We start from the raw sequence: 57,129 nt of genomic DNA on the forward strand, positions 1-57,129 counted from the left end.
GCGGTGCGCGAGCAGCTGCCGACACTTCCCGGGAATCAGCTGGTGGCCGAGCCGTCGCCCAAGGACTCTGCGGCCGCGATCGGCCTGGCGGCGATGCTCATCGCCGACAAGGACCCCGAGGCGATCATCGGATCGTTCTCGGCCGACCACTCCATCACCAATGTCGAGGAGTTCCGGGCCGTCATCGAGCAGGCGTGCGCGGCGGCGGCGACCGGCGACATCGTGACCGTGGGCATCACGCCGACCTACCCCGCGACGGCCTACGGGTACATCCGGACGGGACCGCTGCTCGGCCTCGCCGGTGCGCCGACAGCACGCCGCGCCGAGAAGTTCGTGGAGAAGCCCGAGGCGAACCTCGCCCGCAGCTACGCGTACTCGGGGTCCTATCGCTGGAACGCGGGCATGTTCATCTGCCGCGCCGATGCGCTGCTGGAGATCCTGGCCGCTCAGGCCCCGGAGCTGCACGCCGGGCTGAGGAGGATCGCTGACGCCTGGTGCGGGCCCGAGCGCGAAGCCGTCCTCGACGAGGTCTGGCCGGGACTGGAGAGGAACGCGATCGACTATGTCGTCGCCGAACCCGCGGCCTCGGCCGGCCGCGTCATCGTCATTCCCGGCGACTTCGGATGGGATGACGTCGGCGACTTCGACTCGGTGGCCAAGCTCCGGCAGCCGGTGCGCGGCGAATCGCGCGGCGTATACTCGATCGGCGCCGAGGTCATCGACGTCGAGGCCTCCGGCATCGTGATGTCCGACCAGGAGCGCCTCGTCGCGATCGTCGGGCTCGAGGACGTGATCGTCGTCGACACCGACGACGCCCTCCTCGTCGCGGCGCGCTCGCACGCGCAGGACGTCAAGAAGGCCGTCCGGAGAGCCCAGGAGCTCGGCCGGGAGGACGTGCTGTGAGCGGACAGTGCCCGCGCAGCCGCGCCATCCGCGCCCTGCGCCGCCGGACCTCGGGATCGACGGCAGACCTGCTCGTGCGCCACCTCAAGACCTCCCGGATCTGGACCCGGACTAGGATTGAGCAGCACTGCACCCACACCGTCCGCCTGAGAGTCCGATCGTGATCCAGTCCGTCCTGGCCCGTCATCTCGACGAGCTCATCGAGTTCCGACGCGACATCCACGCGCACCCGGAACTCTCCTTCCGGGAGTTCCGGACCACCGACCGGATCGTCGACCGGCTCACGGAGGCCGGTCTCGAGCCCCAGCGGCTCGAGCACACCGGCGCTGTCTGCGACGTGGGCGACGGACCGCTGGTGCTCGCCCTGCGGGCCGACATCGACGCGCTGCCGCTGCAGGATCTCACCGGCGGCCCGTTCGCCTCGACCAACCCGGGCGTGGCCCATGCGTGCGGGCACGACATGCATCTGAGCATGCTGGTCGGGGCGGGCATCGTCCTCGACCACCTGCACCGCAGCCTGCCGCAGGGACTGGGCGGCCGGGTGCGGCTGATCTTCCAGCCTGCGGAGGAGGTCACCCCCGGCGGGGCCCTCAGTGTGATCCGGCAGGGCGCCCTCGACGGAGTGCCGCGGATCGTCACGCTGCACTGCGACCCCAACATCGACGTCGGGAAGATCGGCTCCCGGATCGGTGCCATCACCGCCGCGGGTGACACCGTCATCGTGCGGCTCAAGGGGCAGGGCGGACACACCTCGCGCCCGCATCTGACACAGGACCTCGTGTACGCGCTCGGCAAGATCGCCACGGACCTGCCGGCCACCCTGCACCGGCTCATCGACCCGCGGCATGCGATCTCGCTGGTCTGGGGAGCAGTCGAGGCCGGGCATGCGGCCAATGTGGTGCCCAGCGAAGGCAGCATCATGGGCACCCTGCGGTGTCTGGACGTGGACGGCTGGAACCAGGTCGCCGAGGTGCTGCCCAAGCTGGTCGAGCGGATCACCGAGCCCTTCGGCGTCGACGTCGAGCTCGAGCACCGCCGTGGAGTGCCGCCGGTGGTCAACACCGAGCCGGAGGTCGCCCTGGTCGACGCCGCCGTGCGCGAGGAGCTGGGCGAGTCGAGCGTGCAGCTGACCCCCCAGTCGATGGGCGGCGAGGACTTCGCGTGGTATCTCACGCACTGCCCGGGCGCACTCGTGCGGCTGGGCACCCGCACTCCCGGCGGCCACACCTATGACATCCACCAGGGCGACTTCGTCGCCGACGAGAGCGCGCTGGCCGTTGGCGTGCGGGTGCTCGCCGCCACCGCACTCAGGGCGATTCGGGACCGATGAATCGCCGCCGGGGCTTCGCGGGCAGCCTGCTGGCGGCCGGTCTCGTGCTGGTCGGCGGCTGCGGCGACGGAGCGCCGGCTGAGGCTCCCGTCACCACCACCGGCTGCATCGTCTCGGCTCCGGCGGGCTTCTCCGACGCGTCGATCGGGCAGCTGAGCTTCGGCGAGCTCTCCAACGCGCACGAAGCGGGATTCCTGGGGGCCACCTCGGCCCAGCGCGTGAGCACCGCCGAGGGCACCCGCCAGGCCCTCGCCCGGTACGCCGAGCAGGACTGCACGCTCAGCGCCCTGGTGGGTCCCGGCGGGGCCGAGGCGCTCGCCGCCGTCGCCGGAGACGATCCCGACACCGCTTGGCTGGCCGTGGCGACCGGCGGCGAGGACTATCCCGACAACGTGCTCACCATCGACTTCGAGCTGCTGGAGCCGGCCTTCATCGCCGGTTACGCCGCCGCGGCGAGCTCGGACACCGGACGCGTCGCGGTGTTCGCCTCGCGGGGGTTCGCCTCCGGCGATCAGCTCCTGCGGGCCTTCGACGCCGGGGTCGAGCAGCGCAACGCCGACACCGACTCCGAGGTCGTCAGCCTCCATGCCGGCACCACCGCGATGCGGACCGTCGACGACACCCCGGCCGCCGGCCGGGATTACGCCGGCGCGGCCATCGAGGCGGAGGCGGATGTCATCGTGCCGTTCGCCTCGGGCGCGGCCAGCGGGGTGCTGGAGACGTTCGCCGCCCACTACTCGACCCTGGACACCGAGCCTGACGATGACGAGTCCGCGGAGGATGCCGAGGACGAGGAATCGGAGCCGGTGCTCCCGTCCCTGGTGTGGTACGGCACCGACGGCTCGAGGACCCTGGACGACGGTCTCGACCGGCGGGTCGTGGCGTCGATCGTCCCGAATGTCGCCGCCGGCTTCCAGTCCACAGTGGCAGGCTGGCCGGAGACCGGGTTCGCCGGGCCGCTGGAGACCGCCTCGGCCGCGCCGCGTATGATCGGCGGACTGGCGGTCCGTGCCCCCGAGTACACCGGGACGGTCGCCAACGGGGGAGTCGAGGTCGTCGCCTCCGACGGACTGCTGAGCTCGGTCGCGGGCGTCGGCCGCGACATCGCGGAGGTGCAGCAGCGGATCCGGTCCGGTGAGATCGAGCTGCCCGACTCCGCCGTCGAGTAGGCTGGCCCGGTGGACCCTGAACTCTTTCCGACTCCTCGTGGAGTCGACGCCGATGACCCCATCCTCCAGCTGCCGAAGGTCTCGCTGCACGACCACCTCGATGGCGGGCTGCGCCCCGGCACGATCATCGAGCTGGCCGCGGCTGTCGATCACCAGCTGCCGACCATCGAGGAGGAGCCGCTGCGCGCCTGGTTCTCCGAATCGGCAGGCTCCGGCGACCTCGTCCGCTACCTCGAGACCTTCGAGCATACGATCGCCGTGATGCAGACGACCGAGGCGCTGACCAGGGTGGCCCGGGAATGGGTGCTCGACCAGGTGGCCGACGGCGTATTCTACGCCGAGGCGCGCTGGGCCCCCGAGCAGCACCTGCGCCGGGGTCTGGACATGGACGCAGCGGTCGAAGCCGTGCAGGCCGGACTCGACGAGGGCGAAGCGCTCGCGGCCGACGCCGGACGCTTCATCCGGACCGGGCAGATCGTGACCGCGATGCGGCACGCGCAGAATTCGCTGGCAGTCGCCGAGCTGGCACTGCGCCATCGCGACTCCGGCACCGTCGGATTCGACATCGCCGGGGGAGAGGCGGGCAATCCGCCCGCGGACCATCTCGCGGCATTCGACTACCTCCACCGCGAGTCCTTCCCGGTGACCATCCATGCCGGCGAGGCCGCCGGGGTGGACTACATCCTCGAAGCGGTGCAGGTCTGCCACGCCCAGCGGATCGGCCACGGAGTGCGGATCGTCGAGGACATGGACGTCGTGGACGGCACCGGGACCCTCGGGCGCCTGGCCGCCTGGATGCTCGATCACCAGGTGCCGCTGGAGATGTGCCCGACCTCGAACGTGCAGACCGGGGCGGCCGCATCGATCGCGGACCATCCGATCACCGGGTTGAAGGACCTCGGCTTCGCCGTCACGGTCAATCCCGACAACCGGCTGATGTCGGGCACCTCGGTCACGCGTGAGATGCGGCTGCTGGTCGACCAGGCAGGCTGGGACCAGGGCGATCTCGAATGGGCGACGGTCAACGCGCTCGGCTGCGGGTTCCTGCCCCTGGATGCCCGTGAGCGCTTCATCGACGAGATCCTGATCCCCGGATTCGAGCGAGTCGGTCTGTGACCAGCTCCGGCCGGATGAAGCCTCACCGGCCGTGGCCGCTGTGGCTGGCGATCGGAGCCGTCGGCTTCGAGGTGGGGGAGCTGTTGGTCGCGGCCGGGTTCTTCGTCGTCCTCGCGGTGACCGGGGGCAGCCAGGTGGGCACCTCGCTCATCTCGTTGGCGGTGATGTTCGTGGTGCTCGCTCTCGGCCTGGTCGCCGTCATGCAGAGCCTCTACCGGATGCGCCGGTGGGCCCGACCGGCGACGGTGGCGTGGCAGGTGCTGCTGATCCTCTTCGGACTGTCGGTGCTGGGCGAGCCCTGGGCACTGGCCGTGGCGTCGATCGTCCCCGCCGCGGTCTGCCTGTTCGGGCTGTTCGCCCCTGCCACGCTCAGGGCGTATGAGGCGGAGCTGCAGGCGGAGGCGCTGCGTCAGCAGGACCCGGGCGACGGGCAGGGCCCGGAGTGAGCCGCGCGGCTGCTCCGCGTGAGGCGCGTCGGCTGCTCCGCGTGAACCGTGCCGATTACTCCAGGTAGGCGCCGCAGGCTTCAGTGAGGAAATCTCCTGCGACCTCGCCGTCGGTGTCCCGCAGGCTGACGGCGGTGCGCTGGATTCCCCACCACACCTCGGGAGCGCTGCTCCACAGGAGCCGCAGCTCCTCGCGCTGCTCCGGCTCCTCCGCGAGCGTCTGCGAGGCCTGCAGAATCCGCTCGTTGGCGTCCGACGCGGTGCACCGCTCTTCGGAGCTCGGCCCCTGCGGATGCAGTTCCGAGAGCTCCTCGCCGGTCAACGACTCCAATGTGTAGGCGGCCGAGCCGACCTCCTCGACGGAGAACGTGCCGGTGACCCGGTAGAACGGAGCCGCCTCGGCGCTGACGGAGTCGGCCGGCACAGTGACGCTGACACTGTCCGGCGTCGAGGGAGTCAGAGTCAGCGTGTCACCGCCGACCGGTTCCTCGTACATGTGCACCGCCACGTGCAGGTACGCCTCGGAGCCGTCCGCGGCGGCCTGTCGCAGCCCCTGCCACAGCGGATCGTCGTCTGCGGAGCCGCCGGGAGACGTGTCGACCACCGTCACCGCGGGCGCGGCATCAGGGGTGGCCACGGGAGTGGCGACCTCCGGACTCACGGACGGCTCTGCCGGCGGGCGTTCGGAGCCTGAGGACTGGCAGCCCGTGAGGGCCAGGGTGGCACAGACGGCGGCGAGGGGAAGCAGCTGGATGCGCATATTCACGACATTACCCCTGGAGCCGCCGCAGCCCTCGGCACTCCGCGGTCGAGTCGTGGTTGTGCCCGGTCAGCGGCTCTGCTCCGTCAACGGCGCCGGCCGGTCAAACGGGTCTGGCCCGTCAGCGGTTCTGCCCGGGGCACGGGTGCGCTATGCCTCGTCGTCGTGTTCGAAGCCGGTCGACAGGACCCGGAGCAGCTCGGTGAGCCTGCGCTTCTGCGGGGCCGTGAGGTCGGCGAGCAGCTCGCGCTCGAGCACGAGGAGTTCGGCGAGGGCGTCGTCGACCTTCTGCTTGCCCGCCTCCGTCAGGCGCACCAGCACGCCCCTGCGATCGGCGGGGTCGGGATGACGGGACACCCAGCCGGCGCTGACCAGGCGATCGATCCGGTTCGTCATCGTGCCGGAGGTGACCATCATCTCGCCGATCAGGCGAGTGGGGGACAGCTGATAGGGCTCACCGGAGCGGCGCAGGGCCGACAGCACGTCGAAGGCCCAGACCTCCAGCCCGTGATTGTGGAAGGTCGCCTTCCGCGCCTTGTCGAGCTGCTTGGCCAGGCGCGACACCCGGGACAGGATCTCCATCGGGGACACGTCGAGATCCGGCCGCTCATGGCGCCAGGCCGATACGATCCGATCGACTTCGTCCATGGCGCCATGGTACTTCGGTATCGAGATTCTTGGGAATCAAGATTCTTGAGCAGGAGCGGCGCAGGAGCGGACCGGAAGCGGACCAAGAACGGACCCCGAGCGGCGCAGGGAGTGCCCGTCGACACAGCTGACCGTCCGTTGTGTCCATCGCGGGGACAGCGACTAGTGTGGACTCTGGTTGATTCGCTTCACCCCCACCCGCAAACGGCACGGTCGGCGCGTTCCGAGTTGGTTCCGGATGACCCGGCAGGGATATCCCGGATGTTCCGCGAGGACGCTTCGGCAGGAACGGCCGGGCAGTGCCATGACGTAAAGGAACACACGTGGATCTTTTCGAGTATCAGGCGCGTGACCTCTTCGAGAAGCACGGGGTGCCCGTGCTCAAGGCGAAGGTCGCCGAAACCCCGGAGGAAGCGCAGGCCGGGGCCGAGGCGCTGGGCGGCGGCACCGTCGTCGTCAAGTCGCAGGTCAAGGTCGGCGGCCGCGGCAAGGCCGGCGGCGTGAAGCTGGCGAAGAATCCCGAGGAGGCCAGGCAGCGGGCCGAGGAGATCCTCGGGCTCGACATCAAGGGCCACATCACCAAGCGGGTGATGATCGCCGAGGGCGCCGACATCGCGGAGGAGTACTACTTCTCGGTGCTGCTCGACCGCGCCAACCGCACCTACCTCGCCATGTGCTCGAAAGAGGGCGGCATGGACATCGAGACGCTCGCCGAGGAGCGACCCGAGGCGCTCGCCCGGGTTCCCGTCTCCCCGCTGACGGGCATCGATGACGCCAAGGCCAAGGAGATCGTCGAGGCGGCAGGCTTCGACGGCGAGCTCGCGGGCAAGATCGCCGACGTCCTGCAGACCCTGTGGACCGTGTTCGACGAGGAGGACGCCACCCTGGTCGAGGTGAACCCGCTGGTGTCCACCGGAGCCGGCGACATCATCGCCCTCGACGGCAAGGTGTCCCTGGACGACAACGCCTCCTTCCGCCACCCGGACCACGAGGACCTGCGCGACATCGACGCCGAGGATCCCCTCGAGCTCAAGGCCAAGAAGCTCGACCTCAACTACGTCAAGCTCGACGGCGAGGTCGGGATCATCGGCAACGGCGCAGGCCTGGTGATGTCGACCCTCGACGTGACCGCCTACGCCGGCGAGCGCCACAACGGCGTCAAGCCCGCCAACTTCCTCGACATCGGCGGCGGCGCCTCGGCGGAGGTCATGGCCAACGGCCTCGACGTCATCCTCGGCGACGACCAGGTCAAGAGCGTGTTCGTCAACGTCTTCGGCGGCATCACCGCCTGCGACGAGGTGGCCAACGGCATCGTCAAGGCCCTCGAACTGCTCGGCGACACCGCAACCAAGCCGCTGGTCGTGCGGCTGGACGGCAACAACGTGGAGGAGGGCCGCCGCATTCTGGAGTCGGCCGACCACCCGCTCGTCACCCTCACCGACACCATGGACGGCGGCGCCGACAAGGCCGCCGAACTCGCCGCCGCTGCGAACTGATAGCCCGAAAGGTCAGCACATACTATGTCGATTTTCCTCAACCAGGATTCGAAGATCATCGTCCAGGGCATCACCGGCGGTGAGGGCACCAAGCACACCGCACGCATGCTCGCCTCCGGAGCCGATGTCGTCGGCGGCGTGAACGCCCGGAAGGCGGGCACCACCGTCAGCCACCAGGACGCCGACGGCAACGACGTGGAGCTGCCGGTCTTCGGCGGCGTCAGCGAGGCGATGGAGAAGACCGGCGCGGATGTCTCCGTGATGTTCGTGCCGCCGGCCTTCGCCAAGGACGCGGGCCTCGAAGCCGTCGACGCGGGCATCGGCCTGCTCGTCATCATCACCGAGGGCATCCCGGTCCAGGACTCGGCCGCGATCTGGGCGCACGCCTGCGAGAAGGGCAATGCGACCCGGATCATCGGCCCCAACTGCCCGGGCATCATCTCTCCCGGTGAGTCGCTGGCCGGCATCATCCCCGCCAATATCACCAAGAAGGGCAAGCTCGGGCTCGTCTCGAAGTCCGGCACCCTGACCTACCAGATGATGTACGAGCTGCGCGATCTCGGCTTCTCCACCGCCATCGGAATCGGCGGGGACCCGGTGATCGGCACCACGCACATCGACGCGCTCGCGGCGTTCCAGGAGGACCCGGACACCGAGGCGATCGTGATGATCGGCGAGATCGGCGGCGACGCCGAGGAGCGCGCCGCCGACTTCATCAAGGAGAACGTCACCAAGCCGGTCGTGGGCTACGTGGCGGGCTTCACCGCTCCCGAGGGCAAGACGATGGGCCACGCCGGCGCGATCGTGTCGGGCTCCTCCGGCACCGCGCAGGCGAAGAAGGAAGCTCTCGAGGCGGCCGGCGTCAAGGTGGGCAAGACCCCGTCGGAGACTGCAGAGCTCATGCGCGAACTGCTCTCCTGACCCTGCGGCGAGCTCGCCCGCACCGCGCCATCACGGCGGCGGCAGGAGAGCTCCGGCACCAGAGAAGATCCCGAGGCCGGTGACCGGCCTCGGGATCTTTCGCGCGGCAGATCAGGGGATCAGCGGCCGGTCCCGTTCTCGGCCTTGACCGAGACGACGGGCACCTCGGCATCGAGGATGATCCGCTGGGCGGTCGAGCCCATGATGAGCTTGCCGACGGGGGAGCGCTTGCGCGAGCCGATGACGATCATCCACACCTCCGGCGTGGCCTCCGCGAGCGCGAGGATCTCGTCGACGGCGTCATTGCCCCGCAGGAACTGCTTGAGCTCGTGCTTGACGCCGGCGGCCTCGAGCGCGCCGGCCACCTCCTTGAGATCGTCCTTCGACGCCACGCCCAGTTCGTCGATCGCCTCCCCGATCCCCGCGTTGAGGACCAGCAGTGTGTCATCGAAGGCCTTCGCCTGGCGGATGCCGAACTTGACGGCAGCCATTCCCTCGGGGCTCGGGGTGTAACCGACCAGAATCGTCATGGGGCAGTTCTCCTGTGGTGTGCCGGACATTCGTCTCTCACCTTAGTCGGGATCTCGCCGTCGGAACCAGGACGAGAGAGCGTCCGTAGACTTGTCGACATGGCCGCCTCCCTCCTGCCCGATCCCGAGCTCGGTGCCGCATCGTCGGCACAGCTCGCAGCGCACCTCCCCGGCTGGCCGACGGGCCATCCCAGCGCGCGTCTGCTGCACGAATACGTCCTCGGCCGCAGCGCCGGAGTCCTCGACATCTCGGGACGGCCGAACACCGAGGCACCGGTCATTCAGGCTGCCGAGCCAGCGGTGAGCGGGGACGACAGGCCCGTTTCCGAGGCGCTCCGCGGCTTTCAGCAGCTCAGGACGCTGGTCCTCGACGACCCCGACGGCGCGCTGTCGACGGTGCTTGCGGTGACCGCCGGCGCCGAGGTCGAGGTCTACTGCGATTCCCTCGCCGATGAGCGCCGGGTGCAGGAAGCCGCCGAGACCGTGCCCGGGATCTCGGTGCTGGCGCCGGCCGGAGCCCATCTGGCCGGTGTCCCCGCTCCTCGGACGGCGGGGCCCGAGGCGGGCGGCGAGCACCGCGTGATCATCAGCGCCCCGAAGACGGTCGCGGGCCTGCGCGAATACCTCGGAGCGGTGTCCGCCGGCGCCGCGGAGGTGATCGTCGTCGGCCGGATCAAGCACCTGACTCCTGCCGTCAACGCCGAGCTCGCCCGATGGTTCGCCCGGGTCGACGTGTCGCCTGCGCTCGCGAAATCCCGGCTCATCATCGGCTCGCAGCCGCACCGGCCGGCACCGGCGCCGACCCGATTCCCCGCGCTGGCCCGCGTCCCCTCACCGCTGCCCGAGCTGCCCGAACTCACCGTCGCGGCCCACGGCGCCTGCTTCTCCGGCACCAGGGCCGACCCAGGGACCTCGCTGCTGCTCAGTGCCCTGAGCACCCACCGCGAGGAACTGGCGGCCAGCGGCGACGGCTCTCCGCGGGTGCTCGACCTGGGCTGCGGGAACGGCTGGCTGCTGGCGAGCCTCGGACAGCTGCTCCCGGGCGCCCGGCTGGCCGGCACGGACGTGTCCAAGGCGGCGCTCGCCTCGGCGGCGGAGACCTGCCGTCGGGCCGGCGTCGAGGCGCAGCTGTGGCTGTCGGATGCCGGCGACCCGGTTGACCACCCGCAGGCCGGGGCGGCATCGGGGTCCTACGACCTCATCGTCCTCAACCCGCCGTTCCACTCCGGCCACTCCGTGGAGACGGACACCGCGGCTCGCATGATCGAGCGGGCAGCGACCCTGGTGGCACCGGAGGGACGCCTGGTCTGCGTGTTCAACTCCCACCTGCGGTACCGCCCGCTGGTGCAGCGCGCGTTCGGCAGGTCCGAGCAGTGGGCTCGGGACCGACGGTTCACGGTCGTGAGCGCTCAGGCGTGATTCCGGCAGGTCATCCTGTCGTCATCGGCTGCGGCGACGGTGGACAGTCGGACGCCCGTTGTCGATAGGATGAATTCGAATTGGCCAGACTACCGAAGGATGTGAGCGGCCGTGTGCGGAATCTGCGGTGAGATCGGAAGGACCCACGAGCCGGACGCCGGCGCAGTGGAGACCATGAGCAGTGCGATGCGCAGCCGCGGGCCCGACGGAGACGGCGTCTATGCCAAGGACAACGTGATCTTCGGACATCGGCGGCTGGCGATCATCGACCTCACGGATGCCGGCGCCCAGCCCATGCACGACCCGGAGCTGCGGCTGAGCATCGTGTTCAACGGCTGCATCTACAACTATCCGGAGCTGCTGGCGGAGCTGCGCGGCCTCGGCCACCGATTCCGCGGCCACTCGGACACCGAGGTCGTGCTCAAGGCCTACGCGCAGTGGGGCGAGGACTTCATCCACCGGCTCAAGGGCATGTTCGCCTTCGCGCTGTTCGACGAGCGCTCCGGCCGCGTGCTGGTCGCCCGCGACCGCCTCGGCGTCAAGCCCTTCTACTACGCCGAGGTGGGCGGCGTCTTCCGCTTCGCGTCCACCCTGCCGGCGATCCTCGCCGCAGGCGGCGTCGACACCCGGATCGACCCGGTGGCGCTGCATCACTACATGTCGTTCCACGCAGTCGTCCCTGCGCCGCACACGATCCTCCAGGGCGTCCGCAAGCTGCCGCCGGCCACCCTGATGTGGATCGAGCCCGACGGCACCCGTTCCGAGCGGACCTACTGGGAGCCGATCTTCGAGGACGACCCGGCCAAGTCGGACTGGTCCGACGACGACTGGACCGAGGCCGTCCTCGACAGCGTCCGTGCCGCCGTGCGCCGTCGGCTGGTCTCCGATGTGCCGGTGGGCGTACTGCTGTCCGGTGGCCTGGACTCCAGCCTCATCGTGGGCCTGCTGTCCGAGGAGGGGCAGCAGGACCTCAGCACCTTCTCGATCGGCTTCGAAGCCGCCGGCGGCGAGGAGGGCGACGAGTTCAAGTACTCCGACGTCATCGCCGAGCACTACGGCACTCGCCACCATCAGATCCGGATCGACACCGCTCGGATGCTGCCGGCCCTCGACAGCGCCATCCACGCGATGGCCGAACCCATGGTGTCCCACGACGCCGTGGCGTTCTACCTGCTCAGCGAGGAAGTGTCCAAGCACGTCAAGGTCGTCCAGTCCGGGCAGGGCGCCGACGAGGTGTTCGCCGGCTATCATTGGTATCCGCCGATGTACAACACGGGCGAGGACCCCCAGGCGGCGCTCGAGAGCTACCGGGCGGCGTTCTTCGACCGCACCCACGAGGAGATGGGCAGGCTGGTCAGCCCCCGATTCATGCCCGGCTCGGACGTGTCCTCGGAGTTCGTCGATGCCCACTTCCGGCGGCCCGGCGCGACGAAGGGGATCGATCGGGCGCTGCGGATCGATCACACGATCATGGCTGTGGACGACCCGGTCAAGCGCGTCGACAACATGACGATGGCCTGGGGCCTGGAGTCCCGGATGCCCTTCCTCGACCACGAACTCGTCGAACTCGCAGCGCAGTGCCCGGCCCGCCTCAAGACGGCGCAGGACGGCAAGGGCGTGCTCAAGGAGGCCGGACGCCGGATCATCCCCTCGGAGGTCATCGACCGCCCCAAGGGCTACTTCCCGGTGCCCGCGCTCAAGCACCTCGGCGGACCGTACCTGGAGAAGGTCCGCGAGGCGGTCACCGGACAGACCGCGCGCGACCGCGGACTGTTCCAGCAGGACGCCGTCGATCAGCTCCTCGCTGACCCCAACGGCAACCTCACCCCGCTGCGGGGCAATCGGCTGTGGCAGATCGCGCTGCTGGAGATGTGGCTGCAGAGCCACAGCATCTCGGGACCCGCGGCCTGAGCGCCGAGGGATTGGCATCGATGAACCTCGACCTCGCCCGGACCGGCGAGACCGGACAGGAGGCGGCATGAAGCAGGACGTGATCCAGGAGCTCGGCTGGGGGCGGCTGGTGTTCGGGCAGACCTTTGCCGAGATCGAGGAGATCGGGCGGGTGCTGCGCGATGAGGCCGGCGGCACGCGGGACATCTGCATGTACCTCAAGGACCCGCACGTGCTCGTCGCGCTCCATCCGGAGGAGTACTTCATCGATCCGAGCCACACCTACCGCCTCGACCTCTCCGAGCTGCCGGAGCTGCCGGAGGCCCCGGGCATCGAGGTTCGGCCCATCGAATCCAAGGACGAGGCCGAGGCCATCAACCGCATCTACGTCCTGCGATCGATGGTGCCGGCCGACGTCGAGGTGATGTGGGAGAACCATCTGGACAATCCCGCTGTGCAGTACCTCGTCGCCGTCGACACGGCCGACGGCGAGATCATCGGCACCGTCACGGGGGTGGATCACGGGGCGCTGTTCGATGACCCGGAGCGTGGGTCCTCGCTGTGGTGTCTGGCAGTCGATCCGGTCACGCCGCGCTCGGGTCTCGGCGGGCACCTCGCCGCGTCGCTTGCCCATCGGATGGCCGACGCCGGTGCGAAGTTCATGGACCTGTCGGTGATGTGGGACAACGAGGGCGCCATCAAGCTCTATGAGCGGATGGGCTTCAGGCGCACTCCGATCTACGGGATCAAGCGCAAGAACGCGATCAACGAGAAGCTCTACGCCGCCCCACCCGTCGAAGGCCTCGAAGAGCTCAACCCCTATGCCCGCATCATCGCGGATGAGGCCATCCGCCGCGGGATCCGGGTCACGGTGCTCGACGCCGACACCGGGTACATGCAGCTGGAGCACGGCGGGCGGAGCGTGATCACGCGGGAATCGCTGTCCCAGTACACCACTGCGGTGGCGATGAGCCGCTGCGAGGACAAGCGGGTGACCCGCAAGATCGTCGAGGCGGCCGGCGTGCGGGTGCCGCAGGGCCGCAACGCCACGTTCGACCAGGAGGACGTCGACTTCCTCGACGAGGTCGGCACGCTGGTGGTCAAACCGGTGCGCGGAGAGCAGGGAGCCGGCATCACCATCGGCGTGAAGACGGAGAAGCAGCTGCGGGAGGCTCTGGTTCGGGCTGGGGGGCAGGGCTCGGAGATCCTCCTGGAGGAGTACTGCGAGGGCAAGGACCTGCGCATCCTCGTCATCAACGGCCGGGTGTCGGCCGCTGCCATCCGGCGGCCCGCCTCGGTGGTGGGCGACGGAGAGACACCGCTGGCGGAGCTGATCCGACGGCAGTCGAAGCGCCGTGGCGCCGCCACCGGCGGGGAATCGAAGATCCCGCTCGACGAGACGACCGAGGCGACGATCCGGGAGCAGGGGTACACCTTCGAGGACGTGCTCGCCGCGGGCAAGCGGCTGGAGGTCAGGAGGACGGCGAATCTCCACACCGGCGGCACCATCCACGACGTCACCGAGCGGCTGCACCCGGTGCTGGCCCAAGCGGCGCTGACGGCAGCTGGGGCCATCGACATCCCCGTGACCGGCATCGACCTCCTGGTGCCCGACGTCGAGGGCGAGGAGTACGTGTTCATCGAGGCCAATGAACGGCCGGGCCTGGCCAACCACGAGCCGCAGCCGGTGCCTGCCGAGTTCATCGACTACCTGTTCCCGAACTCCAAGCGCACACCGTGGACCTGGGAGCCGGAGAAGCCGCAGGATCCCAGCAACTGAGGTTCGGGTCGGGGCCTGTACCCTGGTCGCCAGCACCGCCGGTCGGCTCGGGCTGCGCCCAGCCGCATTCGGCAGACCGGAAACCCCAGCAGCAGGAAGGCTCTGATGAAAGACACCGCATCTGACACCACCATCGACGTCCAGGAGCTCGGCAAGGCGAACCTCACCGGCTTCGAGGAGCTCGCCGCGGGTCAGATCGACACGGAGTGGATGATCGACATCCTCTTCCGCCTGCTGCGCACGCCCAGCCCCTCGGGACGGACCGACGCCGTGATGCAGTACATCGGCGACATCGTCAGCGACCTCGGCCTCGAATCTCGGGTCACGCGTCAGGGCACCCTGGTGGTCGAGCTCCCCGGCGAGACCGAGACCGTCGACCGCGCGCTCGTCGTCCACGCCGACACGATCGGGTGCATGGTCGCCGGTCTCAAGGACAACGGACGCCTGCAGGTGGTGCCCATCGGCACCTTCTCCGCCCGCTTCGCCGAAGGAGCACGCGTTCAGATCATCACCGAGCAGCCCGACGAGGTCTACACGGGCACGATCCTTCCGCTCAAGAGCAGCGGGCACGCCTACGGCGACGAGATCGACGATCAGGAGATCAGCTGGGACCACGTGGAGGTCCGTGTCGATGAGCGCGTCAGCGACAAGGCCGGACTGGAGGAGCTCGGTATCGAGATCGGCAACACCGTCGCCCTCCTGTCGGTTCCCATGACGTCCCGCTCGGGCTACATCAACGCCCGCCACCTGGACGGCAAGGCGGGCGTTGCGATCGCCCTCGCCGCTGCCAAGAGCGTCAAGGAAGGCCGCCTGCGCCTGCCGCACCGGACCAGCATCATGGTGACGATCTTCGAAGAGGTCGGCCACGGCGCGTCGTCCGGAGTGTCGGAGGATGTCGCCGAGCTGGTGTCGATCGACAACGCAGTGTGCGCGCCGGGGCAGAACTCGATCGAGTACGGGGTGACGATCCCGCTCAAGGATCTGCACGGGCCGTTCGACTACCACCTGACGCGCAAGCTCATCCGCCTGGCGCAGAAGCACGGGCTTCCGGTGGCCCGCGACATCTTCAAGTTCTATCGCTCGGACGTCGCCGCCGCGCTCGAGGCCGGGGCCGGAGCGCGCGCCGCTCTCGTGGCGTTCGGATTGGACGCCTCCCATGGGTGGGAGCGCACGCACGTCGAATCGCTCGTCGCCTGCGCCGACCTGATCACGCTGTGGCTGCAGACTCCGCTGACCATGGGGGAATGGGACAAGCAGAAGGTCGGGCCGCTGGAGAACTTCCCGTCCCAGCGGCAGCCGATGATCGAGGAGCAGCCAGGCGACCGCCAGCACGAGGGCGAGATCTCGAATGTGCCGCGCTACCACCCCGAATTCGACGCGGACGGCGACAGCGGCTCGGTGCCTGCAGAGGCTGCCCAATCCGATCGCACCGGCCCGGAGGGACTGAGCTCGAGCGACTGGGCCGACAGCTGATCTGCTGGGGCCGCCAGCAGCTCGGCGGGCCTGACGGCTGATCTGCTGGGGCCGACAGTTGAGCAGCCCGGCCGACAGCTGATCTGCTGGGGCCGACAGCTGAGCAGGGAAGCGACGAGGCGGCGATCACCGAAGGTTCGGGATCGCCGCCTCGCGCGGTGTCAGGGGATTGTCAGACCGCGACGACCTCGACCGGGATGTTGCCGCGGGTGGCCTTCGAGTAGGGGCACAGCTCATGGGTGCGGTCGACGACCTGCTGAGCCGTGTCCTGCTCGACGCCGGGGAGGCTCACGGAGATCTTGACGCTGAGACCGAAGCTCTCGCCCTCCTTGCCGATTCCGACTTCGGTGTTGACAGTCGAGTCGGCAGTGTCGACACCGAACTCCTTGCCGGCCAGTCGCAGCGCGCCCTGGAAGCAGGCGCCGTAACCCACTGCGAACAGCTGCTCCGGGTTGGCGCCGCCACCGGCGCCGCCCATCTCCGTGGGGATTCGCAGCTCCACGTCCACGGCCTTGTCGTCGGTGGTGCCCTGACCGTTGCGGCCGCCGGTCACGACGGCCTTCGCTGTGTAGGCGATCTTCTCGGGGGTGTTCATTCGTGCGCTCCTGTTCGTCGGGGGCGAGGAAGTGCTGAGTGCGCGAGAGGGGACTTGAACCCCTACGTCCGAAGACACTGGAACCTAAATCCAGCGCGTCTGCCAATTCCGCCACTCGCGCGCGCCGTCCCCAGGCTATCGCAGGGGAACGCGCGGCACCCACCGGGCGGGCGCCTCGGGCGCGTGGATGATTCCCGAGGCGCCCGCCGGGCGGGCGATGATCGATTCTCGTGGTCAGGTGGGCAGTGGGTCAGTCGTCGAGCCCGAGCTGTTTGCGCAGACGGGCGACATGACCGTTCGCGCGGACGTTGTACTGGGCGATCTCGACCCTGCCCTCGGCATCGAGGACCACGGTCGAGCGGATGACGCCCTGGACGACCTTGCCGTAGTTCTTCTTCTCCCCGAACGCTCCCCATTCCGTCATCACGGACTTGTCGGCGTCGGACAGGAGCGGGAAGTTCAGCGCCTCCTGCTCCGCGAACTGGGCGAGCTTCTCCGGCTTGTCCGGGGAGATGCCGAGCACGGACACTCCGGCGGCCTGCAGGGCCGACAGCGAATCGCGGAAGTCGCAGGCCTCTGTGGTGCATCCCGGGGTCATCGCCGCCGGGTAGAAGTAGACGACGACGCGCTGTCCGCGGTAGTCGGAGAGGGTGACATCTGCTCCGGTGGAGTCGGGCAGGGTGAAATCGGGGGCGAGGTCGCCGACTTCGAGCTGGGTCATGGCATTCCTTCCTGGTTGTCGTGCGGCGGATCCGCGCCGTGGTCCCGCGGTGCATGCACCGGTGCGACGCGCTCGGATCGGGGCCGGCTGTTGTCCACCATAGTCGGAGGTAAACGGTAAGCTCGTGCGCGAAGGCGAAGTTGTCCGTCGCCGCTCGTGATACCGGTGAACGCGGCGGTACGGAGCGCTCGGACACCGACACTCATCACAATGTGAGGACACAGATATGAGCAGCAGCGTCTACACATCGGACGTCACGGTCGACCATGCCAACCAGGAGCAGCTCGTCGAGTCCATCCGACTGCGCGAGCAGCGGCTGGCCTCCAACCTCGACGAGCTCGTGGGGCGCGTGCACCCGCGCGCGCTGGCCAGCCGTGCCGCCGACAGTGCGAAGTCGGTCGTCGTCAATGACGACGGGTCGGTCAAGACCGACACCGTCGCGCTGTTCGGCGGAGTGGTCCTCGGGATCGCAGCGTTGGTGGTATTCGGTGCTGTGAGGAAGTCGCGTGGCTGAGACACCCCAGCTGCCCATTCGGATGCTCCACGACCGGCTCCTGGTGGAGCCGGACAAGGAGGGCGGAGAGCGCAAGTCCAGTGCCGGCATCGTGATCCCCGCGACCGCCGCCATGGGCCGGCGGCTGGCCTGGGGCGAAGTCGTCGCCGCAGGTCCGCACGTGCGTCAGGTGGCGCTGGGCGACACAATCCTGTTCGACCCCGAGGACCGCGCCGAGGTCGAGCTCGAGGGCAGGGCGTACATCCTGCTCCGGGAGCGGGACGTCCACGCGATCAGCGAATCAGCCGGTGACGAAGCCACTGGTCTGTACCTGTGAGACCAGTGGGTGAGACGCGACACACTTTCCGGGTTTCGGGTTCCTGAGTTGCATCCGGGTGTTCCGGAGAGTGTATAGTTGATTCTCGTTGCGCACCTCTAGCTCAATTGGTAGAGCAACTGACTCTTAATCAGTGGGTTCCGGGTTCGAGTCCCGGGGGGTGTACGAGCCACAAAGCCCCTCACCAGGCATTATGTCCGGTGAGGGGCTTTCGCCATTCAGTTACCAAGTCGCCAACCCCACGCTTACCCACCGTTTTCGTTTCGACCCTCGCCGAACCGCTCAAGGATCGAGGACACGTCCGGCGCTGCCGCCGGCTTCGCCACGTAGTGCGCCGAGGTGACTCCCGTGCCCGCGTGACCGAGCACCGCGGCCGCAGCCTCCAACGTCGCCTCGGCATCGACCAGCGTGGCCACTGACTTCCGGAACACATGTGGAGTGATCCGCCCGCCCTGCTCCATCGACTCCAGCGCCGTGCGCAGGGTCCGCCGGTAGTTGTTCGGCCACTTCCACGTACCCGCTCCCGAGGGGAACACCGCGTTGATCTCCGTGGGGATCGAGGCCACGGAGCGCCTCAGCAGCACCTCGATGACGAACGCCGGCAGGGTGAGGATGCGGTAGCCGCTCTCTGTCTTTGCGTGGCCCTGCCGGTGCAACCCCTTGCCGTCGATGTGCCAGGTGGGACGTCGACAATGGCACTGAACCGTGCTGCTCGCCATCGACTCTCTGTGCAAGAGAACGACATCGCCTACGTCGGCTTCATCAACAACTGGAACGGGACAAACGTCGAGCCAGCGCGAGCAGACGAAACTCGCCGCATCTACGGCTACCTGCCGTCCTGGTTCACAGACGACCCTTGGCCGGCCGAGTAGTCCAACCGCCAAGCGCCCCTGCCTCTCCGGAGGTGGGGGCGCTTCGTCGTTCAGTTGGCGATCTTCGGCTGAGGTGGGTTCGGGTCATGAAACTCACCGGTCTCGCGATAGTTCCGTATGGCCCTCCCAGCCTGCGCTGCAATGCCGGGATGGAACCAGCGAACCATGTGGAAGGCCAGCTCCGCAGAGTCCTTCTCGAGCCGAAGCCTCTGGGAGACTCGATATAGGTCCTTAGGGCCGAGATCGTCCGCCTCCTGCCTTGTCACGACGTCTTCTGCGCTTGTCGCGAAGCCCTTAAGGATGTGGGCGACGTCGTAGGCGAACGCATCCGCGTCCTGATCGAAGTCGGGCCGAACCTCCAGAGATAGCTGTGTGAGTCGGATGGCATCCTCAATAGTCAGCTGGTCATGCTTGGCCCGCGCCGAGATGGCAGCCAAGTCGGAAGCTGCCGACCGAATGAACTCCGCCTGCCGTTGCCGCTTCTCACTGTGTGCCATCTTCCGGAGCTGTTCCTCGTGGAGCTCACGCTGGTGATCTAACTCCGCCTGGTGCCGAGCCTTCATGTTCTGCTCGGACTCTTCGAGGTCATTCCGGTCCTGGTTGTATCGCCATCGAGCAACACGCCAAGTCACATAGCCCGTGATGACGACGGTCGCGATGGTGAGAACAGCTTGGACGATGACCGGAAGCCACGAGAAGGGCGCAGCGATTTCCACGCTTTCGATGTTGACGGGCGGTTGTGAGAGGTTGAGCACTGCCTGGCCTTTCGGGTGGCTGCTGGAATCTCTCGTCACTCTATGGCCACGGGCCTCGGCTCAGACTAGGAGTAGACCGCGGCACGGTTCCACCACAAAAAGGAGCCCACCTGGAATCCCCACGTTTACCCCACGTTTTCAACGGAACCCCACGGAAACCAACGAGAACGATGGAGGACCGCAGAGCGCCGACCCCCCCGTGATCACGGGCCAGATGAGACCCACGGAAACCAGCGGAATCGACGACTTCTCAACAGTGGGTTCCGGGTTCGAGTCCCGGGGGGTGTACGATCCAGCACCACCAGCAGAAATGCCGCCGTCCGGTCTGTCCGGGCGGCGGCATTCCGCATTCACGACGACAGCGGCGAGGTGTCACTCGCTCTTGAAATGCACGGCGATGTGCGGCTCACTGTCGTTCTCCATCAGGTACACCTGGGCGTCGTCCGGAGCGCCGACATCACGCGCCTTCTTCATGAAGTCTTCCCACTGCTTGATCGTCCATGTGTGCGGGTAGTCATCTCGGACCTCCATACCTCAAGTGTCACACGAGGAGGCGGTGCGCATGGCGCATGCAAGCTTTCTGCCGGTCGAACCTTCTGCCGGTCGATCTGTCCTCGCTGAGGAACGCCTATCCCCTGCCGGTTGTGATTCGACTCCGAGCGCCGCGCTCAGTCGTCGGTGACGCGCTTGCGGAGGAGATGGATGATGCAGCCCAGCGCGGCCGCACCGATCGCGATGAGAATCGCCAGCGCCCATGAGAACTGGAAACCGCTCGTCGGTTCGACGGCCGCATCGGAGTCCGTGAGCTCGTCCTCGGCGCTGCCGTCAGCGGCGACGTCCGCGTCAGCTGTCGGGGAGACCGGGCCGCTGATGACGTCCTGATCCGTTCCCGCACCGGGGGCTACCGGAACCGGGTCGGAGTAGTCCTCGGCAGGGCCGCTGTTGGCAGCGCCGGGCTCAGGGGCCCAGTCGTCTCCTGCCTGTCCGGGCACCTCGTCCGTGTGCTGCGAGCCGCCGTTGCCCAGTTCGGGATCGTCAGTGCGGTCCCGTGAGCGAGTCGGCATTCCGCCTCGGTCCGAATCCGCCTCCGAGCGATCGTCGTCCTCGTCGCCGCTGTCGGCTGGATCCTCATTGGGACCCAGGGCGGGCGTTGGTGGTGCAGTCTCCGACGGTGTCGGGGACGGGGTTTCGGACGGAGTCTCGGAAGGAGTCTCGGACTCGGACGGGGTCTCGGAAGGAGTCTCGGACTCGGACGGGGTCTCGGGAGGAGTCGCAGACTCGGACGGGGTCTCGGGAGGAGTCGTCTCGGTGGGGGTCTCGGACGAGGTCGCCAACGGGGTGTCGGAAGAAGTCGCAGGCTCGGTCAGAGCCTTGGGAGGCGTCGGGGAATCGTCAGAGGGAGTGCTCACGTCGACCAGAGGTCCAGCGGACTCCGGAGAAGCCGGGTCCCAGTGCACAGTGGCGGTGAACGCCTGTCCGGTGCCGGCGACCGCCTCGGTCGTCTCCGCGGAAGCAGGGGCGCTCAACGCGACCAGGGCAATGCAGCTCACGGAGAGCGCAATCGCGCCTGCTGCGGCGGTCCGACGTACTGTCGAGCTGAAGCGCACGGGCGTTCCTCGGGGTTGCGGTCGATCTGTTGGTGGTGGAGCGGTGAGGCCGCAGCGGGGCGGGCCGAACCAGCTCGCGGGGGTGAAGCTCCGTCAGCGGGGACGCTGGAACCCTCAGGCGATATCGTACCGATTGAGTACGACATCATACGAACAACATGCCTTACACAAAGTACTTAAAGCCACAGAGTACTCAAAGCGCTGAACGCGGTGATCCTTCCTCGCTCTGATGCCTCAGGCGCGCGCGAAGCCCACGACCTTGTCGGCTCCTTCGCGGACCACCGCGAAACCGTCCTCACCGGTGACCGCGAGCAGATTCACGTCGGTCTCCCATGCGGTGTCGTTCCGCAGCAGGCAGCTGGTCCCGCCGATGACAGCGGGGGTGAGCTGTCCGCGCGGCTCCCCGAATCGGATGTCGTTGACACTGCCATCGCGGACCAGCAGACCCGTGGTCATGTCGAACAGATACGGACCGATCACCGCGCGCTGGTACCCCTGGCCGCGCACCCAGCTCGCCTCGCCGACGGCCTCGGTGGTGGTCGAGACGGTCGAGGCGATCCGCCCATCCTCGGCGGAGTGCACGACGAGCTGGATCCGATGGCCGGAGTTGGTGCTCGCGCCGGGCTCGCCCCAGAGGGTGACGATCTCGCCGTGCCCTGCTGTGACCCACCGGATGATCTCGAGCCCGTCGTCGGGGCTCTCCAGATCGACATTCTCGGCAGCGCCGGAGGTGATGTCGGTGAGGGTGATCGGCCCATCGAACTCCGCGCTGATGAGGGTGCCGTCGTCGAGGGCCATCGGAGTCGAACCGGGAGCGGGGGTGGGCACGGATCGCAGGCCATCGGCGCTGAACGTCGAGAGAGCGTTGCCCTGTTTGATGAGCACGCTGCTGCCGGCCGAGGAGACGCGAGCGTTCTCCGGCAGGGTGTAGTCGACCGGAGCCGATGCGCCGTCGAATAGCGCTTGCGCCTTCGTGCCCGACCGCCAGAGCAGCGCCGGCCGGCCGTCGATGAGGGTGTCGACCGCGAAGCTCAGCTCGCCGCTGATCTCCGAGGAGTAGCGTTCGTCCCCGGTGGTCGGATCGAGGACGGCGAGGCGGTCGCCGTCGACCACGAGCACACCGCGGCCAGTGGCCGTCACGGAGGCGGTCTGCGGCACCTCGGCCTCCCACCAGGGTTCGGAACCGAAACCGGGCACCGGTGTCTGGGAGCTCTGCGTCGCCAGGGCCTCCTGCGGAGCCGAGACGCTGTCGGCCGGAATGCTCTCGGGGCTGGTCTGCGGTGTGCCGATGAGCGAGGGCAGGAAGTACGCACCGAGCGCGATGACGAGGAGGGAGGCCAGCACGGCCGAGGGGACGGTGAAGCCGCCCAGGCCACCGGTCCTCCGTCCGGAACGCCGCTGGGTGCCCTGCGGCGCGGCCGGGCGCTGATGCCGGCGACGGGCGCGTGAGGCACCCGCCGGCTGCGCCGGCCCGGAATAGGGAGTAGCGCGCGGATAGCGGTCGGCCTCGGCGCTGCCCGGGTCGACATGAAGCTGCAGAGGCGCATCGGGATCATAGTCGCCGGCGGGGGCCGGGGAGTCGAAGCTCGCAACATGTTCGGAGGAGCGCCGCACCGGCATTCCAGCGGCTCCCGTCACCCCCGGAGCAGGGCGCGTGAGGTCGGCATCGTCTGCGGAGGTCGGCGGCCCGGGAGCAGCGGCGATGCGTCCGTTGGGCTGGATGAGAAGCGCGCGCTTGGTGCCCGAGTCCCTGATTTCTGCCGTGATGCTCTTCTGCTCGCGCCGGGCGAGGTGGGTCAGCCGTGTCATCGCCTCGCCCAGATCCGGGTGCTGCGTAGTAGTGCCGTCGACCGTCAGGGTTGCTGACTTGTCGGCGGCGACGTGCACCTGCGCGGTGGGCATGGACAATGAACCTCGAATTGCCGGGGAAAATCGGACGAGCTGGAATTGCTCGGTGCCAAGCATACGAACGCGAAGATGAGAAAATTGCCGATGACGCTGAAAAGTTACCGAGCGGCGGCTCAATCGTTGTGTTCCTCAGCCTTCGCTCAGGCTCGGTTTGCTCCCTCGGGGTTGTCGTCCTAGAATGGTCCGTGCTGCCTGACAGCAGTCCTTGGTGGGTATAGCTCAGCTGGTAGAGCACCTGGTTGTGGTCCAGGGGGTCGCGGGTTCAAGTCCCGTTACTCACCCCAAGAAGCACCCCGTCTGCGCTCGGACCCGTCCGAGTCGGACGGGGTGTCGCGCATTCAGGGGTATAGCAGAAGCTGTCGGACCGGATCGTGCGTCGGCTACGGTGAGAGGAGACCTGCAACCCGAATCACTCGGCGCGCAGCGCCGGGAGGAGGACCACATGTCGTCCCACAGCCTGGACGAGCAGACAGCGAACGGGGCCGAGGAAGCCCCCGCCCATCCGTCTGCGCCCGCTGCCGACCTCCCCGGGTTGGCCGGCGGGTCGCTTCCCGAGTTCCCGGTGCCGAGCAGCGATCCCCGTGCCATCGCCGATGCGATCCGGCCCGACTCCGGCCTCGCGCTCTCGTCCACGGGGACAGTGGTGCTGCTGCGCCACGCCGAGGTGGTCGCCGCGGCTCATGACGCGGTCACGTTCTCCTCCGGAGTCTCCCGGCACCTGCAGCTGCCCAACGGGCTCGACGGAGATGAGCACACTGCCTTTCGGCGGCTCATCGACCCGTACTTCACTCCGGATCGGATGGCCGAGCTGGAGCCGGTCATCAGGGAGGTTGCGCGGGAGCTGTGCGCTGAACTCGTGACCGGGCAGGATGACAGCGCCGGAAACGCACCCTCCGGTGCCGCCGGAGCCGGGGGCAGTCACTCCGCCGGGACCGGCGGGGCGCGCCGCTGGGATGCAGTGTCGGACATCGGGGCGCGATTCGCGGTGCGCGCCCAGACGAGATGGCTGGGGTGGCCGAGCTCGCTCGAGCCGGTCCTGCTGGACTGGATGGCGGACAATCAGGCCGCGACTCGCTCCGGCCGCGGGGAGGACACCGCTGAGGTGGCGCACAGATTCGACGCGATCATCCGCTCGGTTCTCGACCCCCGCCGGGCGGCCGGAGCGCAGGCGCCGGAGGACGTCACGACCGAGCTGATGTGCGACGAGTCGCTGGGCCGACCGCTGCGGGAGGAGGAGCTGGTCTCGATCTTGCGCAACTGGACCGGCGGTGACCTCGGGTCGATCGCGCTGTGCGTGGGAGTGATCCTTCAGCACCTGGTCGAACATCCTGAGCTGCAGGAGAGGGTGCGCTCGGGCGTCTCCGCAGCGGAGCTCGACGCGATCATCGACGAGATCCTGCGCATCGACGACCCCTTCGTCGCCAACCGCCGCATCACCACCTGTCCGGTGAGTGTCGGCGGCGTGCGGCTGCCCGCCGGTCAGCGGGTGGTGCTCAACTGGACGTCGGCGAATCGTGACGAACTGGAGTTCGGGGATCCGAACGCGTTCGATCCGCACGGCAGCGCAGAATCGAACCTCGTGTACGGCACGGGAAAGCACGTCTGCCCCGGTCGGCCGTTGGCGACGATGGAGCTGCGTGTGCTGGTCGAGGAGATCACCTCGGCATTCTCCCTGATCACCCCGGCACCGGATGCGGATGCGCAGCGCTCGGTGACGCCCGTGGGCGGGTATTCCTCGGTCCCGGTGCTGCTGATGCCTGCCCAGGATCGGCGCAGCGCGATAACCTGCGGGTGACGGTGCTGGCGGACCGAAGCCGGAGGGGCAGATGTCGGATGCAGCGAACGTCCTGGGTCGCCTGGCCGTGACCCTCGCGGTCACGCTGATGCTGAGCGCGTGCGCCTCCGGAGCGGGGGAGCCCGACGGACGGACGACCTCAGCGGACGGCGCCCCTGCGGAGACCGTTGCCGACCCCCCTGCCGATCGGCCCGATGGCGACGACACCGCGGTCGAGGAGCAGGAACCGGGGCAGCCCCGGTTCGACGAAGCCCAGGTTCTCGCAGTCGGTCTCGACACGCCCTGGTCGATCGCCTTCCACGATCGGGCGCCGCTGATCAGCGAGCGCGACACGGCCCGGATCCTTGAGCTCGCCCCCGACGGCAGCGCCCGTGAGGTGGGCACTGTGGAGGGGGTTGTCAGCAGCGGCGAGAGCGGGCTGCTCGGGCTGGCCGTCGGTCCCGACGCCCGCCTCTACGTCTACTCGACCGGCCAGGACGGAAACCGGATTCAGCGCTTCGAACTGCAGGGGGAGCCCGGCGGGCTGCGGCTGGGATCCGTGGAGACGATCGTCGAAGGCATTCCGGCGTCCAGCACGCACAACGGCGGTCGGCTCGCGTTCGGCCCCGACGGGATGCTGTATGCGAGCACCGGCGATGCCCAGGATCAGCCGAGCGCCCAGGACCTGGACAGCCTCGGCGGGAAGATCCTGCGGATGTCTCCTGACGGCGAGGCACCGGAGGACAATCCCTTTCCCGATTCCCTCGTCTACAGCCTGGGACATCGCAATGTGCAGGGCATCGCCTGGGCCGACGACGGCACCATGTACGCATCCGAGTTCGGTCAGAACACCTGGGACGAGCTCAATGTCATCGAAGCCGGCGGCAACTTCGGATGGCCGGAGGTCGAGGGCGCCGGGGGCGGCGACGATTATCTCGACCCGATCGTGCAGTGGGAGCCACGGGAGGCCAGTCCGAGCGGCATCGCGGTGCACGGCGACACGGTCTACGTCGCCGGGCTGCGCGGCCAGCGGCTGCTTGCGGTCGACCGGAACGACCCCGCGGACTTCACCGAGCACTGGTCAGGGGAGTTCGGCCGCCTCCGGGACGTCGTCCTGGCCCCCGACGGCGCACTGTGGGTGCTGACGAACAACACGGACGGGCGCGGCAGTCCCGGACCTGATGACGACCGGGTGCTGCGCATCCCCGTCCGCTGAGCAGCATGCCCCTGCGGGTGTCAGGGCAGGTCGTCCCCGCCCGGATCCGGAAGCACCTCGGGAACCGCATCGCTGTCGCGGTGCAGCGCGCCGAGGCCGTAGGCGATCTCCAGATTTCGGCGCGTCAGCACCTGCGCGGGCGGTCCCGAGGCGAGGACGCGGCCGGCCACCAGCAGCACATGGTCCGAGGCCCGCGACTCCTCCAGGTCGTGCGTGGTCATGACGACGGAATGATCGTGCGCCTGCTCGGAGTGGATGATCCTGTCGATCGTCCGCGCCGAGGTGATGTCCAGTCCGGTCAGCGGCTCATCGAGCAGGAGGACCGTATGGTCCTGGGCCAGGGCCTGGGCCACGTACACCCGCTGGCGCTGCCCGCCGGAGAGCTCGGCGAGGTGCCGGTCAGCGAGATCGCCGATCTCCAGCTCGTCGAGCGCCCACTGAACCCGCCGGCGATCCGCACCGGAGAACGGTCGGAACCAGCCGAGCCGGGAGTAGCGGCCCATCGCCACGACCTCGCGCACCGTCAGCGGGATCCCGGTCGGGACCTCGACCGTCTGCATGACGTAGGCGACCTTCTTCCATGACTCGGAGGGCTTCCCTCCCAGCACCCGCAGACTGCCGCTGCGCGGCGCGGTGAGCCCTGCCAGTGCATGGAGCAGGGTTGACTTGCCCGATCCGTTGGGGCCGATGATCGTCGTGACCTCTCCCTGCCGGAGTGAGAACGAGGACTCGTCCACGGCGGTGTGCTGGCCGTAGGCGAGCACCAGCCCGCGTGCCTCCGCGAGCGGCGCCGAGGCGGATTCGACGCTGTCGTGCTCGTCGTAGTGACCGTGAAGATCCGACGGGGCGGGAGGCCCCGCATCCGAGGCGGCTGCGGGCTCGGCGGCCTGCGGCTGCAGCCGGGCAGCGGGCCGGCGAAGCGATCGGACGAGCTGGCGCAGGGCCAGCACGAGGAAGAACAGGACGATGGGCACGAGCGCCATCGTCGCGGAGCCTGCGGTCCCGAGGTGGAAGCTCAGCAGCAGGCCTGCCCAGACGGAGAACACGGAGATCAGGAGGGACCAGGCGAACATCTGCGGCACCGTCCGCGACAGCAGCGATGCGGTCGCCGGCGGTCCGATGAGCAGCCCGAAGACCAGCATGGTGCCGACCGAGCGGAACCCGACGATCACGGCGGCGGCGATGAGCACGAGAAGCAGCGCGTGGATGAGCTTGGGCCGCATCCCCAGCGACTGGGCCTTGGACTGCGAGAACGCCAGCGCCAGCAGCGGTCGGTACATCACGACCGAGGCGACGAGCACGATGATCGCCGGGATGATCATGCCTCGAAGGGTGTCGGGGGTGACGCCGAGCGCGTCACCGAACAGGATCCCGGTGAGGCTGCCCGAGTAGCTGCTCGAGGTGGAGATGATCACCACTCCGAGGGCCATCATCGCCACGAAGAGCAGCCCGATCCCGGTGTCCGCGTGGAGGGGAGTGGTGCGGTGTATCCACTCGATGAGCAGGACCATCACGACCACGGCGGCCGCCGCGCCCACGGCGGGCGAGACGTCGAGGATCATCGCGACGGCGATTCCCGGCAGGATCCCGTGGGCGAACGCATCGCCGAAGAAGCTCATGCCGCGCAGCACGAGCCAGACGCCGACCATTGAGGCCATGATCGCCGAGATCAGCCCGCCGGCGAGCGCCCGCTGCTGAAATCCGAGTGCGAAGGGTTCGATGAGCCATTCCATGTGCAGCTGCTATCTGTCCTCTGATCGGGAGAGCGCCTCGGCGATCCGAGCGGCGTTCATGTACATGCTTTGTGAAGCGAAACGTCATTGATACTGGCGAATATAGTCGTGGGAGCCGACGTGCACACATCGGAATATGTGCATCATTGGACGGACACGTGCTGATCGACAGCAGGAGGCGAAGATGCCGGAGGACCAGGAGGCGATGATGCCGGAGAACACAGTACAGGTGACCGACACGGTGCAGGTGACGGATGCGGTGAGCGCAGTGCCCGCACCGGCGAGCACGGTGCGGGTGCCGCTGCGCTGGCGGGACCTGGACGCGCAGGGACACGTCTACCACGGCACCTACCTCACCCTGCTCGACGAGGCGCGCTCGAAGTGGCTGCGTGGCGGGCTCGCGCTCGAAGGCGCTGACGCCCACGTCATCGTGCGGCTCGAGATCGACTACGTCTCCGAGCTCGTGCTCCACGAGCACGGGTTCGTCGACGTGGAATGCGCGGTCGACCGGATCGGTTCCAAGAGCATCACCACCGCGGAGACGATGCGCGACCCCGACGGCACCGTCGTCGCCCGTTCGAAGGCGGTGATCGTGCTGTGGGATCCCGAGGCGCGCGTCACCCGGGAGCCCACCGCCGCCGACCGGAGCAGGCTCGAGGCGGCAGCGCACCCTCTGCAGGAGGCCGGCGCCTGACGCTGCCGCGGAATCTTCGGCTGTCCGGGAATAGTCCCCAGCGAACGAGCGTTCGGACAGGTATGAAGATCATCGGAGTCACCGAATTCGGCGGGCCAGAGGCGCTCGCAGTCCACGAAGTCCCCACCCCCAGCGCAGGCCCTGGTGAGGTGCGCATCCGCGTGCACGCGGTCGCCATCAACCCGACGGACACGACGACCCGGGCCGGCTATGCCGATCTGTCCCACAAGGAGCCGCCGTACGTGCCGGGAATGGATGCCGCCGGTGTCGTCGACCAGGTCGGCGAGGGCAGCGCATTCAGCGTCGGCGACGAGGTCATGACCATGTCGGTTCCCGGCGGTGAGAACGGCGGCGCCTACGCCCAGTACCTCGTGGCCCCGGATGACGCGGTCACCTGGATCCCCTCCGGCGTGACGATCCAGCAGGCGGCGACGCTGCCCATGAACGGGCAGACGGCTCTGCAGGCGCTCGAGAAGCTCGAATTGGAGCCCGGCCGGACCCTGGCGGTCACCGGAGCGGCCGGGACCCTCGGCCAGTACTCCGTGAGGCTGGCCAAGAAGGCGGGGCTGACCGTGGTGGCCGATTCCGCCGACAAGGACCGGGAGCTGGTGGAATCCGCCGGACCGGATCATATCGTTCCACGAGGTGACGATGTCGCGAAGAGGATCCGGGAGATCTTCCCCGACGGGGTCGACGGCCTCATCGACGCGGCCGTGATGGACGAGAAGGCAGTGCCCGCGGTCCGGGACGGCGGCGGCTTCGTGTCCGTCCGCTTCTGGAAGGGCACCGGCGAACGGGGAATCAACTTCCGGCGCGCTGCAGTGGTCACCGAATATCACTCCCGCGCGAAGCTCGACTTCCTCAAGTCGGCCGTCGAGGACGGCACGCTCGAACTCACCGTCGCGGATGTGTACCCGCCGGAGAAGGCCGCCGAGGCGCACACCCGTTTCGAGCAGGGCGGAGTCCGCGGACGACTGGTCATCGACCTCTCGGCCTGGGAGGACTGACTCACCCGGCGAAAGCGAAGGTCGCCACGGCCGCCTGCACCGACACGACGTCGGTCAGGCGGCCGCCGGCGTTCTGGGACGACGTGAGGTGATGACCACACCGGTCACCACGAGGATCCCGCCCAGCACCTGCATCCAGGTGATCGGCACACCGATGAACAGGCCGATCACAGCCGTGAAGAACGGGATGAGATTGAGATAGATCCCGGCGCGCGCTGCTCCCACCCCGCGGACAGCCAGGTTCCACATCAGATAGGACAGGACGGAGGGGAACACCGCGATGAATGCGACGCCCAGCCAGGTCGCGCCGTCTGCGGGACCAGGTGCCTGCAGGAGCAGGGTGACGGGGATGAGGATGACGGATGCGAACAGCGCCTGCACCGCTGTGGCAGAGATCGGGGGAGAGTCCAGGAGCTTTCCGAGCACTGTGTAGGCGACCCAGACGGCGACCGCGCCGAGCATGAACACGGTGCCGATCCCGAAGTCGAGGGCGACCGCCCCGCCGTCGAACCGCAGCAGCACGATGACCGCGCCCAGCAGGGACAGGCCGAGCCCGAGGACCGCTGCGGGCCGCAGGCGCTCGCGAGCGACGATCACGGCGACCACGGCGATGAGCGCGGGGGAGAGGGAGTTGAGCAGCGAGGCAGAGACAGAGGTCGTGTTCGCAAGCGCCAGATAGGTCAGGAGGGCGTATCCGATGAGGCCGAGGACGCCCAGCAGGAGGAGCTTCGGCCATTCCGCGAACACCGCGCGCCACTGCGGCTTCTCGATGACTGCGGCGATGACAAACAGGGGCAGCGTCGCGAGCGCCCAGCGGATCATCGTCAGGTAGAGGGGGGAGACCGAGTCCGCGATCAGCCCTCCGACGACGAAATTCCCGGCCCAGAACGCATTGGCCAGGATGAGGAAGAGATAGTTCTTCGCCTCGTGCACCCTGACACCCTATCCCTCGGGTCAGTCGGGGGTCGGACGCCGCCGGGCGATCTCCTGCTCCGGCTGTCGCTGCGCTCCCGTCGCTGCTCGGGTCAGATGCGAGCCGTCGCCCGGCGCCACGATCGCCTCGACGGTGAGAGTGCGGGGCATCTGCAGGGTGCCGACGATGTCGGCCGAGCTCGCCGCCGCCGCCGCTGTCCGCTCCGCGGCCTCCCTCACCTCATTCGCCGGGGCCTTCGCGGTCACCTCGAACTTCTCGCGATATCGGCCCAGCAGCAGCCGGCTCTGGGAGTACAGCGCGGTGGTCGCGTTGAAGCCCAGGATCGTCACCGGGTAGAGCAGCCATTGGGCGAACATCATGACGGTTCGGCGGCGGGTGTAGTGGACCGGTCGCGGCGGCAGCAGATTCCAGAAGATCACGAGGGAGATCAGCAGGCTGATCATCGCGACCTGCTGGATCGCGCCGACGAGGAACGGCATCTGCCGCACCAGCGCGTCCGTTCCGCCCAGCTGGTGCATGATGAGGAACGGGGTCCAGCCGCCCACCGCGATGATGAGTGACACGGCGGCCAGTGTGACGTGTCCTTCGAGCAGGCTGAGGAAGTGGACCGTGCCCTTGAGCAGGGGGGATCTGCGATTCCTGCCGAACACGCCGGCCGCCACGAACGGGACGTCGGAGGCTCCGTAGGACCAGCGGCTCAGCTGCTTGAACTGCGCGATCATCGTCTCCCTGAGGCCGCCGGCGAGCACGGCGTCCTGGAAGATCGGCACGTGGATCGGCACCACCCGGTAGTCGCCGCGGAAGTGGAAGTACGACCGCCAGAACTGGTGTCCGTCCTCCACGATCGTCCGCTTCGACCAGAAGCCGATCTCGATCAGCGCATCGAGCGGCTGCGTGTGCGAGGCGAAGTTCCGCAGGGCGAACGGCCGCACTGTGCAGGTGAGGTTCCAGAAGCAGTTCGCCGAGGCGATCACCCGGGTGATCGCGGGCGCGTCCCAGATGTTGCTGAGGTACAGGCTGATCGGCTGGTAGGAGCGCCTCTTGCGGTCGCGGCACGCGATGAACTCGTAGGCGACGCAGTCGAAGTAGCTCTCATACGGCTTGTTGTCGCAGTCCAGCGTCGTGACGAGAACGTTCTCCGGATCCAGGCCGTGCGCTGCGGCGTACTCCGCGAGCCGGTGGCCCGCATAGGTGATGTTGGCGCCCTTGCCGGCCAGTTCCTCGGGCAGGTCCTGGGGGTGCTTGACCAGCTCGAAGGCGGCGAACCGGCTTCCGAACGTCTCCTTGAGCCGCTGGGCGGTCCGCTCCATCTCCTCTCCGCCGCGCTCCTCGTAGGCGAGGAAGATGAGGAGCTGCTCTCCGGGGGTGGAGGTGTAGCTCAGTCCGCGGATGGTGGGCGCGATGACGTCGTAGGGCTCGTTGTAGGCGGCGACGATCACCGCGTGCATCAGCTCAGAGGGGTGCGGGTAGCTCCGCGGATCTGCCTGGATCTCGGCAAGCAGCTCACGGTGGCGGTGCACCCGGAACGAATGGGCGGGAGCGGGCGGGACGCGTCTGCCGTCCAGCGTCAGGCCGATGTCCATCAGCCTGGCCGACCAGTCCACTCGGGAGGCGGCCTTGTATCGGCGGTAGCCGCGGGAGAGGTCGACCGAGCCGCGGATCGCCCGGTAGAACATGATCCCGACGACGGCGAGGACGTAGCCGGCGGCCAGGCGCGGGGAGAAGAGGGGGAGGACGAAGACCAGCAGGATCGCGGACCAGCTGATCAGGGCGGGAAGGACCTCGAAAGCGCGGTAGAGCGCACTGCGCCGACCGAGGGGGATCTCGTTGTCGGCGAGGGAGCTGGACTGTGCGCGACGGGGAACAAGGGGCATTGTCCGATTGTGGAACGACGACCGGAACATTGCAGTTGCCGGAGGGTTCCCTCCAGGTGAATGTTTCCCGCACTTCTCTCGTCGCCTGCTTGTGATCCGAATCACGAAGGATTACTGTGGGCGCATGCTGCAGGCCGATCGTCGCGAGCTCATCCGCCGCCTCTCCAAGTGGCTGGAGACCATTCACTCCGCGTCCTACTTCTCTCGGGCGGTCGCCGAATCGATCGGCAGCGTCGGAGTCAGCCACCCCTCGGCCATCTACCTCGCCGGCCGGGCGGCCCCGATGGGAGCCGTGCCCGCCTCGGTGGTGGCTGCGACCTTCTACAACTTCAATCCGGCCCATGTTCGGCGGTTCGTGCCCGAATGCTGGACAGCCGCCTCGCCGGCTGAGGTCACCCAGGCCCGCCTGGCGGGCGTGGAGGCCATGCTGGGCGGGCTGTTCGGTGCACACGGCAACGGCGGACACAGTGCCGAGCTGCCGGCGCTGGCCCGGCGGCTTGCGGATTCCCTGCGGCCCGTCCTCGCCGCGCAGCTGCCGGACGGCAGACCCCTGTTCGCCGCGCACCAGGAGCTGCTGGGCGCCGGCGTGGAAGTGCAGGATGCATCGCTGCAGCCGTTCATGGACATCTGGGTCGCGGGCACTCTGCTGCGGGAGTACCGGGGGGACGGTCACATCGGCGCGCTGCTGACCCATGATCTCTCCGGTGCCGAGGCCGTGGTGCTGCACTGCATCACCGGCACCAGCTTCCGACCGGGCGCCGCTCGCAAGAGCCGGGGATGGTCGGAGGAGGAGTGGGAGCTCACGATCGCGGGACTGCGGGACCGCGGCCTGGCGCTCGGGGCGGGGGAGAACGCCCACATCACCGAGCAGGGCGCGGCCCTCCGCGAGGAGATCGAACGTGACACGGATGCCTCGGTCGAGGCGTCGTGGAGCCCGGTGCAGGACGAGGCGCTCGTCGAGCTCGCCGGCTCCGCCAAGGACTTCGCGAAGATCGTGATCGAGGCCGAGGCGTTCCCGGCCAAGGTGTTCGCACCCGGAGCCGGGCGGACGCCTCGACGTTAGCGGGGCATGGCAGATCGGGCGGCTCGGGACCGGGCGGGCGCCTCGGGCGCAGGATGGCGGCGCGGAACCGGGCGCGCGATCCGGAGGCAGGACAGCGCTTGAGCGAGCGAGTCAGATGCGGGAGGCGATCTCCCGTGCCTCCTCGGAGGTCGGGCCCTCCGCTCGGAAGATGGCGGAGCGGTAGTACCTGAGCTCGTTGATCGAATCCTGGATGTCGCCGAGCGCCCGGTGGCCGCCGGTCTTCGCGGGTGCCTGGAAGTACGCCCGTGGGAACCAGCGCTTCGCGAGCTCCTTGATCGAGGACACATCGATGATCCGATAGTGCAGGTGATCGACCAGTGCAGGCATCTGCTTGGCGAGGAAGTTCTTGTCGGTGCCCACCGAATTGCCGGCCAGCGGGGCCTTGCCCGCCTCTGCGACGTGTCCGCGCACGTATTCGAGGACCATGTCCTGAGCCTGCTCGGCGCTCACACCGGCGGCGAGCTCGGGCAGCAGCCCCGAGGTCGTGTGCATCTGGGTGACGAACTCACCCATGTTCTCCAGCCCGCGCTCGGAGGGCCTGATGACGATGTCGATGCCCTCATCGATGAGCTCGAGATCGAAATCGGTGACCAGGCAGGCCACCTCGATGAGTTCGTCGGCGACCAGATCCAGGCCGGTCATCTCGCAGTCGATCCACACAATTCTGTCGTTAGCCACCGTGTCATCCTATGCGTCTCGCTCCTCCGGGCGGGCTGAGTGTCCCCTCAGCCGATTCTGTAACGGTTCGGCAACGCGTCCTCTAGAATGATGCGAGCCCCAATGACCGGGTCGGGGGAATCGACGAAGGGAAATGCGTGCGCTACGTTGTCGCAGGGCTGCTCATCACGCTCGGCGTGATCGTCGGAGCGGTCGGGATCCTGCAGAAGACGCTCTGGTCCCCGGACGATCGGATCACCGCGGCGGTGACGCTGGATGATCCCGGACCGCTGGTCGTCGTCGAACCCGGAGTCCTCAACCTCTACCAGACGCCCGCGACGCTGACCGTCACCGGCGAAGGCGAGCTGTCCATCTCCCAGGCCTCCAAGGAGAGCATCGACGCCTGGGTCGGTGAGACCTCGCACACCGTGATCACCGGGCTTGCAGATGAATCCACGCTCGCCGCTGAGAAGGTCGACGGCGAGCCCCGGGCGCCCAACCCGGCGGGCGGCGACCTGTTCGAGGGGCAGGTCAGCGGAGAGGTTGAAGTCACCCTCGACTGGGACTCCGAGCCGGCGCGTTCGACATTCCTCATCGCCTCCGACGGCGAGGCGCCGGCCGCCTCCACCGTCCGGATCAGCTGGCCCAACAGCGCGGGCACGCCGTGGGCGGTGCCGCTGATGATCGTCGGCGGCGTGCTGATCGTGCTGGGCGGGCTGCTGGGCTTCCGGGACTATCGGCGCGGCCGGCAGGACCGGCAGCGCAGGGAGGCGCGCCAGGCCCGCCGTCGCAAGCTCGCCGAAACCGGCGCCGCCTTCGCGATCGTGCCCGTTGTGGCACTCGCCGGCTGCGGAGGGCCCGATCTGCCCACTGCCCAGCCCTCGGACCCGCCGGAGTCCGCGCCGCCCGCAGTCACCGAATCCCAGCTCGAGCGCATCGTCGGAGAGATCAGCACGACTGTCGCCGCCGCCGACGCGGAGACCGACGCCGAGGCGCTCGAGGCCCGCGCGGCCGGCCCGTTCCTGTCCCAGCGGCAGGGCGCCTACGAGGTCAAGCGGGCGGATGAGGACTACACCCTGCCGCCTGCCGTCGCCGCTGAGAGCCTGCAGCTGAACTTCGCCTCGGCCACGGACCAGTGGCCGCGCGTGACCACCGCGGTGACCTCGGACTCGGAGGCGGGACAGACCCAGCTCCTGGTTCTCTCCCAGGAGGACCCGCGGGCCGCCTACCGGCTGTGGGACCAGACAGTGCTCATGCCCGGTGCCGAGATCCCCGAGGTCCCGGACGCCCGGCAGGGCGCACCGCTGCTGGCCCCTGACCAGGAGGGCCTGCTCAAGACGCCCCAGGACACGGTCAAGCAGTACGCGGACGTCCTCCAGCACGGAGCCGATTCCCGGTTCGCGGACTCCTTCACCGATGACCCGTTCCGCCAGCGGACCGCCGAAGCCCAGAAGCGCCAGCGGGACGCGCTGGCGGAGGGCAATGCCGAAGTCGAGTTCGCCTACTCCGCGGAGGGCAACGAGCTCGTCGCCCAGCAGACCGCTGACGGCGGTGCCGTCGTCACCGGCCTGATCAACGTGACGACGACCATCAGCCCCGAATCGGTGGACGGCCGCACTGGAAAGCTGTCGATCCCGCGCCCGCAGAGCCGGGTGGTGGACCAGAGCGAGACGAGCAAGAAGCTGGTGACGAGGAACCAGCAGGTCGTCAGCTTCACCGTGCCGCCCGGTTCGGAGGGGCAGGTCGCGCTCATCGGCGCCACCGACGTGATCACCGGGGCCGAGCTCGAATAGGAGCTGACCGCACCGGCCGCGCTTGAGCACCCGAGCCCCAGGACGCCGTCGGCAGCAGCACAGACATCCCAGTCAACCGACTCTTCGAACGAAAGGACCAGCTCGTGACAACTCCGCAGCAGTCGCAGAACTCCCAGGCCGATCAGGGCCTGGACCTGTCTGCCGTCCGCAGCCGCCCCCAGCGGGGGGAGCAGCCGCCGAACGGAGGACAGGGGACTCCCGCGCAGGCGCAGGCGCAGGCCGCCGGCGCCTCGCTGCCGCCCAACGCCGTCGAGGTGCCCGCCCTCGTCTTCGACGTCACCGAGGAGACCTTCAACGACGTCGTGGCGCTGTCGCGGGACGTGCCCGTCGTCATCGACCTGTGGGCCGACTGGTGCGGCCCCTGCAAGCAGCTCTCGCCCATCCTCGACAGGGTCGTGTCCGACCTCGGCGGTCGCCTGGTGCTCGCCAAGGTCGACGTCGACGCGAACCCGCGCATCCAGCAGATGTTCCAGGTGCAGTCGATCCCCACCGTGGTGGCCATCGTCCAGGGCCAGCCGGTGCCGCTGTTCCAGGGCGCGCAGCCCGAACCGCAGGTGCGGCAGGTCTTCGACCAGCTGCTGCAGGCTGCCGCCCAGGCAGGCATGGACAAGATCGCCGTCCCGGCCGGAACGACCCCGGCCGAGCAGCCGCCGAAGCACCCCGAGGCGCTCGCCGCGCTGGAGGCGGGCGACCTCGACACCGCCGCCGAGATCTACCGGAAGGCGCTCGCCGCAGCCCCCGCGGACGCGGACGCCAAGCTCGGGCTGGCCCGCGTGAGCCTGCTCGCCCGCACCCGGGACCTCGACCCGACGGCGGTCCGACAGGCAGCGGCCGACGATCCCGCGTCGGTGACCGCAGCACTCGACTGCGCGGACCTCGACGTGGCCGGCGGCCACGTCGAGGACGCGTTCAGCCGGCTGCTCACGGTCCTGACCACGAGCTCGGGCGACGACAGGGAGCAGATTCGCCTGCGCCTGCTCGAGCTGTTCGACGTCGTCGGCGCCGAGGACCCCCGGGTCGTCAAGGCGCGCGCTCGACTGATGCGGGCCCTGTTCTGAGCGTCGGATGATTCGACTGATACTGGGGGCGGTCTGCGCGATCGCGGGACTGACGGTCGCGGGACTGGCCGTCTCCGCGATCGCTGCGGTGGGCACCGACGAGGTCACGGGAACCGAGCCGTTCACCGTGCAGGACGGTGCCTACGCCGTCGTCCTCAACGAGCAGCTGGTGCCGTACGAGGGCGCCAGCGCCGCGATCACGGCGACGGGGGAGCAGGAGCTCTTCATCGGAACCGCCAGCGGCGTGGACACCGCCAGCTATCTCACCGGCATCGCCCACGAGGAGATCACCGAGGTCGACTTCGGCGCCCGCGCGCTCGCGCACCGGTTCGTGCCGGGAGAGCCCCAGCCGGCAGCGCCGGTGACGAACCGCGACTGGTTCCTCGACACCTCGGCGGGTACGACGGTGACCCACCGCTTCGATCTCGACGCCGAACCGAATGTCGTCCTCATCGCTCCGGTGGACCCGGAGGGGAACCTGGATGGGGTGACCGTGTCGATGTCCATGGATGTCCAGGGCGTACTGGCCTTCTCGCTGCTGGGCGCCGGGCTGGCGGTGCTGTTCCTCGGACTTGCCGCCTTCCTGCTGCTGCGCTGGTGGAGCAGCCGCCTGCGGCCGCCTCCGAAGGGACCGGCGGATTCTGCAGTGCGGCCGGGACGCCTGGCAGGCCTCCGGGCGGCGGTCGCGGACCGCCTCGGACGCCGGCGGCGGGTCGCGGCGACAGCAGGCGCCTCGGCCCTGGTGCTGGGGCTGAGCGGCTGCGCCGTCCTGCCCGTCGCACAGCCGGCAGCGCCCGAGCTCACACCCTACGAGCGCCCCCCGCTGCGCGCCGGCGAGGCCGGCGCATTCATGACGGAGTACACCGAACGGCTCGGCGAGACCCTGAGCGGTGACCAGAGCGCGCTCGATCAGATCCAGACGGGTCCGCTGCTCGAGCGGACCCGTGCTGAGATCCTCATCGCGGAGGCGGAGGAGGAGACCCTGGGTGCGGTGAGCTTCGCCGAGGTCACGGCGGGAGGGCCCATGTTCTCCGACTACCCGATGTGGTTCATCGCAGTCGGGGATCCGGGCGAGTCGGACACCGTGCAGGCGATGCTCGTGACCCGGGAATCAGCCGTGCAGGACTGGAAGGTCGGGCAGGCGCTGTTCGTGCCGCGGGACCAGGTGCCCACGCTGGTGGCCGACGCCGACGGCGGGGTGCCGATGGCACCGGACGAGCATCAGGACGTGGTCCAGGCGGTGAATGAGCAGCTGGTGCCCTACCTGGAGACCGGCGAGCTGCCGGAGAGCGATGTCGCCATCGCATACCCGACCGACACCTTCCGCAGCTTCCGCGAATACGTCGATCAGTTCTCCGAGGGGGACGACGCCTTCGACGACGTGACCGTATCCTGTGAGCCGTACTCCGACGTCGACCTGGCGGGCCTCGCGCTGCAGACCCAGACCGGATCCGTCTCCTTCGGCGAGACGCGCTGCGCGATCACCCTGAAGGTTCCCGGCGACTTCGCACTCGATATGGGAACCGCAGTCGAAGCGGTGATGACCAGCGACGGCGAGGGCAACGTCGTGCAGATCAACACCTCGCTGCCGCACATGCTGACGACCACGGACGACTCCAGCTCAGTGGTCGGCTCGGACTGGTTCCTGCTGTCGGCCCAGACCTCTCAGGAGTGACAGACGCTGCCGGAGCGCCTCACGACGCCTGCAGCTGCGAAGCAGACTCCTGAGTCCGGACGCGGCGGCCCACGCGGGCCAGCCAGAGCAGGCCGACGACCGGCAGGACCAGCGGGATGAAGCCGTAGCCGATCCCGAAGCCGGACCATACGCTGGGTGCCTGGAAGACCTCGGGGTGGGTGAAGCTCAGCGCCCCGACGACGAGCACCCCCATCAGCTCGATGATGCAGGACACGATCGCGATCCGGTGCGTCGTCCGGCTGCCGATGACCAGGCAGACGGTCGCCAGGATGTAGATGCCTGCGGCGAACGCGGACAGGCTGTAGGCCACCGGGGCCTCGTCGAACTCCCGGATCAGCTGATAGCCCGCTCGGGCCGAGGCCGACAACGCGAACACGCCGTACACGGCAGTCAGCGCACGCCCCGGCCCGGAGTGCATCGCCGAATAGGTCACAGCCAAATCTGGTCCATTCTCTCGATCATGACGAACACGGTGACGCCGGCGGCGGCGAGCACGGCCGGGCCCCAGCGGCTCAGCTCCGCGTAGGCCCAGAAGCCGGCGAGCGGCACCAGCACCAACGCGGTGAACAGGTAGCCGAAGAAGAGCAGCGGATCCGTGTCCCGGGACTGCCCCCACATCACGATCGAGACCACCAGCTGCACGAGGAGGAGCACCAGCAGCCCGGCAGTGGCGCCGAGCACGCCCTTGCCCGCCGGAGTGTTCCGGAAGGTCAGGACCAGGGCCCAGATCGTGAGGACCGCGCAGTAGACGTAGAAGACGATGGTGAGGGCAGTGAACACCCGCCAATTCTAGCCAGCGTCTCCGCACGGGGGCCTGTCCGCCCCCGGTTCGCCCGTGCGCGCGGCCTTGGCTCCGCCCCGGCGCCGCCCCGACGCAGCCCGATTCGCCGGCGGGCGCGGTCCTGCCTCCTCGCCTTGGACGCCCGCCGCAGGGGGCGTAGAATCGGGGCCGTGCGCGCCTACTTCGACCACGCCGCCACCTCACCGATGAACCCTGAAGTGCTGGCGGCCTATTCATCCGAGCTGCAGCGCGTGGGCAATCCGTCTTCGCTCCACGCGGAGGGCCAGGCTGCCCGGATGCGGATGGAGACCGCGCGGGAGGACCTTGCCCGGACCATCGGCGCGGCCACCCCCTCGGAGGTCGTGTTCACCTCCGGCGGCACCGAAGCCGACAACCTCGCCGTCAAGGGCCTGTGGTGGGCCCGCAACGCCGACCGGAGCCGCCCGCGGCTGCTGGTCTCCACGATCGAGCACAGCGCGGTCACCGACACCGCGGAATGGCTGCAGACCCAGGGCGCCGAGGTGGTGTGGGTGCCCGTCGATGCCGACGGCCGGCTGGACCTCGCCGCCTTCGGGGCAGCCCTCCGGGAGGATCCGGAGCGCACCGCACTCGCCTCGGTGATGTCCGCCAACAACGAGATCGGCACCTTGCAGCCGATTCCCGAGATCGTGGCGCTCGCCCACAGCGTCGGCGTGCCCGTCCACACCGACGCGGTGCAGGCGCTCGGCCAGGTGCCGCTCGACTTCGCCGCCCTCGGGGTCGACGCTATGAGCCTGTCGGCGCACAAGATCGGCGGACCGGTGGGCACCGGCGCACTGGTCATCAGCCGCGATCTCACACCGGTGCCGGTGCTGCACGGCGGCGGGCAGGAGCGCAAGATCCGCTCGGGCACTCTGGACGTGGCCGGCGCCGTCGCCTTCGCCCGGGCCGCCGAACTCGCATGCGCCGACCTGCCGGAGAAGGCCGCGGTGCGGGCCGCGCTGCGCGACCGGCTGATCGCGGGCATCGAGTCGTCCGTCCCGGATGCCGTGCTGTCCGGCCCGCGCGGCGCCGGCCGGCTGCCCGGGAACGTCCACTTCGTCTTCCCCGGCTGCGAGGGCGATGCCCTGCTGTTCGGCCTCGACGTGGCCGGCTTCGCCACCTCGGTCGGCTCCGCGTGCTCCGCCGGGGTCGCCCGCCCCTCCCATGTCCTCATCGCCTGCGGGCGGGACGAGGACACCGCCCGCTCGGTCCAGCGCTTCTCGCTCGGACCCACCACCACCGCAGCCGACGTCGACGCGCTCCTGGCCGCCCTGCCCGGCATCGTCGACCGGGCCCGCAGCGCCGGGATGGTCTCGTCGACGCCTGCGTGGATGAACGGAGACACATGAAGATCCTTGCCGCCATGTCCGGCGGAGTCGACTCCGCCGTAGCAGCCGCGCGCGCCGTGGACGCCGGCCACGAGGTCGTCGGCGTCCACCTCGCTCTCTCGCGGATGCCCGGCACCCTGCGCACGGGCTCCCGCGGCTGCTGCACCATCGAGGACTCGCGCGACGCGCACCGGGTCGCGGGCCTGCTCGGCATCCCCTTCTATGTCTGGGACTTCTCGGAGCGGTTCAAGGAGGATGTCGTCGACGACTTCATCGCCGAGTACTCCCAGGGACGGACCCCCAACCCGTGCATGCGGTGCAATGAGCGGATCAAGTTCGCCGCCCTGCTCGACCGCGCGCTCGCCCTCGGGTTCGATGCCGTGGCCACCGGCCACTACGCGGAGATCCGACACGACCCCGCCGGCAGCCCGGAGCTGCACCGCGGAGTCGACATGAACAAGGACCAGTCCTATGTGCTCGGCGTGCTCACCGCCGAGCAGCTCGCGCACTGCTATTTCCCGATCGGCGCCTCGGCGTCCAAGGCCGACGTCCGGGCCGAGGCCGAGCACCGAGGGTTCCCCGTGGCGAACAAGCCGGACTCCTACGACATCTGCTTCATCCCCGACGGGGACACCAAGGCCTGGCTGGCCGACAAGATCCCGATGCGCCCGGGTCTGATCAAGGACACCGACGGCCAGGTGCTCGGCGAGCACGAGGGCGCGATGACGTACACGATCGGCCAGCGCAAGGGCCTGCGGATCGAACGACCGGCCGTCGATGGCCGACCGCGCTACGTCGTCGACGTCGACGCCCGGGACAACACCGTCACGGTCGGTCCGCGGCGGGCGCTGTCGGTGGACACCCTCGAGGGGATCCGGACGTCCTGGTGCGGCGCCCCGCCGTCCGACGTCGGGCACGACGAGGCCGAGGCGATCGACTGCGAGGTGCAGATCCGCGCCCATGCGGATCCGGTGCCGGCCCGCATGTGGCTGGGGGAGCACATCGCCGAGGCGCCCGCCAGCGAGTACAGCGTGCCCCGCGCGCGGCCGGCCGGCCGGCTCATGCACGTCGCCGTGCAGGAGCCGCTGTCCGGTGTGGCTCCGGGGCAGACGATGGTGATCTACCGGGGCACCCGGGTCCTCGGCCAGGCGACGATCGACAGGGCGAGCAGCCGCACGGCCGCCTGAGCCGAGCCGGCCCGCAGCGCGTTCCTGCCCCTCGCCGGGTCGAGCCGAGGGGTGAGGATCCGCTGCGCGCGGTGCCGGGCGGCACGTCCGTGATCATGGATACTGTTGTTCCATGACAGTTGCTCCCTACGGCTCGTGGGAATCACCCCTGACCGCCGCGCACGTCGCGGCCGGTTCCGAACCCGTCTACAGCGCACGGTTCGTCGGTGGGGCGATCTGGTACTCGGCGCGGATCAACGACGAGGGCGGTCGCACCGGGATCTTCGTCAACCGCAATGGCCTGCTCGGGGAGTCCGAGCAGGTGCTGCCCGCGGGTTTCAACGCCCGCAGCCGGGTGCACGAATACGGCGGGGGAGCATGGGCGGTCGACCCGGACAGCGGCTCGCTGGTGTTCGTCAACGCTGCCGACCAGCGCCTCTACGCCTGCGATCCGTCCACGCCGGCAGTCGCGCCCCGACCGCTGACGCCGCACACCGACTCGCGGGTGCGCTACGGCGACCTGGTGCACACCGGCGGCAGGCTGCTGGCGATCAGAGAGCAGCACGGGCAGGACGGGACGATCAGCAGAGCCGTCGTCGCGATCGACGGCTCCGAGATCTCGGTCCTGTCCGACGGACCGCGCTTCCTGGCCTGGCCCCGCATCTCGCCACGCGGCGATCACCTGAGCTACATCGGCTGGGAGCACCCCCATATGCCCTGGGACGAAACCCGGGTGTACATCCAGGGTCTTGCCGACGGCAGACCCGCAGGACCGCCCGCAGCGATCTTCGGCAGGCCGGGCGAATCGGTGCTGCAGCCGGAGTGGCTCTCCACGACGGCGCTGGCCGTCACCGCGGACCGTTCCGGCAGCTGGCAGCCGTACCGCCTCGACGTTCCGGCATTCCTCGCCCGCGAACGGGGCGAGGTCGGCACGCGCCCCGCCGAGGAGGTGCCGCTCGGCGCCATCCCCGGTGAGATCGGCGGACCCCTGTGGACACTGGGATCCCGCTGGCAGCTGCCCGTGCAGAACGGCAACCGGCTGCTGGCCGAGTCCCGGCAGGGCACCTCGGCGCTGATCTGGGCCGACACCCGGACAGGCGAGCACCGCCGGCTCGACTGCGAGCTGACGAGTTTCGAGATCCAGGACTTCCGGGACGGGACGGTCCTGCTGATCGGCGGCAGCGCCCACCGGGTGCACGGGCTCTACGCCTTCGACGTCGCCTCCGGGCGGCTGCAGCCGGTGGCGCTGGCGAACGAGAAGCTCGAGCACGCCGCCTTCTACCCGACAGCGGAGGAACGCGACTTCGACGGTGTGCCCGCAATCGTCTACCCGCCGCGCAATCCGAACTTCGCCGCCCCGGCGGGCGAGCGGCCGCCCTATGTCGCCTTCGTGCACGGCGGCCCCACCGGCCAGTCGGTGCCGATGGTCTCGGCGCACCACGCGTTCTTCACCTCGCGCGGGATCGGCGTCATCGACGTCAACTACGGCGGTTCGACCGGCTACGGGCGGGCGTACCGGGACCGTCTCAAGGGGCAGTGGGGAATCGTCGACGTCGAGGACACCGTGGCCGCTCTCGCCGGGCTCGTGGCAGAAGGATCCGCGGACGAGGACCGGCTGGCGATCAGCGGGGGGTCGGCCGGGGGCTGGACCGTGCTGCGCGCGCTCACGACCACGGACCGATTCGCCTGCGGCACCAGCTACTACGGAGTCGCGGAGCTGACGAACTTCGTCACCGAGACGCACGACTTCGAATCGCGCTACATCGAATCCCTCGTCGGGCCATGGCCGGAGGCGGCTGCGCTCTACGAGGAGCGTGCACCGCTGAATCACCTGGACCGCCTCAGGGTCCCGGTGGCGATCTTCCAGGGCGAGATCGACCCGATCGTGCCGAAGAGCCAGGCCGAGCGACTCATCAGCGCACTGGAGGAGCAGAACCTGCCCTATGTGGCGAAGTTCTACCCGGGCGAATCCCACGGCTTCGTCCGGGTCGAGAGCATCATCGACTCGCTGGAGGCCGAGCTCGGCTTCTACGGCCGGATCATGCGATTCCGCACTCCCGGCATTCCACCGGTCGTGCTGCGGGGGCGCGGACGATGACCCGCTTCTCGACCACCGGGGTCTGGCCCGGCGACGAGCCGCGCCGTGCCGCCTCGTCGGCATTCACCCACCTGGCCGAGGGACTGCCCTCGATCCCACTCGTTGCCGTGCCCGCGCAGGGCGGGACGCGCTGGGCCGTCGACAGCATCGGCCCGGCGGTGAGCCTGCTCGACCAGCTGCCGGCCGATCTGGGGCCGTTCGGCTGGCGGCTGAGCCGCGGCGCGGGACGGGACGTGCGCGTGGAGCGCTCCCGGTTCGGCCGGACTCTCGATGCGGTCGCCGAATACGGCGAGGGCTTCGCGGGGGCGGCGCTGCTCTCCCTGCCCGGCCCCTGGACGCTGGCGCGGGCGCTCAGTCTGCCGGACAGCAACCGGGCGCTGTCCGACCCCGGTGCCGTCCGCGACATCATCCAGGCGTACGCCGCCGGAGTCCAGGCACTCCGGGAGCGCTGCGAGCGGCTGCTCGGAACGCGGCCGCGGATCAGGCTGTGGGAGCCGGTGCTCGACCAGATCCTGACCGGCTCGGTTCCCACGGTGTCCGGATTCCGCACGCTGCCGGCGCTGCCCGAGCGGACGGTCCTCGACGCCCTGCGCTCCTTCCTCGTCCGCTCCGGCGAGGGCACCCTCGTCACCGTGCCGCAGTTGGCAGCGGTGAGGCTGGCCGGGAAGGAGGTGGCGCATCGGGAGCAGCTGCGGGAAGCCGGAGTCGCCGCCGTCTGCGTTCCATTCGCCGGCCTGGATCTCCAGGGCTGGGAGGAGCTGGCGCAGGCACAGGAGGCCGGCACCGAGGTGTGGGTTCGGCTCCCGGCATCCGCGGGCGAGCATCCGGGGGACGTGAAAGCGTGGCTCGCGGCACTCACCGAGCCCTGGAAGCGCATCGGCATGGACGTGGGCTCGCTGGCCGAGTTCGGCATCCTCACCGGATGGGAGCTGCCGCTGGACCTGCCGCCCCTCCTGCCGGAGACTGCTGCCCCCACGGCCGCGGAGGGCGGCGCTATGCTGGCATCCCGGATCTCCCAGGCGCTCAAGGAGCTCGCATGACCACGGACGCATCGGACCTCGAGCCGGCGAACATCGACGGTGAAGCCCCCGGCGCGACAGCTGTCGAGGCCGAGGCCGTCGGCGCCGATGCAGTCGAGGCGGAGGCCGTCGGCACCGATGCCCCTGACGCCGGCAGCATCGACCTCACGGATCCGGCGCAGCGGGCGCACTACGCCCAGCGGCTGGCGGAGCTCATCGAAACGCACCGCGAGGCCTACTACCAGCATGACGCGCCGACGGTGTCGGATGCCGAGTACGACGAGCTCGTGAAGCGCCTGCAGGACCTCGAGCGCCAGTACCCGGAACTCGTGAGCGACCGTTCGCCCACCCAGACGGTGGGCGGGGCCGTCGACACCTCGACCTTCGCCGAGGTGCGCCACCTCGCCCGGATGTACAGCCTCGACAACGTGTTCTCCATCGAGGAGCTGGGGGCCTGGTTCACCCGAGTTGAGAAGGCGGTGCCGGTCGACACCCGGTATCTGTGCGAGCTCAAGATCGACGGGCTGGCCGTGAACCTCCTGTACGAGAATGGCGAGCTGGTGCGCGCCGCCACTCGCGGGGACGGGCGCACCGGAGAGGACATCACCGCCAACGTCCGGACGCTCTCCGACGTCCCGGCGCGGCTCACCACCGAGCACCCGCCCGCCCAGGTCGAGGTCCGCGGCGAGGTGTTCTTCCCCGTCGAGCAGTTCGCCGAACTCAACGCCGCGCTCGTCGAGGAGGGGAAGTCGCCGTTCGCCAACCCGCGCAATGCGGCCGCCGGCTCGCTGCGGCAGAAGGACGCCGCGGTCACCGCGCGCCGGCCGCTGCGGATGCTCGTCCACGGCATCGCCGCGTGGACACCCGCCGACGCCGAGCACACCGAGCCCGCCGCGCAGTCCGAGGTCTACGAGCAGCTGCGCACCTGGGGCCTGCCGATCAGCGACTACTTCCGCGTCTTCGACGACCGGCAGGAGATCGAGGCATTCATCGCTCACTACGGGGACCACCGGGACTCGGTGCTCCACGAGATCGACGGCGTCGTCCTCAAGGTCGACGACCTCGCCACCCAGGAGGAGCTCGGCTACACCTCCCGGGCACCGCGCTGGGCCATCGCGTACAAGTACCCGCCGGAGGAGGTCACGACCACGCTGCTCGACATCCAGGTGCAGGTGGGCCGGACCGGCCGCGTCACTCCATTCGCCATCATGAAGCCCGTCAAGGTCGCCGGCTCCACCGTCGAGAAGGCGACCCTGCACAATGCGCACGAGGTCAAGCGCAAGGGTGTGCTGATCGGCGACACGGTCACCATCCGCAAGGCCGGCGACGTGATCCCCGAGGTGCTCGGCCCACTGGCTGCCGCCCGGACCGGGGACGAGCGCGAGTTCGTGATGCCCACGGAGTGCCCGTCCTGCGGGACGGCGCTGCGGGAGGAGAAGGAGGGTGACAAGGACCTCCGCTGCCCCAATTCGCGATCCTGCCCCGCGCAGCTGGCCAACCGCCTCTTCTACCTGGCATCCCGAGCGGCGCTCGACATCGAAGCGCTGGGGGAGGAGGCGGCGCTTGCCCTGACCCAGCCCGTCGAACCGAAAGTGCCGCCGCTGACCAACGAGGCCGGACTGTTCGAGCTGACGGCAGACGACCTCGCCGACGTCGTCGTCGAGCGGGAGAAGCGGGTCAAGGGGGAGCCGACCGGTGAGATCGAGCGGGTCCACTACTTCTACACCAAGCAGGAGCTGTACTCGACCGGAGAGCGCAGGGGGCAGGTCAAGACGCCGTCCAAACCGCGCGCGAACACGCTGACCATGCTGGGGGAGATCGAGGGGGCCAAGGACCGTCCGCTGTGGAGAGTCCTCGTCGCGCTGTCGATCCGGCACGTCGGCCCGACAGCCGCCCGGGCGCTCGCCGACCACTTCCGGTCCCTGGATGCCATCCGCAGCGCCTCCGTCGAGGAGCTCGCCGAGGTGGAGGGAGTGGGGACGATCATCGCCGAGAGCGTGGTGGAGTGGTTCGGTGTCGACTGGCACGCGGAGATCGTCGACCGCTGGCAGGCGGCGGGAGTCCGGATGGCCGACGCGCCGCGGGAGGAATCCGACGTGCCGCAGACTCTGGCGGGCCTGACGATCGTGGCCACCGGCAGCCTGGAGGGCTACACCCGGGACGGGATCAAGGAGGCGATCACCGCGGCCGGCGGGAAGGCCGCGAGCTCGGTGTCGAAGAAGACCGACTACGTGGTGGCCGGGGAGAACGCGGGGTCGAAGCTCACGAAGGCCGAGGAGCTCGGCGTGCCGGTGCTCGACGAAGCGGCATTCACCGCACTGCTGCGACAGGGGCCGGAGGCCGATTCCTGATCCCGTCCGCGAACGGCGCAGAACCGGGATCGAGCTGTGCGGAGCCGGCTCAACCCTGTGCCGCGCAGGGCTCCACCCTGCGCGGCACGGGCGGCGACCGGCCGCGCACTACACTGGGTGCGTTATCGCAACCGATGTAGAAAGGGTGACGATGTCGGAGAAATCCGCAATCACATCCGCGGAGGTCGCCCACCTGGCGGACCTCGCCCGGATCGCCATGTCAGAGGAGGAGCTCTCCAGCCTGACCGGGGACCTCAACACCATCCTCGCCAACGTGGCCCGAGTCTCCGAGGTGGCAACCGAGGACGTCCCCGCGACCAGTCACCCGATTCCCCTGAGCAACGTCATGCGCGAGGACGTCGTCGGCGAGACCCTCACCGCGGCCGAGGCGCTGGCCGGTGCTCCGGCCGCCGACGGCGACAAGTTCGTCGTCCCGCAGATCCTCGGGGAGGACTGAGATGACCGACCTCACACGCCTGAGCGCAGTCGAACTCGCCGCCGGAATGCAGGCCGGGGACTACAGCTCCACCGACGTCACCCGTGCCCACCTCGACCGCATCGAGCAGGTCGAGCCCGCCATCAACTCCTTCATCACGGTCACCCCGGATGCAGCGCTCGCCGCTGCCGGCGAAGTGGACCGCAAGCGCGCCGCCGGTGAGGAGCTGCATCCCTTCGCCGGGGTGCCCGTGACCCACAAGGACCTCGTCGTCACTGCCGGCATCGCCACCACCGCCGGCTCCAAGATGCTCGCCGACTGGGTCCCGCCCTACGACGCCACGGTCTACCGCAGGACGAAGGCTGCCGGCCTGCCGCTGCTCGGCAAGACCAACCTCGACGAATTCGCGATGGGCTCGACCACCGAGCACTCCGCGTTCGGCAATACCGCCAACCCATGGGACACCACGAAGGTCCCGGGCGGCTCCTCCGGCGGTGCAGCCGCCTCGGTGGCGGCCTACGAGGCGCCCTTCTCCGTCGGCACCGACACCGGCGGCTCGGTGCGCCAGCCTGCCGCATTCACCGGCACCGTCGGAGTCAAGCCCACCTACGGCTCCGTGTCGCGCTACGGCGTGATCGCGATGGCGAGCAGCCTCGACCAGGTCGGACCGGTGGCCCGCAGCGTCGGGGACGCCGCAGCCCTGCACAGCATCCTCGCCGGGCACGACCCCTTCGACTCCACCTCGCTGTCCGGGGATGTCCCCGACTTCATGGCGGCCGCCCGCGAGGGATCGCTGTCGGGAGTGCGCCTCGGCGTCATCAAGCAGCTCGTCGGCGATGCCCCGACCGGTGGCGTCGCCGAGGTGTTCCGCGCGGCCCTCGATGTCGCGGCCGCGGGCGGCGCCGAGATCGTCGAGGTCGACTGCCCCTCGCTGAGCTTCGCGCTCGACGCCTACTACCTCATCATGCCCTCGGAGGTGTCCTCCAACCTCGCCCGCTACGACGGCATGCGCTTCGGCCTGCGCGTCGAGCCGGACGAGGGACCCGTGACGGCGGAGACCGTGATGGCCGCGACCCGGGCGGCCGGCTTCGGCGCCGAGGCCAAGCGACGGATCATCCTCGGCACCTACGCGCTGTCCGCGGGCTACTACGACGCCTACTACGGATCGGCGCAGAAGGTCCGCACCCTCGTGCAGCGCGACTTCGCCCGCGCGTTCGAGTCCGCCGACGTGCTGGTGTCGCCCACCGCGCCCACCACCGCGTTCGGATTCGGTGCGGAGCGGGAGGCGGACCCGATGACGCTGTACCTGGGGGATATCGCCACGATCCCGGCCAATCTCGCGGGAATTCCCGGGATGTCGCTGCCCGCCGGCCTGTCCGACGGGATGCCGGTCGGCTTCCAGCTGCTGGCGCCGGCCCATGAGGATGCCCGTCTCTACCGGATCGGGGCCGGACTCGAAACCGCACTCGACGCCGAGCGCGGCGGCGCGCTGCTCGCTCAGGCACCGGAACTGTGAGGATGACAATGAAGTACGAAGACGCTGTTGCGAAATACGATCCGGTCATCGGCATCGAGGTCCACGTCGAGCTCGGCACCGCCACGAAGATGTTCGACGCCGCCCCCAACTCCTTCGGCGGCGGGGCGAACACCAACGTCACCCCGGTCTCCCTGGGCCTGCCCGGGGCACTGCCGTCCGTCAACCGCACCGCTGTCGAGTACGCGGTGAAGATCGGCCTGGCGCTCGGCTGCGAGATCGCCGAGAGCTGCCGGTTCGCGCGGAAGAACTACTTCTACCCGGATGTGCCGAAGAACTTCCAGACCTCCCAGTACGATGAGCCGATCGCGTTCGACGGCTCGGTCGATGTCGAGCTCGACGACGGCGAGATCATCACGGTGCCGATCGAGCGGGCGCACATGGAGGAGGACGCCGGGAAGAACACGCACGTGGGCGGCTCCTCCGGGCGCATCCACGGCGCGGAGTACTCGCTCGTCGACTACAACCGGGCAGGGGTGCCGCTCGTCGAGATCGTCACCCGGCCGATCACCGGCACCGGCGCCGGCGCCCCCGAGGTCGCCTCGAGCTACGTGCGCACCCTGCGCGACATCTTCCGGGCGCTCGGGGTGTCCGAGGCGCGGATGGAGCAGGGCAACGTGCGCGCCGATATCAATGTGTCCCTGCGGCCCTCCCCGGACGCCCCGCTCGGCACTCGCACTGAGACCAAGAACGTCAACTCCTTCCGCTCGATCGAACGAGCCGTCCGATTCGAGATCGTCCGCCAGGCGGAGCTCCTCGACGCCGGGGAAACGGTGGTGCAGGAGACTCGCCACTTCCACGAGGACACCGGCGAGACCTCCCCCGGCCGGGTGAAGTCCGATGCCGACGACTACCGGTACTTCCCGGAGCCGGACCTCGTCCCGCTGGTGCCGCCGCGCGACTGGATCGAGGAGCTGCGCTCCGGTCTGCCCGAGCTGCCGGCCGAACGCCGGCGCAGGCTGCTGGGGGAGTGGGGCTTCTCCGAGCTGGAGATGCGCGACATCATCAACGCCGGGCTGCTCGACGCCATTGAGCAGACTGTCAGCGCGGGTGCCTCGCCGGCCGCGGCTCGAAAGTGGTGGACGGGCGAGATCAGCAGGCTCGCCAAGCAGGACGACAGGGAGCCGGCCGAGCTCGCGACGCCGGTCCAGGTCGCCGAGCTCGCCGAGCTGATCGAAGCCGGCAAGCTCAACGACAAGCTCGCCCGGAAGGTGCTCGCCGGAGTGATCGCAGGAGAGGGCTCGCCTCGCGACGTGATGGCCGGCCGCGGGCTCGAGATCGTCGAGGACACCGGGGCTCTGCAGGAGGCCGTGGAGCAGGCGATCGCCGACAACCCCGACGTCGTCGAGAAGATCCGCGGCGGCAAGATGCAGGCGATCGGCGCGCTGATGGGACCGATCATGAAGGCCACCCGCGGACAGGCCGACGCCGGCAAGGCGCGGGAGATGATCATCGAGCGCATCAACGCCTGATCCGGCTTCGCGCCGGGCGTCGTGGAACGCAGCCGCTCCCGCGGCGGAGCACGGTGGGGAAAACCCCCGACTTCGCCTCGGGAGCGGCTGTATTCCATCGTCCGCTCAGCACGGACTCAGCACGCGGGACTAAGCTTGGAGGCATTCGAGGAGGGAGCCCGACCGTGAGCAGTTCGTGGAAGTCGCTGTGGAGAGAAGCCTGCGGTACGACTCTGCCGGCCTATCGGGTTCTCGTGCCGGACAGCGTTCCCGACAGCGTGATCACCACCTGGCTGGCGCGCGGCTATCGGATCTCGCCGAGCGACCCGGTGCCCGCATTCGCCTTCCCCGGGATGAGCCGCAATCTCATCAAGTCCAACTTCCTCTACCGGGCGACGACCGGTGCCGGCCTGACTGCGACCGGAATCGCGGCCCTGCCCACGGCGATGGCGACGCTGGCGACCGGCGACCTCGCGACCGGAGGCCTGGTCACGACGGGATTCTTCGGTCTGGTCACCGCGATCGGCGCCGGCTGGACCGGTCTGAAGTTCCGCCGGGACCCCAAGCGGCTGTCGAACAGGGACAAGGAGGCCGCGGCCCGTGCCCGCTGGATCACTCCGGCCGACCTGGGCTGGATCCCGGGGCTCCAGAAGGGCCAGGACACCGATGAGCAGCGGCTGTTCCACCTTGCCGTGGTCACCGCCCGCCGGATTCGGCAGACCCGCGCCTGGACTCATCCGATCCTGCAGGACCACGTGTCCCGGGTCGACCTCGATCACGCAGTCGCGTCGATCGGCGTGCGCCTGCAGGAGCTCGTCGAACTGCGCAACGAGCTCGAGAGCATCCGCGAGCCGCATACCGCAACCCGGATCGACACCTACCTGACCAAGCTCGCCAAGGCATTCCAATCCATGGCAGCGCGCGTCCTGGCGATGCACGAGTACTACGAGCACCTGCTCGACCTCGACCGGCAGCTGATGGTCCTGCACAACACGGAGAGGTCCAAGCAGCTCGGCGATCGGGTGCTCGACGTGCTGTCGCGCACCGCCGACGACGAATCGGCCGACTGGCAGTTCCGCGAACTCAACATCGAAGCCGAATCCCACGCCGACGTCATCCGGAACCTCCTCGCGGAGCTCGAGGAGACGGCCGAGGAGTTCGACGACCTGGACGATCTCGATCGACGGCTGGCGGCGGCGCAGCGGACGAGCGGACGCACCAGTCCAGGGACGAACCCGCCGCCCGCCGCCGGGGGTCACGCCGAGGCGCCCGCCGGCGGCTCATCGACCCGTCCGGCCCGGGGCGCAGGCGAGCAGGTCCCGCGTGAGCGCCGCGAGCACGAGCAGGAACCGTTCCGGCAGGCGGAGCACGGCCGGCCGGACGACTCGTCCGGAGCCCACGACGGACCGCGGTCGATCACTGCCGGCTCCGACCCGGTGTTCGATCTCGGTGCCGAGCTGCGGCGGCAGGCGCAGGAGATCCGCAGCCGGTTCCCGCGCAACAGGTGACCGCCGACCGCCGAGGTCAGTGGCCGAACGGGTCCTCATCGGTTCCCGGGAGCCACGACACGCCGGGCTGATCGAGACCCAGCTCCTGCTGCTCGCGCTTCCAGCGCTTCGCCCACTTCCGGTCGAGCCTGTCCACGTAGAGGGTTCCCTGCAGATGGTCGTACTCGTGCTGCATGATGCGCGCGAACCAGCCCTCCACTGTCAGCGACACTGCGGCGCCCGTCTCATCCCTGCCGTTCACGGTCACCCTGTGCGCCCGTTTGAGCGGGAAGTCGAGCCCCGGCACCGACAGGCAGCCCTCGGATTCGGTCTCCGGATCCGGGCGCTCGTCCGGAATCCTGGAGGCCACGAGGACAGGGTTGATGAACACGCCGCGCCGGCGGACGCCGGCGGCCTCGTCGTCGGCGTCGTAGACGTAGATCTGCCTGCCCACGCCGATCTGCGGGGCCGCCAGCCCCACTCCGTTCGACGCTGCGAGGGTCTCGAACATGTCGTCGATGAGCAGGCGCAGTTCGTCATCGAAGTCGACGACGGGTTCGGCTGCGCGGTGGAGAACGGGTTCGCCGTACACGACGATCGGATGAATGGCCATGGAACGCGATTCTAATCGTGGGAGCGGTCTCGTCATGTCCTCGGCCCGGTCACGGCGCCGCTGCCCAATCGGCCCGGCCCCGGCGTCCCAGCAGCCCGGCCGCGTCATCGCTGCGGGTCCTCGTGCGCACGCCCGCGGCTGCGGCCGGGCGGGAACTGGAATAATGGCGATGTGACTGCAGTTGCACGCATCACAGGCCCGATTTCCAGTCGGGCGTCCAACAGCTGAAGCCATTGGCTGGTGTGTGAGCGAAGAGCCCGGTGCCGAGGAGCCATCCTGCTCTGCGCGACTGACGACCGTATTCACCCGTGCGAATCGAAAGGACACGCCTTGAAGATCTACAACAACATCTCCGAGCTGGTCGGAGGCACTCCGCTCATCAGGCTCAACGCAGCCAGTGAGCGCACCGGGGCAGAGATCGTCGGCAAACTCGAGTTCTACAGCCCTGCGAGCTCGGTCAAGGACCGGATCGGCGTGGCGATGATCGATGCCGCTGAGGCCGACGGCGCGCTCAAGCCGGGCGGCACCATCGTGGAGGCCACCTCCGGCAACACCGGAATCGCCCTGGCGATGGTCGGTGCCTCGCGCGGCTACCGAGTCGTGCTCACCATGCCGGAGTCGATGTCCAAGGAGCGCCGCGCGCTGCTGCGCGCCTTCGGAGCCGAGCTCGTCCTCACCCCCAAAGCCGAGGGAATGAAGGGCGCGGTCTCCAAGGCCGAAGAGCTCGGCGCGGAGGACGGCGCCGTGCTGGTGCGGCAGTTCAGCAACCCTGCGAACCCGAAGATCCACCGGGAGACCACCGGTGAGGAGATCCTCGCCGACACCGACGGGCAGGTCGACGTCTTCGTCTCCGGCATCGGCACGGGCGGCACCATCACCGGTGCGGGCCGGCTGCTCAAGGAGAAGAACCCGAATGTCCATATCGTCGCCGTCGAGCCCGAGGCGTCCCCGCTCCTGAGCAAGGGCGAGGCCGGAGGGCACATGATCCAGGGAATCGGGGCCAACTTCGTCCCGGAGGTCCTCGACACCGACATCTACGACGAGGTCCAGGCGGTCTCCAACGACGACTCCTTCGCCAAGGCCCGCCAAGTCGCTCGCGAGGAGGGCCTGCTCGTGGGCATCTCCTCCGGTGCGGCCGTCGCGGCAGCCGAGCGAGTGGCGTCCCGGCCGGAGTTCCAGGGCAAGCGAGTGGTCGTCATCATCCCGAGCTTCGGCGAGCGCTACCTGTCGACGCCGCTGTTCGCCGAGTACATGGACTGAGCTGGATGTCGATCATCAAGAAGCTGGCCGCAGGAGCGGCGGTGGGGCTGACTGCGTACGTGGCGAGCCGTCCCGATGTGCGGGAGCGACTGCGGGAGGACCTCGACACGGCACGTCTTCGCGATCCGGCCGTGCAGAACGATCTCGTGACGCTCGTGAGCTACCCGGGACTGCACGCGATCTGGGCGCACCGCGGACTGCACAGACTGTGGCAGCACCGCGCGGGCAGGATTCCGGCTCGACTGCTGTCCCAGGCGGTGAGGGCCGTGACCGGCGTCGAGATCCATCCCGGAGCGAAGATCGGACGACGATTCTTCATCGATCACGCCGACGGAATCGTGATCGGGGAGACCGCGGAGATCGGCGACGACGTCATGCTCTACCACCAGGTGACGCTCGGCGGCACCTCCATGGAGCACGAGAAGAGGCATCCCACACTCGGCAACGACGTGCTCGTCGGCGCCGGGGCCAAGATCCTGGGACCGGTGAACGTCGGCAGCGGTTCCTCGATCGGCGCCAATGCCGTCGTGATCAAGGACGTGCCGGAGCAATCGATCGCGGTCGGGATTCCAGCCGTCGTCAAGCGCCCGAAGGGTGTGGAGCATCCGCACCACGGTGAGTACGAACTCGTCGATCCGGCGATCTGGATCTGACCCGATCTGCCGCGTGCCCGCGGGACCCGAACCTCCGTGCGCAGGTGGGCATTCTGCTGAGACGCGGGGCCGACGAATCTGTCGGTCCCGCATTCTCGTTTCCGCGGCAGGGACCAGATCCGCAACCCTGCGCATGCCTGCGCCCGGCGCCGGGGAATAACTCCGCCATCCTCCATGTTAAACTTTTAACCAATTAGTTCAGGTTTCAACATAGAGGAGAGAATTCGTGGAAATCGGAATCTTCACCATCGGCGACGTCACCGAGGACCCGACCACCGGCTCGACGCCGTCGGAGCACGAGCGCATCAAGGCGACCCTTGAGATCGCCAAGAAGGCCGAGGAGGTCGGATTCGACGTCTTCGCGACCGGTGAGCACCACAACCCGCCGTTCGTGGCGCCGGCCAACCCACCGGTCCTGCTGGCCAACATCGCCGCCCGGACCACCAGGCTGCGCCTGTCGACCGCCACCACGCTGATCACCACCAATGATCCCGTCCGGCTGGCCGAGGACTACTCGTACCTGCAGCATCTGTCGGACGGGCGCGTTTCCCTGATGATGGGCCGCGGCAACACCGGGCCGGTCTACCCCTGGTTCGGCAAGGACATCCGCCAGGGCATCCCACTGGCGATCGAGAACTACAACCTGCTCCACCGACTGTGGCGCGAGAAGAACGTCGACTGGGAGGGCAACTTCCGGACCCCGCTCACCGGGTTCACGGTCACGCCGTTCCCGCTCGACGACGTACCCCCGTTCGTGTGGCACGGTTCGATCCGCAGCCCGGAGATCGCCGAGCAGGCCGCCTACTACGGGGACGGCTTCTTCCACAACAACATCTTCTGGCCGGCCTCCCACACCGCGCGCATGATCAAGCTGTATCGCCAGCGGTACGAGTACTACGGCCACGGCCGCGCCGACCAGGCCTTCGTCGGACTCGGCGGTCAGGTCTTCATGGCCAAGAACTCCCAGGACGCGGTGCGCTCCTTCCGCCCGTACTTCGACAACGCCCCCGTCTACGGCCACGGTCCGTCGCTGGAGGACTTCACCGCGCAGACCCCGCTGACGGTCGGCAGCCCGCAGCAGGTCATCGAGCGGTATCTGTCGATGCGGGACTGGGCCGGCGACTTCCAGCGCCTGCTGTTCCTCGTCGACCACGCCGGTCTGCCGACCACGACTGTGCTCGAGCAGATGGATCTGCTGGCGGAGGAGGTCGTGCCCGTGATCCGCAAGGAGATGGACGCCCAGCGGCCCGCCGATGTGCCGGACGCCCCGACCCACGAGTGGCTCGTCGCACGACACCGCGCCGGCCAGGATCCGGTGGCCGGCGGCACCGAGGATTCGAAGGCCTACCAGGACCGCACCGAGCGCGCAGTGCGAGAGGAGGCTCGCTGATGCACACCATCGTTGCAATCTCCGGAGGCGTCGGAAGTCCTTCGAGCTCGACCAAACTCGCTGATCGCATCCTCGGCGCCGTCCGCGACCAGCTGCAGCTGACCGGGGTCCCGGCTCAGGTCGAGGTCATCGAGCTGCGACCGCTGGCCCACGATCTCGTCGACATGACGCTGACCGGGATCGCCTCGGAGGCCCTGGGCGAGGTCTTCGACACGGTGCAGCAGGCCCACGGCGTCGTCGTGGTCACACCGGTCTACAACGCTGCCCCGCTGGGTCTGCTGTCGCTGTTCTGGCAGCTGTTCCCCGATGCCGGACTGCGCGGGATCCCGGTGCTGCTCGCCGCCACCGGCGGCACCGCCCGCCACTCGCTGGCTCTCGACGGTCAGCTGCGACCGCTCATCACCTACCTCAAGGGGTTGGCGCTGCCGACCACGGTGTTCGCTGCGACCGATGACTGGGGATCCCCCGAGGCGGTCTCCGGACTCGGCTCCCGGATCGCCGTCGCTGCCGAGGAGCTCGCGCGGCTCGTCGCGGCTCAGCCGGCCGAGACCCGAGATGTGTTCGACGATCTCGACCCGGAAGGGGTGACTCCCTTTGACCAGCTCCTCGGCGGCTGAGGCAGGGGAGGCAGTCGGCCGCCTCAACCTGCTGGCGGACTCCCTCGTGCTCGATGCCTGGCGCGAGTACTTCGAGACGGCGCAGCGACTCACCACCCGGCTGGACGCGGAGCTAAAATCCGGTACCGGTCTGAGCTTGAGCGACTACAACCTGCTGCTGGTGCTCGTCGAGGCGCCGAACCGGACTCTGCGGATGAGCGTGCTCGCCGACCGC

At 69.0% G+C, this 57,129-nt stretch carries 53 protein-coding genes and 3 tRNA genes (2 of these 56 only partly in view); 38 read left to right on the forward strand and 18 right to left on the reverse strand.

All coding sequences use genetic code 11. The features are described 5' to 3' along the window. The 5 genes from LXN01_RS01575 to LXN01_RS01595 form a co-directional block, all read left to right on the forward strand. Positions 1-903, forward strand: partial view of a mannose-1-phosphate guanylyltransferase gene (locus tag LXN01_RS01575; RefSeq protein WP_236862785.1) — the 3' portion only. 201 nt of this gene lie to the left of the window's left edge; only the last 903 of its 1,104 coding nucleotides appear in the window; the start codon falls outside the window, past its left edge; its stop codon occupies positions 901-903. Positions 904-1,063: 160 nt separating this feature from the next. After that, on the forward strand, positions 1,064-2,233 hold the full coding sequence (locus LXN01_RS01580; protein WP_236862786.1) for an amidohydrolase: 1,170 nt from the start codon (positions 1,064-1,066) through the stop codon (positions 2,231-2,233). Next, the gene (locus LXN01_RS01585; protein WP_236862787.1) at positions 2,230-3,402 is read left to right on the forward strand and encodes a BMP family ABC transporter substrate-binding protein; all 1,173 of its coding nucleotides are present in this window, start codon (positions 2,230-2,232) and stop codon (positions 3,400-3,402) included. Before LXN01_RS01580 ends, LXN01_RS01585 begins: the two co-directional genes overlap by 4 nt. A gap of 9 nt (positions 3,403-3,411) precedes the next feature. After that, the gene (locus LXN01_RS01590) at positions 3,412-4,518 is read left to right on the forward strand and encodes an adenosine deaminase (RefSeq protein WP_236862788.1); all 1,107 of its coding nucleotides are present in this window, start codon (positions 3,412-3,414) and stop codon (positions 4,516-4,518) included. Further along, entirely contained in the window at positions 4,515-4,964 is a 450-nt protein-coding gene (locus tag LXN01_RS01595; protein ID WP_236862789.1) for a hypothetical protein, read from the forward strand. Before LXN01_RS01590 ends, LXN01_RS01595 begins: the two co-directional genes overlap by 4 nt. Before the next feature lie 55 nt (positions 4,965-5,019). Here LXN01_RS01595 and LXN01_RS01600 read toward each other — a convergent pair whose 3' ends face one another. Both LXN01_RS01600 and LXN01_RS01605 read right to left on the reverse strand, forming a co-directional pair. Continuing rightward, the gene (locus LXN01_RS01600; RefSeq protein WP_236863124.1) at positions 5,020-5,724 is read right to left on the reverse strand and encodes a hypothetical protein; all 705 of its coding nucleotides are present in this window, start codon (positions 5,722-5,724) and stop codon (positions 5,020-5,022) included. 150 nt (positions 5,725-5,874) lie between these two features. Further along, positions 5,875-6,372, reverse strand: coding sequence for a MarR family winged helix-turn-helix transcriptional regulator (locus LXN01_RS01605; RefSeq protein ID WP_236862790.1), 498 nt, complete (start codon positions 6,370-6,372; stop codon positions 5,875-5,877). A 323-nt stretch (positions 6,373-6,695) separates the two neighbouring features. On the opposite strand from LXN01_RS01605, the gene sucC reads away from it, so the two are divergent. Both sucC and sucD read left to right on the forward strand, forming a co-directional pair. After that, a complete protein-coding gene (gene sucC / locus LXN01_RS01610) occupies positions 6,696-7,868 on the forward strand; it encodes an ADP-forming succinate--CoA ligase subunit beta (protein WP_236862791.1) in 1,173 nt (390 codons plus the stop codon). A gap of 24 nt (positions 7,869-7,892) precedes the next feature. Continuing rightward, the gene (gene sucD / locus LXN01_RS01615; RefSeq protein ID WP_236862792.1) at positions 7,893-8,789 is read left to right on the forward strand and encodes a succinate--CoA ligase subunit alpha; all 897 of its coding nucleotides are present in this window, start codon (positions 7,893-7,895) and stop codon (positions 8,787-8,789) included. A gap of 119 nt (positions 8,790-8,908) precedes the next feature. On the opposite strand, the gene LXN01_RS01620 is transcribed toward sucD, so the two are convergent. After that, complete coding sequence (locus tag LXN01_RS01620) at positions 8,909-9,319, reverse strand: universal stress protein (protein WP_236862793.1); 411 nt, start codon at positions 9,317-9,319, stop codon at positions 8,909-8,911. 99 nt (positions 9,320-9,418) lie between these two features. Here LXN01_RS01620 and LXN01_RS01625 point away from each other — a divergent pair, with 99 nt between their 5' ends. The 4 genes from LXN01_RS01625 to LXN01_RS01640 all read left to right on the forward strand — a co-directional run bounded on the left by LXN01_RS01625 (position 9,419) and on the right by LXN01_RS01640 (position 15,881). Continuing rightward, entirely contained in the window at positions 9,419-10,738 is a 1,320-nt protein-coding gene (locus LXN01_RS01625; protein WP_236862794.1) for a class I SAM-dependent methyltransferase, read from the forward strand. Positions 10,739-10,849: 111 nt separating this feature from the next. Continuing rightward, positions 10,850-12,649, forward strand: coding sequence for an N-acetylglutaminylglutamine amidotransferase (locus LXN01_RS01630; RefSeq protein ID WP_236862795.1), 1,800 nt, complete (start codon positions 10,850-10,852; stop codon positions 12,647-12,649). Positions 12,650-12,716: 67 nt separating this feature from the next. Beyond that, positions 12,717-14,408: an N-acetylglutaminylglutamine synthetase gene (ngg, locus tag LXN01_RS01635; RefSeq protein WP_236862796.1), complete on the forward strand. Its 1,692-nt coding sequence runs from the start codon at positions 12,717-12,719 to the stop codon at positions 14,406-14,408. A 105-nt stretch (positions 14,409-14,513) separates the two neighbouring features. Next, positions 14,514-15,881, forward strand: coding sequence for an osmoprotectant NAGGN system M42 family peptidase (locus LXN01_RS01640; RefSeq protein ID WP_236862797.1), 1,368 nt, complete (start codon positions 14,514-14,516; stop codon positions 15,879-15,881). A 172-nt stretch (positions 15,882-16,053) separates the two neighbouring features. Here the strand turns inward: LXN01_RS01640 and LXN01_RS01645 are convergent, their stop codons facing one another. The 3 genes from LXN01_RS01645 to bcp form a co-directional block, all read right to left on the reverse strand. After that, on the reverse strand, positions 16,054-16,476 hold the full coding sequence (locus LXN01_RS01645; RefSeq protein ID WP_236862798.1) for an organic hydroperoxide resistance protein: 423 nt from the start codon (positions 16,474-16,476) through the stop codon (positions 16,054-16,056). 39 nt (positions 16,477-16,515) lie between these two features. Next, positions 16,516-16,597: transfer RNA gene (locus LXN01_RS01650), tRNA-Leu, on the reverse strand. Positions 16,598-16,726: 129 nt separating this feature from the next. Beyond that, positions 16,727-17,197: a thioredoxin-dependent thiol peroxidase gene (gene bcp / locus LXN01_RS01655; RefSeq protein ID WP_236862799.1), complete on the reverse strand. Its 471-nt coding sequence runs from the start codon at positions 17,195-17,197 to the stop codon at positions 16,727-16,729. A 226-nt stretch (positions 17,198-17,423) separates the two neighbouring features. On the opposite strand from bcp, the gene LXN01_RS01660 reads away from it, so the two are divergent. The 3 genes from LXN01_RS01660 (at position 17,424) to LXN01_RS01670 (ending at position 18,192) form a co-directional block, all read left to right on the forward strand. Next, positions 17,424-17,711 carry a DUF3618 domain-containing protein gene (locus tag LXN01_RS01660; protein WP_236862800.1) on the forward strand — a complete coding sequence of 96 codons (288 nt, stop codon included), beginning with the start codon at positions 17,424-17,426 and terminating at the stop codon, positions 17,709-17,711. A gap of 22 nt (positions 17,712-17,733) precedes the next feature. After that, on the forward strand, positions 17,734-18,027 hold the full coding sequence (locus tag LXN01_RS01665) for a GroES family chaperonin (RefSeq protein WP_236863125.1): 294 nt from the start codon (positions 17,734-17,736) through the stop codon (positions 18,025-18,027). 92 nt (positions 18,028-18,119) lie between these two features. After that, a tRNA-Lys gene (locus LXN01_RS01670) sits at positions 18,120-18,192 on the forward strand. Positions 18,193-18,272: 80 nt separating this feature from the next. Here LXN01_RS01670 and LXN01_RS01675 read toward each other — a convergent pair. Continuing rightward, the gene (locus LXN01_RS01675; RefSeq protein ID WP_236862801.1) at positions 18,273-18,746 is read right to left on the reverse strand and encodes a tyrosine-type recombinase/integrase; all 474 of its coding nucleotides are present in this window, start codon (positions 18,744-18,746) and stop codon (positions 18,273-18,275) included. 9 nt (positions 18,747-18,755) lie between these two features. Here LXN01_RS01675 and LXN01_RS01680 point away from each other — a divergent pair, with 9 nt between their 5' ends. Next, positions 18,756-18,899, forward strand: coding sequence for a hypothetical protein (locus LXN01_RS01680; protein WP_236862802.1), 144 nt, complete (start codon positions 18,756-18,758; stop codon positions 18,897-18,899). Between the two features lie 50 nt (positions 18,900-18,949). On the opposite strand, the gene LXN01_RS01685 is transcribed toward LXN01_RS01680, so the two are convergent. The 4 genes from LXN01_RS01685 to LXN01_RS01700 form a co-directional block, all read right to left on the reverse strand. Continuing rightward, positions 18,950-19,654: a DUF4670 domain-containing protein gene (locus LXN01_RS01685; RefSeq protein WP_236862803.1), complete on the reverse strand. Its 705-nt coding sequence runs from the start codon at positions 19,652-19,654 to the stop codon at positions 18,950-18,952. A 372-nt stretch (positions 19,655-20,026) separates the two neighbouring features. Continuing rightward, on the reverse strand, positions 20,027-20,185 hold the full coding sequence (locus LXN01_RS01690; RefSeq protein ID WP_236862804.1) for a hypothetical protein: 159 nt from the start codon (positions 20,183-20,185) through the stop codon (positions 20,027-20,029). A gap of 137 nt (positions 20,186-20,322) precedes the next feature. Next, a complete protein-coding gene (locus LXN01_RS01695) occupies positions 20,323-21,204 on the reverse strand; it encodes a hypothetical protein (protein ID WP_236863143.1) in 882 nt (293 codons plus the stop codon). 291 nt (positions 21,205-21,495) lie between these two features. After that, positions 21,496-23,163 carry a prolipoprotein diacylglyceryl transferase gene (locus LXN01_RS01700; protein ID WP_236862805.1) on the reverse strand — a complete coding sequence of 556 codons (1,668 nt, stop codon included), beginning with the start codon at positions 23,161-23,163 and terminating at the stop codon, positions 21,496-21,498. 214 nt (positions 23,164-23,377) lie between these two features. Between LXN01_RS01700 and LXN01_RS01705 the strand changes: the two genes are divergently transcribed. The 3 genes from LXN01_RS01705 (at position 23,378) to LXN01_RS01715 (ending at position 26,159) form a co-directional block, all read left to right on the forward strand. Next, a tRNA-His gene (locus tag LXN01_RS01705) sits at positions 23,378-23,453 on the forward strand. A gap of 158 nt (positions 23,454-23,611) precedes the next feature. Further along, positions 23,612-24,964, forward strand: coding sequence for a cytochrome P450 (locus tag LXN01_RS01710; protein WP_236862806.1), 1,353 nt, complete (start codon positions 23,612-23,614; stop codon positions 24,962-24,964). 31 nt (positions 24,965-24,995) lie between these two features. Next, the gene (locus LXN01_RS01715) at positions 24,996-26,159 is read left to right on the forward strand and encodes a PQQ-dependent sugar dehydrogenase (protein ID WP_236862807.1); all 1,164 of its coding nucleotides are present in this window, start codon (positions 24,996-24,998) and stop codon (positions 26,157-26,159) included. 20 nt (positions 26,160-26,179) lie between these two features. Here the strand turns inward: LXN01_RS01715 and LXN01_RS01720 are convergent, their stop codons facing one another. Further along, entirely contained in the window at positions 26,180-27,892 is a 1,713-nt protein-coding gene (locus tag LXN01_RS01720; protein WP_236862808.1) for a metal ABC transporter permease, read from the reverse strand. 184 nt (positions 27,893-28,076) lie between these two features. Here LXN01_RS01720 and LXN01_RS01725 point away from each other — a divergent pair, with 184 nt between their 5' ends. Both LXN01_RS01725 and LXN01_RS01730 read left to right on the forward strand, forming a co-directional pair. Further along, positions 28,077-28,586: an acyl-CoA thioesterase gene (locus tag LXN01_RS01725; protein ID WP_236862809.1), complete on the forward strand. Its 510-nt coding sequence runs from the start codon at positions 28,077-28,079 to the stop codon at positions 28,584-28,586. A gap of 62 nt (positions 28,587-28,648) precedes the next feature. Next, positions 28,649-29,593, forward strand: coding sequence for an NADP-dependent oxidoreductase (locus tag LXN01_RS01730; RefSeq protein WP_236862810.1), 945 nt, complete (start codon positions 28,649-28,651; stop codon positions 29,591-29,593). A gap of 54 nt (positions 29,594-29,647) precedes the next feature. Here LXN01_RS01730 and LXN01_RS16285 read toward each other — a convergent pair whose 3' ends face one another. Both LXN01_RS16285 and LXN01_RS01740 read right to left on the reverse strand, forming a co-directional pair. Continuing rightward, entirely contained in the window at positions 29,648-30,526 is an 879-nt protein-coding gene (locus LXN01_RS16285; RefSeq protein ID WP_236862811.1) for a DMT family transporter, read from the reverse strand. Positions 30,527-30,547: 21 nt separating this feature from the next. After that, a complete protein-coding gene (locus LXN01_RS01740) occupies positions 30,548-32,401 on the reverse strand; it encodes a glycosyltransferase family 2 protein (protein WP_236862812.1) in 1,854 nt (617 codons plus the stop codon). Between the two features lie 124 nt (positions 32,402-32,525). Here LXN01_RS01740 and LXN01_RS01745 point away from each other — a divergent pair, with 124 nt between their 5' ends. Further along, entirely contained in the window at positions 32,526-33,464 is a 939-nt protein-coding gene (locus LXN01_RS01745; protein WP_236862813.1) for an SCO6745 family protein, read from the forward strand. Positions 33,465-33,575: 111 nt separating this feature from the next. Here the strand turns inward: LXN01_RS01745 and orn are convergent, their stop codons facing one another. Next, the gene (gene orn, locus LXN01_RS01750) at positions 33,576-34,163 is read right to left on the reverse strand and encodes an oligoribonuclease (RefSeq protein ID WP_336885214.1); all 588 of its coding nucleotides are present in this window, start codon (positions 34,161-34,163) and stop codon (positions 33,576-33,578) included. 137 nt (positions 34,164-34,300) lie between these two features. On the opposite strand from orn, the gene LXN01_RS01755 reads away from it, so the two are divergent. The 3 genes from LXN01_RS01755 to LXN01_RS01765 all read left to right on the forward strand — a co-directional run bounded on the left by LXN01_RS01755 (position 34,301) and on the right by LXN01_RS01765 (position 38,689). Continuing rightward, on the forward strand, positions 34,301-35,935 hold the full coding sequence (locus tag LXN01_RS01755) for a DUF8094 domain-containing protein (RefSeq protein WP_236862814.1): 1,635 nt from the start codon (positions 34,301-34,303) through the stop codon (positions 35,933-35,935). Between the two features lie 104 nt (positions 35,936-36,039). Next, the gene (locus LXN01_RS01760; protein ID WP_236862815.1) at positions 36,040-37,014 is read left to right on the forward strand and encodes a tetratricopeptide repeat protein; all 975 of its coding nucleotides are present in this window, start codon (positions 36,040-36,042) and stop codon (positions 37,012-37,014) included. A gap of 7 nt (positions 37,015-37,021) precedes the next feature. Next, positions 37,022-38,689 (forward strand): DUF8094 domain-containing protein, encoded by a 1,668-nt coding sequence (locus LXN01_RS01765; RefSeq protein WP_236862816.1) that lies wholly within the window; start codon positions 37,022-37,024, stop codon positions 38,687-38,689. A 19-nt stretch (positions 38,690-38,708) separates the two neighbouring features. On the opposite strand, the gene LXN01_RS01770 is transcribed toward LXN01_RS01765, so the two are convergent. After that, a complete protein-coding gene (locus LXN01_RS01770) occupies positions 38,709-39,128 on the reverse strand; it encodes a hypothetical protein (protein ID WP_236863127.1) in 420 nt (139 codons plus the stop codon). Between the two features lie 11 nt (positions 39,129-39,139). Next, positions 39,140-39,490, reverse strand: coding sequence for a hypothetical protein (locus tag LXN01_RS01775; protein ID WP_236862817.1), 351 nt, complete (start codon positions 39,488-39,490; stop codon positions 39,140-39,142). A gap of 171 nt (positions 39,491-39,661) precedes the next feature. Here LXN01_RS01775 and LXN01_RS01780 point away from each other — a divergent pair, with 171 nt between their 5' ends. The 9 genes from LXN01_RS01780 to LXN01_RS01820 all read left to right on the forward strand — a co-directional run bounded on the left by LXN01_RS01780 (position 39,662) and on the right by LXN01_RS01820 (position 52,403). Continuing rightward, positions 39,662-40,861, forward strand: a complete 1,200-nt coding sequence (locus LXN01_RS01780) for a cysteine desulfurase family protein (protein WP_236862818.1) — start codon at positions 39,662-39,664, stop codon at positions 40,859-40,861. After that, complete coding sequence (mnmA, locus tag LXN01_RS01785; RefSeq protein WP_236862819.1) at positions 40,858-42,027, forward strand: tRNA 2-thiouridine(34) synthase MnmA; 1,170 nt, start codon at positions 40,858-40,860, stop codon at positions 42,025-42,027. The genes LXN01_RS01780 and mnmA overlap by 4 nt, the downstream gene beginning before the upstream one ends. A 112-nt stretch (positions 42,028-42,139) precedes the next feature. Beyond that, positions 42,140-44,104 (forward strand): prolyl oligopeptidase family serine peptidase, encoded by a 1,965-nt coding sequence (locus LXN01_RS01790; protein ID WP_236862820.1) that lies wholly within the window; start codon positions 42,140-42,142, stop codon positions 44,102-44,104. Further along, the gene (locus LXN01_RS01795) at positions 44,101-45,144 is read left to right on the forward strand and encodes a uroporphyrinogen decarboxylase/cobalamine-independent methonine synthase family protein (RefSeq protein ID WP_236862821.1); all 1,044 of its coding nucleotides are present in this window, start codon (positions 44,101-44,103) and stop codon (positions 45,142-45,144) included. Before LXN01_RS01790 ends, LXN01_RS01795 begins: the two co-directional genes overlap by 4 nt. Beyond that, positions 45,141-47,474, forward strand: coding sequence for an NAD-dependent DNA ligase LigA (ligA, locus tag LXN01_RS01800; protein WP_236862822.1), 2,334 nt, complete (start codon positions 45,141-45,143; stop codon positions 47,472-47,474). Before LXN01_RS01795 ends, ligA begins: the two co-directional genes overlap by 4 nt. A gap of 151 nt (positions 47,475-47,625) precedes the next feature. Beyond that, positions 47,626-47,931: an Asp-tRNA(Asn)/Glu-tRNA(Gln) amidotransferase subunit GatC gene (gatC, locus tag LXN01_RS01805; protein WP_236862823.1), complete on the forward strand. Its 306-nt coding sequence runs from the start codon at positions 47,626-47,628 to the stop codon at positions 47,929-47,931. 1 nt (position 47,932) lies between these two features. Continuing rightward, positions 47,933-49,426, forward strand: a complete 1,494-nt coding sequence (gatA, locus tag LXN01_RS01810; protein WP_236862824.1) for an Asp-tRNA(Asn)/Glu-tRNA(Gln) amidotransferase subunit GatA — start codon at positions 47,933-47,935, stop codon at positions 49,424-49,426. Between the two features lie 8 nt (positions 49,427-49,434). Continuing rightward, complete coding sequence (gatB, locus tag LXN01_RS01815) at positions 49,435-50,916, forward strand: Asp-tRNA(Asn)/Glu-tRNA(Gln) amidotransferase subunit GatB (protein WP_236862825.1); 1,482 nt, start codon at positions 49,435-49,437, stop codon at positions 50,914-50,916. A gap of 164 nt (positions 50,917-51,080) precedes the next feature. Beyond that, positions 51,081-52,403, forward strand: a complete 1,323-nt coding sequence (locus LXN01_RS01820; protein WP_236862826.1) for a hypothetical protein — start codon at positions 51,081-51,083, stop codon at positions 52,401-52,403. A 16-nt stretch (positions 52,404-52,419) separates the two neighbouring features. Here LXN01_RS01820 and def read toward each other — a convergent pair whose 3' ends face one another. Further along, entirely contained in the window at positions 52,420-52,995 is a 576-nt protein-coding gene (def, locus tag LXN01_RS01825) for a peptide deformylase (RefSeq protein WP_236862827.1), read from the reverse strand. A 330-nt stretch (positions 52,996-53,325) separates the two neighbouring features. Between def and cysK the strand changes: the two genes are divergently transcribed. From cysK to LXN01_RS01850, 5 genes are all read left to right on the forward strand, one after another. Then, entirely contained in the window at positions 53,326-54,255 is a 930-nt protein-coding gene (gene cysK, locus LXN01_RS01830; protein WP_236862828.1) for a cysteine synthase A, read from the forward strand. 5 nt (positions 54,256-54,260) lie between these two features. Next, on the forward strand, positions 54,261-54,908 hold the full coding sequence (gene epsC / locus LXN01_RS01835) for a serine O-acetyltransferase EpsC (protein WP_236862829.1): 648 nt from the start codon (positions 54,261-54,263) through the stop codon (positions 54,906-54,908). A gap of 226 nt (positions 54,909-55,134) precedes the next feature. Continuing rightward, a complete protein-coding gene (locus LXN01_RS01840) occupies positions 55,135-56,298 on the forward strand; it encodes an LLM class flavin-dependent oxidoreductase (RefSeq protein WP_236862830.1) in 1,164 nt (387 codons plus the stop codon). Continuing rightward, on the forward strand, positions 56,298-56,915 hold the full coding sequence (locus tag LXN01_RS01845; protein ID WP_236862831.1) for a CE1759 family FMN reductase: 618 nt from the start codon (positions 56,298-56,300) through the stop codon (positions 56,913-56,915). The genes LXN01_RS01840 and LXN01_RS01845 overlap by 1 nt, the downstream gene beginning before the upstream one ends. Next, a protein-coding gene (locus LXN01_RS01850; RefSeq protein ID WP_236862832.1) for a MarR family winged helix-turn-helix transcriptional regulator crosses the window boundary here: on the forward strand, positions 56,893-57,129 show its 5' end (the start). It continues 255 nt past the right edge of the window; the window shows 237 of its 492 coding nt (coding positions 1-237); the start codon lies at positions 56,893-56,895; its stop codon lies off the right edge, out of view. Before LXN01_RS01845 ends, LXN01_RS01850 begins: the two co-directional genes overlap by 23 nt.

The sequence above is a fragment of the Brevibacterium daeguense genome (assembly GCF_021729135.1).
Taxonomy (GTDB): Bacteria; Actinomycetota; Actinomycetes; order Actinomycetales; family Brevibacteriaceae; genus Brevibacterium; species Brevibacterium daeguense.

Bases quoted from the DNA above. Each gene is read 5' to 3' on its own strand.
- LXN01_RS01585 (WP_236862787.1), top strand. From the start codon at position 2,230: ATGAATCGCCGCCGGGGCTTCGCGGGCAGCCTGCTGGCGGCCGGTCTC.
- LXN01_RS01600 (WP_236863124.1), bottom strand. From the start codon at position 5,724: ATGCGCATCCAGCTGCTTCCCCTCGCCGCCGTCTGTGCCACCCTGGCC.
- LXN01_RS01605 (WP_236862790.1), bottom strand. From the start codon at position 6,372: ATGGACGAAGTCGATCGGATCGTATCGGCCTGGCGCCATGAGCGGCCG.
- sucD (WP_236862792.1), top strand. From the start codon at position 7,893: ATGTCGATTTTCCTCAACCAGGATTCGAAGATCATCGTCCAGGGCATC.
- LXN01_RS01620 (WP_236862793.1), bottom strand. From the start codon at position 9,319: ATGACGATTCTGGTCGGTTACACCCCGAGCCCCGAGGGAATGGCTGCC.
- LXN01_RS01625 (WP_236862794.1), top strand. From the start codon at position 9,419: ATGGCCGCCTCCCTCCTGCCCGATCCCGAGCTCGGTGCCGCATCGTCG.
- ngg (WP_236862796.1), top strand. From the start codon at position 12,717: ATGAAGCAGGACGTGATCCAGGAGCTCGGCTGGGGGCGGCTGGTGTTC.
- LXN01_RS01640 (WP_236862797.1), top strand. From the start codon at position 14,514: ATGAAAGACACCGCATCTGACACCACCATCGACGTCCAGGAGCTCGGC.
- LXN01_RS01645 (WP_236862798.1), bottom strand. From the start codon at position 16,476: ATGAACACCCCCGAGAAGATCGCCTACACAGCGAAGGCCGTCGTGACC.
- bcp (WP_236862799.1), bottom strand. From the start codon at position 17,197: ATGACCCAGCTCGAAGTCGGCGACCTCGCCCCCGATTTCACCCTGCCC.
- LXN01_RS01660 (WP_236862800.1), top strand. From the start codon at position 17,424: ATGAGCAGCAGCGTCTACACATCGGACGTCACGGTCGACCATGCCAAC.
- LXN01_RS01665 (WP_236863125.1), top strand. From the start codon at position 17,734: ATGCTCCACGACCGGCTCCTGGTGGAGCCGGACAAGGAGGGCGGAGAG.
- LXN01_RS01675 (WP_236862801.1), bottom strand. From the start codon at position 18,746: ATGGCGAGCAGCACGGTTCAGTGCCATTGTCGACGTCCCACCTGGCAC.
- LXN01_RS01690 (WP_236862804.1), bottom strand. From the start codon at position 20,185: ATGGAGGTCCGAGATGACTACCCGCACACATGGACGATCAAGCAGTGG.
- LXN01_RS01700 (WP_236862805.1), bottom strand. From the start codon at position 23,163: ATGCCCACCGCGCAGGTGCACGTCGCCGCCGACAAGTCAGCAACCCTG.
- LXN01_RS01710 (WP_236862806.1), top strand. From the start codon at position 23,612: ATGTCGTCCCACAGCCTGGACGAGCAGACAGCGAACGGGGCCGAGGAA.
- LXN01_RS01715 (WP_236862807.1), top strand. From the start codon at position 24,996: ATGTCGGATGCAGCGAACGTCCTGGGTCGCCTGGCCGTGACCCTCGCG.
- LXN01_RS01720 (WP_236862808.1), bottom strand. From the start codon at position 27,892: ATGGAATGGCTCATCGAACCCTTCGCACTCGGATTTCAGCAGCGGGCG.
- LXN01_RS01725 (WP_236862809.1), top strand. From the start codon at position 28,077: ATGCCGGAGGACCAGGAGGCGATGATGCCGGAGAACACAGTACAGGTG.
- LXN01_RS01730 (WP_236862810.1), top strand. From the start codon at position 28,649: ATGAAGATCATCGGAGTCACCGAATTCGGCGGGCCAGAGGCGCTCGCA.
- LXN01_RS01740 (WP_236862812.1), bottom strand. From the start codon at position 32,401: ATGCCCCTTGTTCCCCGTCGCGCACAGTCCAGCTCCCTCGCCGACAAC.
- LXN01_RS01745 (WP_236862813.1), top strand. From the start codon at position 32,526: ATGCTGCAGGCCGATCGTCGCGAGCTCATCCGCCGCCTCTCCAAGTGG.
- LXN01_RS01765 (WP_236862816.1), top strand. From the start codon at position 37,022: ATGATTCGACTGATACTGGGGGCGGTCTGCGCGATCGCGGGACTGACG.
- LXN01_RS01770 (WP_236863127.1), bottom strand. From the start codon at position 39,128: ATGCACTCCGGGCCGGGGCGTGCGCTGACTGCCGTGTACGGCGTGTTC.
- mnmA (WP_236862819.1), top strand. From the start codon at position 40,858: ATGAAGATCCTTGCCGCCATGTCCGGCGGAGTCGACTCCGCCGTAGCA.
- LXN01_RS01790 (WP_236862820.1), top strand. From the start codon at position 42,140: ATGACAGTTGCTCCCTACGGCTCGTGGGAATCACCCCTGACCGCCGCG.
- LXN01_RS01795 (WP_236862821.1), top strand. From the start codon at position 44,101: ATGACCCGCTTCTCGACCACCGGGGTCTGGCCCGGCGACGAGCCGCGC.
- ligA (WP_236862822.1), top strand. From the start codon at position 45,141: ATGACCACGGACGCATCGGACCTCGAGCCGGCGAACATCGACGGTGAA.
- gatC (WP_236862823.1), top strand. From the start codon at position 47,626: ATGTCGGAGAAATCCGCAATCACATCCGCGGAGGTCGCCCACCTGGCG.
- gatA (WP_236862824.1), top strand. From the start codon at position 47,933: ATGACCGACCTCACACGCCTGAGCGCAGTCGAACTCGCCGCCGGAATG.
- gatB (WP_236862825.1), top strand. From the start codon at position 49,435: ATGAAGTACGAAGACGCTGTTGCGAAATACGATCCGGTCATCGGCATC.
- def (WP_236862827.1), bottom strand. From the start codon at position 52,995: ATGGCCATTCATCCGATCGTCGTGTACGGCGAACCCGTTCTCCACCGC.
- epsC (WP_236862829.1), top strand. From the start codon at position 54,261: ATGTCGATCATCAAGAAGCTGGCCGCAGGAGCGGCGGTGGGGCTGACT.
- LXN01_RS01845 (WP_236862831.1), top strand. From the start codon at position 56,298: ATGCACACCATCGTTGCAATCTCCGGAGGCGTCGGAAGTCCTTCGAGC.